At 38.5% G+C, this 57671-nt stretch carries 58 protein-coding genes, 1 pseudogene and 1 riboswitch (1 of these 60 running past the window's edge); of the genes and pseudogenes, 18 read left to right on the top strand and 41 right to left on the bottom strand.

Going from position 1 to position 57671, the window contains the following annotated elements; genetic code table 11:
- From OXPF_RS03370 to OXPF_RS03355, 4 genes are all read left to right on the top strand, one after another.
- Positions 1 to 388 carry the final stretch of an MFS transporter gene (locus tag OXPF_RS03370; protein WP_054873795.1) on the top strand. The gene continues 1010 nt to the left of window position 1, outside the view, so only the last 388 of its 1398 coding nucleotides appear in the window; its start codon lies off the left edge, out of view; its stop codon occupies positions 386 to 388.
- Between the two features lie 40 nt (positions 389 to 428).
- Positions 429 to 1799 carry a uroporphyrinogen decarboxylase/cobalamine-independent methonine synthase family protein gene (locus OXPF_RS03365; RefSeq protein ID WP_054873794.1) on the top strand — a complete coding sequence of 457 codons (1371 nt, stop codon included), beginning with the start codon at positions 429 to 431 and terminating at the stop codon, positions 1797 to 1799.
- Between the two features lie 133 nt (positions 1800 to 1932).
- Complete coding sequence (locus tag OXPF_RS03360) at positions 1933 to 2370, top strand: hypothetical protein (protein WP_054873793.1); 438 nt, start codon at positions 1933 to 1935, stop codon at positions 2368 to 2370.
- Positions 2371 to 2459: 89 nt separating this feature from the next.
- Complete coding sequence (locus OXPF_RS03355; protein ID WP_054873792.1) at positions 2460 to 3557, top strand: 6-phosphofructokinase; 1098 nt, start codon at positions 2460 to 2462, stop codon at positions 3555 to 3557.
- 121 nt (positions 3558 to 3678) lie between these two features.
- Here the strand turns inward: OXPF_RS03355 and OXPF_RS03350 are convergent, their stop codons facing one another.
- Positions 3679 to 4335, bottom strand: coding sequence for a C40 family peptidase (locus OXPF_RS03350; RefSeq protein ID WP_054873791.1), 657 nt, complete (start codon positions 4333 to 4335; stop codon positions 3679 to 3681).
- A 261-nt stretch (positions 4336 to 4596) separates the two neighbouring features.
- Entirely contained in the window at positions 4597 to 4767 is a 171-nt protein-coding gene (locus OXPF_RS03345; RefSeq protein WP_054873790.1) for a zinc-ribbon domain-containing protein, read from the bottom strand.
- A 332-nt stretch (positions 4768 to 5099) separates the two neighbouring features.
- Between OXPF_RS03345 and OXPF_RS03340 the strand changes: the two genes are divergently transcribed.
- The 3 genes from OXPF_RS03340 to OXPF_RS03330 all read left to right on the top strand — a co-directional run bounded on the left by OXPF_RS03340 (position 5100) and on the right by OXPF_RS03330 (position 8299).
- On the top strand, positions 5100 to 6347 hold the full coding sequence (locus tag OXPF_RS03340) for a replication-associated recombination protein A (RefSeq protein WP_054873789.1): 1248 nt from the start codon (positions 5100 to 5102) through the stop codon (positions 6345 to 6347).
- A 121-nt stretch (positions 6348 to 6468) separates the two neighbouring features.
- Positions 6469 to 7680 (top strand): NADP-dependent isocitrate dehydrogenase, encoded by a 1212-nt coding sequence (locus OXPF_RS03335; protein WP_054873788.1) that lies wholly within the window; start codon positions 6469 to 6471, stop codon positions 7678 to 7680.
- A gap of 1 nt (position 7681) precedes the next feature.
- Positions 7682 to 8299 (top strand): DNA-3-methyladenine glycosylase, encoded by a 618-nt coding sequence (locus OXPF_RS03330; protein WP_054873787.1) that lies wholly within the window; start codon positions 7682 to 7684, stop codon positions 8297 to 8299.
- Positions 8300 to 8363: 64 nt separating this feature from the next.
- On the opposite strand, the gene OXPF_RS03325 is transcribed toward OXPF_RS03330, so the two are convergent.
- The 3 genes from OXPF_RS03325 to OXPF_RS03315 all read right to left on the bottom strand — a co-directional run bounded on the left by OXPF_RS03325 (position 8364) and on the right by OXPF_RS03315 (position 11226).
- Positions 8364 to 10112, bottom strand: coding sequence for a DUF4153 domain-containing protein (locus OXPF_RS03325; RefSeq protein ID WP_054873786.1), 1749 nt, complete (start codon positions 10110 to 10112; stop codon positions 8364 to 8366).
- A 112-nt stretch (positions 10113 to 10224) separates the two neighbouring features.
- Positions 10225 to 10932 carry a purine-nucleoside phosphorylase gene (gene deoD, locus OXPF_RS03320; RefSeq protein ID WP_054873785.1) on the bottom strand — a complete coding sequence of 236 codons (708 nt, stop codon included), beginning with the start codon at positions 10930 to 10932 and terminating at the stop codon, positions 10225 to 10227.
- Positions 10933 to 10956: 24 nt separating this feature from the next.
- The gene (locus OXPF_RS03315; RefSeq protein ID WP_054873784.1) at positions 10957 to 11226 is read right to left on the bottom strand and encodes a glutaredoxin domain-containing protein; all 270 of its coding nucleotides are present in this window, start codon (positions 11224 to 11226) and stop codon (positions 10957 to 10959) included.
- A gap of 237 nt (positions 11227 to 11463) precedes the next feature.
- Here OXPF_RS03315 and OXPF_RS03310 point away from each other — a divergent pair, with 237 nt between their 5' ends.
- Entirely contained in the window at positions 11464 to 11724 is a 261-nt protein-coding gene (locus OXPF_RS03310; RefSeq protein ID WP_054873783.1) for a thioredoxin family protein, read from the top strand.
- Between the two features lie 102 nt (positions 11725 to 11826).
- Entirely contained in the window at positions 11827 to 12360 is a 534-nt protein-coding gene (locus tag OXPF_RS03305) for a hypothetical protein (protein WP_054873782.1), read from the top strand.
- A gap of 87 nt (positions 12361 to 12447) precedes the next feature.
- Here OXPF_RS03305 and OXPF_RS03300 read toward each other — a convergent pair whose 3' ends face one another.
- Genes OXPF_RS03300 through addB form a run of 5 tightly spaced genes read right to left on the bottom strand, consistent with a single transcriptional unit; the run spans position 12448 to position 24411 of the window.
- Entirely contained in the window at positions 12448 to 13008 is a 561-nt protein-coding gene (locus tag OXPF_RS03300; protein WP_054873781.1) for a flavodoxin family protein, read from the bottom strand.
- 29 nt (positions 13009 to 13037) lie between these two features.
- Complete coding sequence (locus tag OXPF_RS03295) at positions 13038 to 16088, bottom strand: AAA family ATPase (protein WP_054873780.1); 3051 nt, start codon at positions 16086 to 16088, stop codon at positions 13038 to 13040.
- Between the two features lies 1 nt (position 16089).
- Entirely contained in the window at positions 16090 to 17238 is a 1149-nt protein-coding gene (locus OXPF_RS03290; protein ID WP_054873779.1) for an exonuclease SbcCD subunit D, read from the bottom strand.
- 19 nt (positions 17239 to 17257) lie between these two features.
- Positions 17258 to 20983 carry a helicase-exonuclease AddAB subunit AddA gene (gene addA, locus OXPF_RS03285; RefSeq protein WP_054873778.1) on the bottom strand — a complete coding sequence of 1242 codons (3726 nt, stop codon included), beginning with the start codon at positions 20981 to 20983 and terminating at the stop codon, positions 17258 to 17260.
- Positions 20980 to 24411 (bottom strand): helicase-exonuclease AddAB subunit AddB, encoded by a 3432-nt coding sequence (addB, locus tag OXPF_RS03280; RefSeq protein WP_054873777.1) that lies wholly within the window; start codon positions 24409 to 24411, stop codon positions 20980 to 20982. The genes addA and addB overlap by 4 nt, the downstream gene beginning before the upstream one ends.
- Positions 24412 to 24566: 155 nt before the next feature.
- Here addB and OXPF_RS03275 point away from each other — a divergent pair, with 155 nt between their 5' ends.
- Together OXPF_RS03275 and OXPF_RS03270 are read left to right on the top strand one after the other, a co-directional pair.
- On the top strand, positions 24567 to 25004 hold the full coding sequence (locus tag OXPF_RS03275; RefSeq protein ID WP_054873776.1) for a Fur family transcriptional regulator: 438 nt from the start codon (positions 24567 to 24569) through the stop codon (positions 25002 to 25004).
- A 190-nt stretch (positions 25005 to 25194) separates the two neighbouring features.
- Positions 25195 to 26907 (top strand): flavin monoamine oxidase family protein, encoded by a 1713-nt coding sequence (locus tag OXPF_RS03270; RefSeq protein ID WP_242854307.1) that lies wholly within the window; start codon positions 25195 to 25197, stop codon positions 26905 to 26907.
- Positions 26908 to 27003: 96 nt separating this feature from the next.
- On the opposite strand, the gene OXPF_RS03265 is transcribed toward OXPF_RS03270, so the two are convergent.
- The 10 genes from OXPF_RS03265 to OXPF_RS03225 all read right to left on the bottom strand — a co-directional run bounded on the left by OXPF_RS03265 (position 27004) and on the right by OXPF_RS03225 (position 34527).
- Positions 27004 to 27762 (bottom strand): hypothetical protein, encoded by a 759-nt coding sequence (locus OXPF_RS03265; protein WP_054873774.1) that lies wholly within the window; start codon positions 27760 to 27762, stop codon positions 27004 to 27006.
- Positions 27763 to 27791: 29 nt separating this feature from the next.
- The gene (locus tag OXPF_RS22310) at positions 27792 to 27962 is read right to left on the bottom strand and encodes a hypothetical protein (RefSeq protein WP_160317140.1); all 171 of its coding nucleotides are present in this window, start codon (positions 27960 to 27962) and stop codon (positions 27792 to 27794) included.
- Positions 27963 to 28228: 266 nt separating this feature from the next.
- Complete coding sequence (locus OXPF_RS03260; protein ID WP_160317139.1) at positions 28229 to 28498, bottom strand: hypothetical protein; 270 nt, start codon at positions 28496 to 28498, stop codon at positions 28229 to 28231.
- A 70-nt stretch (positions 28499 to 28568) separates the two neighbouring features.
- Positions 28569 to 28694, bottom strand: coding sequence for a hypothetical protein (locus OXPF_RS23295; RefSeq protein WP_278308338.1), 126 nt, complete (start codon positions 28692 to 28694; stop codon positions 28569 to 28571).
- A 523-nt stretch (positions 28695 to 29217) separates the two neighbouring features.
- Positions 29218 to 30048: a nucleotidyltransferase domain-containing protein gene (locus tag OXPF_RS03250; RefSeq protein WP_054873771.1), complete on the bottom strand. Its 831-nt coding sequence runs from the start codon at positions 30046 to 30048 to the stop codon at positions 29218 to 29220.
- A gap of 94 nt (positions 30049 to 30142) precedes the next feature.
- Positions 30143 to 30943 (bottom strand): TIGR03943 family putative permease subunit, encoded by an 801-nt coding sequence (locus tag OXPF_RS03245; protein WP_054873770.1) that lies wholly within the window; start codon positions 30941 to 30943, stop codon positions 30143 to 30145.
- Between the two features lie 13 nt (positions 30944 to 30956).
- A complete protein-coding gene (locus OXPF_RS03240; protein ID WP_054873769.1) occupies positions 30957 to 31904 on the bottom strand; it encodes a permease in 948 nt (315 codons plus the stop codon).
- 43 nt (positions 31905 to 31947) lie between these two features.
- Positions 31948 to 32781, bottom strand: coding sequence for a metal ABC transporter permease (locus OXPF_RS03235; protein WP_201779665.1), 834 nt, complete (start codon positions 32779 to 32781; stop codon positions 31948 to 31950).
- A gap of 15 nt (positions 32782 to 32796) precedes the next feature.
- Positions 32797 to 33546, bottom strand: coding sequence for a metal ABC transporter ATP-binding protein (locus OXPF_RS03230; RefSeq protein ID WP_054873767.1), 750 nt, complete (start codon positions 33544 to 33546; stop codon positions 32797 to 32799).
- 3 nt (positions 33547 to 33549) lie between these two features.
- Complete coding sequence (locus tag OXPF_RS03225; protein ID WP_054873766.1) at positions 33550 to 34527, bottom strand: metal ABC transporter substrate-binding protein; 978 nt, start codon at positions 34525 to 34527, stop codon at positions 33550 to 33552.
- Positions 34528 to 34875: 348 nt separating this feature from the next.
- Here OXPF_RS03225 and rbr point away from each other — a divergent pair, with 348 nt between their 5' ends.
- On the top strand, positions 34876 to 35469 hold the full coding sequence (rbr, locus tag OXPF_RS03220; RefSeq protein WP_054873765.1) for a rubrerythrin: 594 nt from the start codon (positions 34876 to 34878) through the stop codon (positions 35467 to 35469).
- Positions 35470 to 35612: 143 nt separating this feature from the next.
- Positions 35613 to 36770, top strand: coding sequence for a CPBP family glutamic-type intramembrane protease (locus OXPF_RS03215; protein ID WP_054873764.1), 1158 nt, complete (start codon positions 35613 to 35615; stop codon positions 36768 to 36770).
- On the opposite strand, the gene cobK is transcribed toward OXPF_RS03215, so the two are convergent.
- Genes cobK through OXPF_RS03145 form a run of 14 tightly spaced genes read right to left on the bottom strand, consistent with a single transcriptional unit; the run spans position 36757 to position 48966 of the window.
- Positions 36757 to 37482, bottom strand: a complete 726-nt coding sequence (gene cobK, locus OXPF_RS03210) for a precorrin-6A reductase (protein ID WP_054873763.1) — start codon at positions 37480 to 37482, stop codon at positions 36757 to 36759. The two genes, OXPF_RS03215 and cobK, sit on opposite strands and share 14 nt — an antisense overlap.
- Positions 37479 to 38198, bottom strand: coding sequence for a precorrin-3B C(17)-methyltransferase (cobJ, locus tag OXPF_RS03205; RefSeq protein ID WP_054873762.1), 720 nt, complete (start codon positions 38196 to 38198; stop codon positions 37479 to 37481). Before cobJ ends, cobK begins: the two co-directional genes overlap by 4 nt.
- A gap of 1 nt (position 38199) precedes the next feature.
- Positions 38200 to 39168 (bottom strand): cobalt-precorrin 5A hydrolase, encoded by a 969-nt coding sequence (gene cbiG / locus OXPF_RS03200; protein ID WP_054873761.1) that lies wholly within the window; start codon positions 39166 to 39168, stop codon positions 38200 to 38202.
- The gene (gene cobM / locus OXPF_RS03195; protein ID WP_054873760.1) at positions 39165 to 39920 is read right to left on the bottom strand and encodes a precorrin-4 C(11)-methyltransferase; all 756 of its coding nucleotides are present in this window, start codon (positions 39918 to 39920) and stop codon (positions 39165 to 39167) included. Before cobM ends, cbiG begins: the two co-directional genes overlap by 4 nt.
- Complete coding sequence (cobI, locus tag OXPF_RS03190) at positions 39913 to 40578, bottom strand: precorrin-2 C(20)-methyltransferase (RefSeq protein WP_054873759.1); 666 nt, start codon at positions 40576 to 40578, stop codon at positions 39913 to 39915. Before cobI ends, cobM begins: the two co-directional genes overlap by 8 nt.
- Complete coding sequence (gene cbiT / locus OXPF_RS03185; protein WP_054873758.1) at positions 40575 to 41126, bottom strand: precorrin-6Y C5,15-methyltransferase (decarboxylating) subunit CbiT; 552 nt, start codon at positions 41124 to 41126, stop codon at positions 40575 to 40577. Before cbiT ends, cobI begins: the two co-directional genes overlap by 4 nt.
- Positions 41107 to 41709 (bottom strand): precorrin-6y C5,15-methyltransferase (decarboxylating) subunit CbiE, encoded by a 603-nt coding sequence (gene cbiE, locus OXPF_RS03180; RefSeq protein WP_242854306.1) that lies wholly within the window; start codon positions 41707 to 41709, stop codon positions 41107 to 41109. Before cbiE ends, cbiT begins: the two co-directional genes overlap by 20 nt.
- A complete protein-coding gene (gene cbiD, locus OXPF_RS03175; protein ID WP_054873757.1) occupies positions 41710 to 42774 on the bottom strand; it encodes a cobalt-precorrin-5B (C(1))-methyltransferase CbiD in 1065 nt (354 codons plus the stop codon).
- Positions 42771 to 43391, bottom strand: coding sequence for a precorrin-8X methylmutase (locus tag OXPF_RS03170; protein WP_054873756.1), 621 nt, complete (start codon positions 43389 to 43391; stop codon positions 42771 to 42773). Before OXPF_RS03170 ends, cbiD begins: the two co-directional genes overlap by 4 nt.
- Positions 43392 to 43402: 11 nt before the next feature.
- A complete protein-coding gene (locus tag OXPF_RS03165) occupies positions 43403 to 44710 on the bottom strand; it encodes a cobyrinic acid a,c-diamide synthase CobB (protein WP_054873755.1) in 1308 nt (435 codons plus the stop codon).
- On the bottom strand, positions 44667 to 45542 hold the full coding sequence (locus OXPF_RS03160; RefSeq protein WP_054873754.1) for a GHMP family kinase ATP-binding protein: 876 nt from the start codon (positions 45540 to 45542) through the stop codon (positions 44667 to 44669). The genes OXPF_RS03165 and OXPF_RS03160 overlap by 44 nt, the downstream gene beginning before the upstream one ends.
- Positions 45542 to 46576: a pyridoxal phosphate-dependent aminotransferase gene (locus tag OXPF_RS03155; protein ID WP_054873753.1), complete on the bottom strand. Its 1035-nt coding sequence runs from the start codon at positions 46574 to 46576 to the stop codon at positions 45542 to 45544. Before OXPF_RS03155 ends, OXPF_RS03160 begins: the two co-directional genes overlap by 1 nt.
- The gene (gene cbiB / locus OXPF_RS03150; protein WP_054873752.1) at positions 46577 to 47509 is read right to left on the bottom strand and encodes an adenosylcobinamide-phosphate synthase CbiB; all 933 of its coding nucleotides are present in this window, start codon (positions 47507 to 47509) and stop codon (positions 46577 to 46579) included.
- Positions 47506 to 48966, bottom strand: coding sequence for a cobyric acid synthase (locus tag OXPF_RS03145; protein WP_054873751.1), 1461 nt, complete (start codon positions 48964 to 48966; stop codon positions 47506 to 47508). The genes cbiB and OXPF_RS03145 overlap by 4 nt, the downstream gene beginning before the upstream one ends.
- 150 nt (positions 48967 to 49116) lie before the next feature.
- Positions 49117 to 49285, bottom strand: a riboswitch (cobalamin riboswitch).
- Positions 49286 to 49461: 176 nt separating this feature from the next.
- Between OXPF_RS03145 and OXPF_RS03140 the strand changes: the two genes are divergently transcribed.
- On the top strand, positions 49462 to 49725 hold the full coding sequence (locus tag OXPF_RS03140; protein ID WP_054873750.1) for a hypothetical protein: 264 nt from the start codon (positions 49462 to 49464) through the stop codon (positions 49723 to 49725).
- A gap of 77 nt (positions 49726 to 49802) precedes the next feature.
- Here OXPF_RS03140 and OXPF_RS03135 read toward each other — a convergent pair whose 3' ends face one another.
- Together OXPF_RS03135 and OXPF_RS03130 are read right to left on the bottom strand one after the other, a co-directional pair.
- The gene (locus OXPF_RS03135; RefSeq protein WP_083479671.1) at positions 49803 to 50225 is read right to left on the bottom strand and encodes a response regulator; all 423 of its coding nucleotides are present in this window, start codon (positions 50223 to 50225) and stop codon (positions 49803 to 49805) included.
- A gap of 896 nt (positions 50226 to 51121) precedes the next feature.
- Positions 51122 to 52918 carry an ASKHA domain-containing protein gene (locus OXPF_RS03130; protein WP_160317138.1) on the bottom strand — a complete coding sequence of 599 codons (1797 nt, stop codon included), beginning with the start codon at positions 52916 to 52918 and terminating at the stop codon, positions 51122 to 51124.
- 208 nt (positions 52919 to 53126) lie between these two features.
- On the opposite strand from OXPF_RS03130, the gene OXPF_RS03125 reads away from it, so the two are divergent.
- Entirely contained in the window at positions 53127 to 53492 is a 366-nt protein-coding gene (locus tag OXPF_RS03125) for a winged helix-turn-helix transcriptional regulator (RefSeq protein ID WP_242854305.1), read from the top strand.
- Positions 53493 to 53635: 143 nt separating this feature from the next.
- Entirely contained in the window at positions 53636 to 54238 is a 603-nt protein-coding gene (locus OXPF_RS03120) for an FMN-dependent NADH-azoreductase (RefSeq protein ID WP_054873746.1), read from the top strand.
- A gap of 176 nt (positions 54239 to 54414) precedes the next feature.
- Here OXPF_RS03120 and OXPF_RS23490 read toward each other — a convergent pair whose 3' ends face one another.
- The 4 genes from OXPF_RS23490 to OXPF_RS03100 all read right to left on the bottom strand — a co-directional run bounded on the left by OXPF_RS23490 (position 54415) and on the right by OXPF_RS03100 (position 56070).
- Complete coding sequence (locus OXPF_RS23490) at positions 54415 to 54624, bottom strand: type II toxin-antitoxin system death-on-curing family toxin (RefSeq protein ID WP_341441856.1); 210 nt, start codon at positions 54622 to 54624, stop codon at positions 54415 to 54417.
- 41 nt (positions 54625 to 54665) lie between these two features.
- Entirely contained in the window at positions 54666 to 54908 is a 243-nt protein-coding gene (locus tag OXPF_RS03110) for a type II toxin-antitoxin system prevent-host-death family antitoxin (RefSeq protein WP_054873745.1), read from the bottom strand.
- 80 nt (positions 54909 to 54988) lie between these two features.
- A complete protein-coding gene (locus tag OXPF_RS03105; RefSeq protein WP_054873744.1) occupies positions 54989 to 55474 on the bottom strand; it encodes a peptide deformylase in 486 nt (161 codons plus the stop codon).
- A gap of 266 nt (positions 55475 to 55740) precedes the next feature.
- Positions 55741 to 56070: a DJ-1/PfpI family protein gene (locus OXPF_RS03100; protein ID WP_083479670.1), complete on the bottom strand. Its 330-nt coding sequence runs from the start codon at positions 56068 to 56070 to the stop codon at positions 55741 to 55743.
- A 40-nt stretch (positions 56071 to 56110) separates the two neighbouring features.
- Here OXPF_RS03100 and OXPF_RS22305 point away from each other — a divergent pair, with 40 nt between their 5' ends.
- Positions 56111 to 56269: a hypothetical protein gene (locus OXPF_RS22305; RefSeq protein WP_160317137.1), complete on the top strand. Its 159-nt coding sequence runs from the start codon at positions 56111 to 56113 to the stop codon at positions 56267 to 56269.
- 48 nt (positions 56270 to 56317) lie between these two features.
- Here OXPF_RS22305 and OXPF_RS03095 read toward each other — a convergent pair.
- Positions 56318 to 57097: pseudogene (locus OXPF_RS03095) on the bottom strand (ATP-binding protein).
- 181 nt (positions 57098 to 57278) lie between these two features.
- Here OXPF_RS03095 and OXPF_RS23290 point away from each other — a divergent pair.
- The coding region (locus OXPF_RS23290; protein WP_160317136.1) for a transposase family protein at positions 57279 to 57671 on the top strand (393 nt) is incomplete at its 3' end.

The raw sequence follows: 57671 nt of genomic DNA, 5'->3' as shown, positions 1-57671 counted from the left end.
ATTAGCTTTCTTCTTCGGACAATTCTTCATAGGTGTCTTAACCTCGACCTTGGTTGCCCTATACAGCGACACAATTGTCTATGGTGAGTGGAAGACAGGGCAGAATACAGCAGGTTTTATTATGGGGCTTATGAACCTGCCTTTGAAAATCGGAAGCTTGACCCGCGGAATTGTTATGTCAGTTGCGTTAGCATCTATAGGATTTGTGGCTAAAATGACTCCCACTCCGGCATTAAAGGCAGGACTTATAAATGTTCTGGCACTGTTGCCTGCAATAGGCTTATTATTTACAGGTGCCGTACTTCTTTTAGGCTTCCATCTGACAGAAGCAAAAGTGAAGGAAATGACAGAAGAAATAAATGCCAGAAAGCAAGGAGCAGTAGATTAACAAACCAAAATAATTTTTAAGGTAAAAAGGAGGTTCATTTATGAACGCCAAAGAATTAAAAGAGTTTCGTACCAAAATTTATACCGATACCTATTCGGGCGTAATTCCCGAAAGATTCCCCGTTCAGGACGGTTTAGGCTTAGAGTGCCTCATTCAATACTCCGGCAAGGATTTAATGACCACTCAGTATTCCTATAACCCGGAAGACTTAAAAGAAATACTGGAAAAGGGCATGGAGCTTTTACGCGGTGATACCTTTTCAGCTGCCTTTGCCAGAAATCCCATAGCCATGATGTTTCAGCAGTCAAAGGTAAACGTGATGAGTAAAAGCGGTATGATTCAGCACCCCGAGACCTCAGGCTTTGAAGCCGATGAATACGATGAATTTATTAAGCACCCCTTTGAATTCATGGTAGAAAAGATCCTTCCAAGACTAAATCCCGGCTTTGACACCGACCCGATAACAAGAAGTGTAACCTTCGCCAAATACATGCTGGCTGTAATGAATCAACAAAAGGTATTTGCTGAAGTTAATGACATGCTGGTAGAAAAATACGGCTTCTTTACCACTCCACCCGGTACCGTAATGACACAGCCCGTACCTTTTGATTTTCTGGCGGATTTTTGCCGTGGCTTTACCAAAGTACCGCTGGATATTAAACGCTACCCCGAAAAGGTCTTAGAAGCATTGGAAGCAATGATGCCTTATCTTATATGGAGAGCTAAAAACCCTGCCACATCAATACTTGGAAGCAACCTCATCATGACTCATATGGCTACCTTTTTAAATAAAAAGGACTTTGAAAAATTTTACTGGCCTACCTTCTTAAAGATCTGCCATATATGTGCAGAACGTGGCCAGGCAATGACCATATTCGCCGAGCATGACTGGACCCGTTACATCGATTATCTTGAAGAGCTTCCTCAGGGAACAAGGCTTCAGATGGAATACGGTGACCCTCAGAAATTCAAGGACAGGTTGGGCAAGAAAATGGTCTTGAGCGGTTTCTATCCCATCACACTTATGAAAAACGGAACCAAACAGCAGTGCATCGATAAGGCAAAAGAGCTTATAGACATATTGGCTCCCGGCGGAAACTTCATGTGGAAGTTTGACAAGAGCACCCTCACAATAAATGATATAAATCCAGAAAACTATGTTGCCACAATGGAATATATACTTGATAACTCCGAGTATGGCAATGCAGGAGAGCTTGTTACCACTGCTAAAAAAGAAGATTCCATCGTTAAATACTCTCACCTCTATCCGGAATTTAAAACCAAATATCTGGGCTCCTTTGATGAATTCAAAAAGTCTTATCCTCCTGTTGACCCAAGGGTTGAACCTCTAATGCGAGATGCTTACGATAAATATACCAATATAGTCACACCGTTTAACTCAACATACTAAAATATTTTGTAGCATTCTGTCAATTTTTTTACTATAATATATAAATAATGGTACTATTTTCTTATTTTATAAACATAATGTTTGCAAAGCTGTGACTTTGCCCTGCATAAAAGAAAAGAAAATGAGGGTCTTTATGAACAAACAGCAAATTATTGATGAATTAAAAAACCGAGGACAATCAGATCCTTTTAAAAACGTAAAAATATTGTTGGGCGAAGATTTGCTTTTGACATCTTACTATCTTGAAGCGGCTATAATAAAGGGCCATTATGTACAACCTGAAAACTACTATGTTTTTTTATTTGACAAGGGAAGTATTCATGAATTTCGTTCAGCAGAAGAGGCAGCGGAAAGTGCCATGCAGAATGCAGGTTTCGATTTCAGTATTATTGAAGCCGGGGATTATGTGGACTTTGGGCATTTGGGCAGCTTCTATATATGTGGCGAAAATATAAGCAGGGATAAATTTCTGATATCTGTAAAGGAACCCCAGAGCTATGAAAATCCTGAAGAAACTTTCTATATTGAAAAGGAATTCGCACAGGGAATAATCAATAAAAAGGGCGCTTAAATGATATATTTAGATGCCCTTTTTATTATAAAAAGAGCATACTATACTGTATTGACATAAAAATTGTAAAAAGATAGGGGAATATAACGATGGTTAAAATTAAGAAAATCGCTTTGCTGACAGGGGGCGGAGACTGTCAGGGCTTGAATGCCGTTATCCGTGCCGCTACAAGGACAGCCATATTGCAGTATGGTTATGAGGTAATTGGCTACACCTTCGGATACAGAGGCTTATATGAAAATGATTACATATCCCTTGCCTTGGAGACGGTATCGGGCATACTCCACAGGGGAGGCACCATACTTTTCTCCTCCAACAAAGACAACCTCTTTAACTTTCCCATAATAGAAAATGGCAAAACCGTTAAGAAGGATGTTTCGGACATCGCAGTTGAGAACCTTAAAAAAGAAAATGTGGATGCCTTGATAGTAATAGGCGGTGATGGTACTTTAGCAAGCGCACTGGAGTTTGCCAGAAAAGGAGTATATGTGGTAGGTGTACCTAAAACTATTGATAAAGATCTAATGGGCACTGAACAGACCTTTGGCTTTAACTCGGCATTAGGTGTGGCCACAGAAGCTCTGGACAGACTGCATACCACAGCCGAATCTCATCACAGGATAATGATACTTGAAGTCATGGGCAGAGGGGCCGGATGGATTGCATTGGAATCGGGCATTGCAGGCTCAGCAGATGTTATATTAATCCCTGAAATCCCCTATGATATCAACAAGATTGTGGATAAAGTAGAAATGCGACAGCGCTTGGGGAAAAAATTCAGCATCATAGTTGTAGCGGAAGGTGCAAAACCAAAGGGCGGTGACGTGGTGGTACAAAAAATCGTGGAAGACAGCCCCGACCCCATTAGATTAGGCGGCATAGGCCACAAGCTGGCACTTGATTTGGAGAAGCTTATAAGTGAGCATGAAATAAGGACCACGGTTTTAGGCCACGTTCAAAGAGGCGGAAACACCTCTCCTTACGATAGGATTTTATCTACAAGGTATGGGGTGGAAGCCGTCAACCTGATTAACCAAGGAAAATTCGGTACCATGGTGTCCCTTCAAGGCGATGAAATAACCCATGTATCCTTAGAAGAAGTCATGGGTAGGCACAAGCTGGTGGATCCAAACAGCAAGCTGGTTGCCGTAGCCCGCAGCATAGGCATTTCTTTTGGAGATATGTAAGCGTATATAATAGGCTTCTCATTTCGAACACGAGCTTTGCAGTTTGAGTTCTGCAAGTTCAGAACTCCCACAATGCGCATATTACGTTGTTCGAAACGAGAAGCCCTTTTTATATACATATTTAATATACTCTTTTTGCTCCTACGTAGACATTTTTCCAGTAGGATGTGAAGCTTGAAATAACGACGCCTTTGCTTGATGTCGCATTGATAAACTGGCTGTTTCCTATATATATACCTACATGGCTTATCTGTCCGTTTTTATTAAGGCTGAAGAACACTAAATCTCCCGGCCTTAAATTATTATAGGCAATGCTTGTCCCTTGCTTGTACTGGTCAGAGCTTACTCTTGGCAGTGTAATTCCGTATTTTGCAAATACATATTTAGTATACCCTGAACAGTCAAAACCTGATGGTGTTGTCCCACCCCAGACATAAGGCACACCTATAAGTGTCTTTGAATAAGATATAATTCCATCGGTTTTTATTTTACGCTGATATGCATAATTTAGAGCGCTTGTCGTTGCAGGTCCTACTATACCATCAACCACCAGACCCGCATTTCTTTGAAACTCCATAACTGCAGCCTTTGTGTTATTGCCGAATATTCCATCCGCAACCCCTGAATTATAACCAATTGTATTAAGCTTGGTCTGAAGTGAGGAAACTGCGCTTCCCCTTGACCCTACCTTAAGCAATGTGGCTGCATTGGCAGTTGGAGTAATAAATAAAGCACCGATGATTACGACTACAATCAGTAACCTTAAATTCCTTTTCATTTTCATCACCTTCTCTTTAATTTTTCTCACTGCCTTTGATTAAGTATAACTGCCTTGGCTGAAAAAATATAGTTAAAATTGCTGGAAGGTTTACCATAATGTCCAAATTGGATGTATGATTGAGGGGGAAGAGGAGAGGAAAGAGACACTCCTAAAGAAATGTCCCTTTCGTATGTGTCCCCTTTTCTCTAATAACTCCTCAAATAGGCAATAAAAAATCCTATGGAAGCAAGCTCCCATAGGATTAATTACGTAATTTAATTACCTTCTGTATCCTCTGTTATTGTTGTATTGCTGTTTCTTTGCCCTTCTGCAATCAGGACATCTCTGAGGCTCATTTTCGAAACCCTTCTCTTTGTAGAAAGCCTGTTCGCCTTCAGTGAAAACAAATTCTTTTCCACAATCTTTGCAAGTTAAAGTCTTATCTGCCATTTCAACATTCCTCCTTTTTAAAGATTTTAGATTTAAAACTGTTCTACATAACTTTCCTTGAAAAGAGGAAATGTTGTAACGGTCTTAAAATCTCCATATAGCAATATGAAAACTACATGTATATATAGTATACTACGTCCGATAATTCTATGCAATATCTATTTCCAAAATTTATAAATTATTAATGATTCCAGTATTTAACCTATTATATCCTTTTAAAGACTAAAAAAACTATTAATATGTTTTAATGAATCCTTTAAGGATTCATTGGACATAAATACTGCTAAGCAGTATTTATGATATAATTAAATGAATAAGAAGAGGTGAGAAAATTGGCTCCATTAGCTGAAAGAATAAGGCCTAAAAGCCTATCGGAATTTTTCGGGCAATCCCATATAATCGGTAAAGGAAAGGTGCTTACCAAGATTATCGAGTCAGGCAACATCCCTAACATGGTATTTTTCGGCCCTCCTGGAACAGGCAAAACCACCCTTGCCAATATTATCGCCGAAAGGTCCGGCAAACGATTCTATAAGTTGAATGCCACCAATGCTTCAATTAAGGATATAAAAGATGTCATAGAAGATACCAAAACTCTGATGGGGTCAAAGGGTATACTTTTATATTTAGACGAGATTCAGAACTTTGATAAAAGAAGGCAGCAGTCCCTTCTGGAATTTATAGAAAACGGCACCATAACATTGATAGCCAGCACGGCAGACAACCCCTATTTTTGCATATACAAGGCCATATTAAGCAGGTCACTGGTTTTTGAATTCAAGCCCTTAAAAAAGGAAGAAGTAATATCAGGCATACAAAGAGCTGTAAAACTGCTTAAAGAACAGACAGCCGGCCTGGTATGCGATGATGATGCCATTCTCCATATATCGGATTTAAGCGGCGGCGATTTAAGAAGGGCTATAAATACATTGGAAGCTGCCTACTCAACCTGTCAGGATAATCATATAACAAAGGAGTGGGCGGCGGAATGCCTGAAGGTCGGTGTTTTAAACTATGACAGAAACGGAGATTCCCATTATGATGCATTAAGCTATTTCCAAAAATGTATCCGGGGCTCCGACCCGGACGCTTCCATCCTTGCCCTTGCAATACTAGTAAAGGGTGGAGACCTTCTATCCATATGCAGAAGGCTATTGGTTATTGCCAGCGAAGATATCGGCCTTGCCGCACCCCAGGGAATTACAATTGTAAAATCCTGTGTGGATGCAGCATTGCAGTTAGGTTTTCCCGAAGCCGGCATACCATTAGCCCATGCAGTTTTATATCTTGCAACAGCACCTAAATCAAACTCCGCCGTTTCTGCCATTTACAGCGCACTGGGCGACCTTGATACAAAAGATATAGGTGAGCTTCCTGCTCATTTAAGGGACGGACATTATGCAGGCGCCAAACATTTAGGAAGAATGCAGGATTATAAATACCCTCATGATTACCCCAACAATTATGTTGAACAGCAATATCTGCCGGATAACTTCAAGGGTAATACATATTACAAAGCAGGCAAAAACAAAATGGAACAGGCTGCTTATGAATACTGGCAGAAAATAAAAGGCCGCTAGCCTTATTTTTCGTTGATAACGGAATAGACTAATGGTAATATTATAAGAAATATTTATAACTCTCTATGTATTAACATGGGCCTAAATACTCATACTACTATAATTGAAAAGAGGAATGCATATGGCTGAAAAAATAAAAATGAATACCCCTTTAGTTGAGATGGACGGAGACGAAATGACCCGTATCATATGGAAAATGATAAAGGATACTCTCCTTGAACCATATATAGATTTAAAAACCGAATATTACGATCTGGGTATTGAGAAAAGGGATGAAACCGATGACCTTATAACTGTCGACGCAGCTCTTGCCATAAAAAAATACGGCGTTGGCGTAAAATGTGCTACCATAACCCCCAATGCCGAAAGAGTAAAAGAATACAACTTAAAAAAAATGTGGAAAAGTCCCAACGGCACCATAAGGGCTGTACTTGACGGCACTGTTTTTCGTACTCCCATTATTATTGACAGCATAAAACCCTTTGTAAAGAACTGGACTAAGCCCATAACCGTTGCCAGGCATGCCTACGGTGATGTATACAAGGACGTGGAATACCGGGTAGATAAACCCGGTAAGGTAGAATTGGTATTTACATCCGACGACGGCGAGGAAACAAGGCTTACTGTACATGAATTCAACGGCCCCGGGGTTGTCCTTGGAATGCACAACCTTGATGCATCCATAATAAGCTTTGCGAGATCCTGTTTTAATTACTCCTTGGACCTTAAACAGGATCTGTGGTTTGCTTCAAAAGATACAATTTCCAAGGTTTACGACCACAGATTCAAGGATATATTCGATGAAATATATAATACCGAATACAGTGAAAAATTCAAGGCAGCAGGCATTAATTATTTCTACACTTTAATAGATGATGCTATAGCCCGCGTTATTAAATCAGAAGGCGGGTTTGTGTGGGCTTGCAAAAACTACGATGGTGACGTTATGTCCGACATGGTGGCGACAGCTTTCGGAAGCCTTGCCATGATGACCTCCGTCCTGGTATCCCCCGAAGGATATTATGAATTTGAAGCAGCTCACGGCACAGTGCAACGCCATTACTACCAGCACCAAAAAGGCCAGGCGACATCCACCAATTCTATGGCTACCTTATATGCCTGGACAGGAGCTCTGAGAAAAAGAGGGGAACTGGACGGGATAGGAGGGCTTATAGATTTTACAAACAAACTTGAGATGGCGGCAGTTAAGACATTGAAAGAAGGCGTTTTGACAAAGGACCTTGCCGAATTGTCAAATATACCTCACAAGAAAGTCGTTTATACTGAGGAATTCTTAAAAGAAATTAAAAAACGGCTGGAACAGGTCTTATAATATGAAAATATTTCCCAGGGAATTTTATATGCAGGATACCCTAACAGTAGCAAGGATGCTGCTGGGCAAATACCTTGTCCGTAATACGGGAAATAACCTGATTATAGGGAGAATTGTAGAGACCGAAGGCTATATGGGACCTGATGATAAGGCTGCTCATTCCTACAATTTAAGACGGACAGAGCGAAATGAAATCATGTATGGCCTCCCTGGATTTGCATATGTGTATTTTATATACGGCATGTATTACTGCATGAATGTGGTAACACAAGATATAGGAACGCCCCAGGCTGTCCTCATAAGAGCATTGGAACCGGTAGGAGGACTTCAGCAAATGTCACATAACCGCTACGGCAAGGATTATGACACTCTTTCAAAAATGCAGAAGAAAAACTTGGCCAACGGACCGGGAAAGCTTTGCATTGCATTAAATATAAACCGTTCAGACAATGGTGAGGATTTGCTTTCAGATAAGCTATACATAGCCTATGATGATATAGAACCCCAATTTACAATTGAATCCTCTCCCCGCATAAACATAGGTTATGCAGAAGAAGCCATAGATTATCCCTGGCGGTTTTACATGAAGGATAATACCTATGTATCTAAATCAAAATAATTATGGGCTGCTCAATCCCGAACACGACCTTCGCTATGTTCGAGATTGAGCAGCCCTTTTCATTTTACTTAACCTTTACCAAAACATAAAATTCTGTGCTGTTCACCACAGTATATCCGGTGTTTATATCCGTCTTGCCGGATAGGCTTATAAAGATGATTTTCACTTTTACATTTTCGTTTTCTTCAACTAAAGTCATTTCTTCAGGCGGTACTTGATTATCCTTTGAGATAAAATATTTGCCGGCAAAGCCTTGTGCAAAGGTATTCAGCTCCTTTTGATATACTATCTTATCATCCTTGCTTATTTTTAAAACTGATGTAGCGTAATCATAGGACAACTTAAAGGGATAATCGGTGTTCAAGCCGGAATTATACAGATACCTTGAATCAAACATTTGGTCATAGCCGCTTATATCCACACCGGCTTCGGTTTGGCTCCTGGAAAGATAGAAATACCCTTCAGGTGATATAGGTTTCTCACCTTCATATTCAAAGCCGAATACCTTATTCATATCCGCCGTTTTAAAACCTTCAGGCAGATATTTAACGTCGATTAAGCTGTGATTTTCATCGAAATAATCCAATATCCTGCTTAACTCATTTTTATCTTCATAAGAAATGTTTGACGGCGCAGCTGTTATCTGACCGTAATTCAGCATATTGTTTCTTATCAGTATTTTCTCAAACCTTTTGTTCTGGCTTGCCTTTGACAAGGAATAGCTGCTTAAGGGACCAAATACTGAAATAACCGCAATTATGGATAAGCTCAAAAGAACTATTATGTTCCGCTTAGTTTTAATAAAGGAAAAATACAGCATTACGCCTGCTGCCCATAAGCCCAACATAATTACAAAATACCTGTTTTCCGTCAAACCGTAGGCATTAACCCTTATTCCCATGGATACAAACATCATAATCAATATGGGAAGGATGATTTTAGGAGCAAAAACAATGAACCTTTCCGCCCATTTACTTACGTTTTTGATTGGGGTTATAAAAAATATAACTATAACAACAATTGCCGAATACCACAGTACCAGATGGGAAACCAAACCCACAGGCCATTGCCGTGTTACTATTATTTTTACGAAATATATATACAATATTGTTGTATATACCGTCAGCAAAGGCATTACGATATATAGAATAAGAATCCTGAAGAGTTTTGGGTAGCTTTCATTTGGAATTTCAACTTCCCTCTCGGGTATGCCTGCCAGAAAATATGAAGGTGAAAAAATAAAGACCACGAAGAGCCAGGTATAATAATAAAGTTCTCCTTGTATATGGATTCCAAGAAGCTTATCTACCGTAAATAAAATTGCCGCAAGTCCAAGATAAAGAACTATGGAATAAATAACGGTGGTGAAAAAGCCTGTAAAAATCCTTATAATATACATTTCAAACTGCTCTTTTTTAAGCATATAAGGAATGTAAAGAAAACCCAAATACAGTGCCAGGCTTACGGCGATATATCTTGTTATTGATACCATCTCAACATCTTTTAAAAGGAAGAAATAGTAAAGTACAAGTAATAATGCTCCTCCTGCGTAATATGCAATAAGGTTAAAAATACTTTTGCTGCTTCTTTCCAAATATACTTTAATACTGAGAGACAAAGGGATACCTAAAGCAAAAATCATTGTTATTCTCGTTAAAAGCTCCCGCAGCTCACTTTGATATGGCGGCCGGGTCTCATTCATATAAATGAGCATCACCATAGTCGCAGCAGAAAAAATGATGGGGACTGGAAAACGCTTTAAGCTTCTGTATAGTCCTACTATTATACTTTTTATGGCTTCAACTGGTTTCATATATAACTCCTTTTCACTAATACAAAAATAGTGCACCTAATTATAATATTATCATACCGGTGCACTCTTATTATTTGACGAAAATTTATTTTAGATGTTCCCTTTTTAAAATTTATGCCAGTTCCAAGGCTATATCCATCATCTGTGTGAATGAATTCTGCCTTTCCTCTGAAGTGGTGGCTTCGTGTGATACCAGGGAATCCGAAACTGTTAATATGCAAAGTGCGTTTACGCCGGCACGAGCAGCATTCATATATAGGGCTGCCGCTTCCATTTCCACTGCTAAAACGCCCATCCTAGCCCATTTCTTCCAGTCCTCCGGGTCATCATCATAAAAGGTATCCGACGATAATATATTCCCTACCTTTACATCGATGCCTTTTTGTCCGGCAATATCCACAGCTTTCCTTAACAATTCCCAGGAGGCTACCGGTGCAAAGGTTCCCGGAAGGTTGTACTGATTTGCATAATTGGAATTGGTGCACGCTGCCATACCGACGACGATATCCCTCACCTTTACATCCTTTTGCAAGGAACCGCAGGATCCTATTCGTATAAGGTTTTTAACACCGTAAAAATGTATAAGTTCATAGGAATATATGCCGATTGAGGGCATGCCCATTCCCGTCCCTTTTACCGATATTTTTTTTCCTTTGTATGTACCCGTATAGCCGTACATATTCCTTACGCTGTTGAACTGTACGGGATTATCAAGATAGTTCTCAGCTATGAATTTTGCCCGCAGCGGGTCACCGGGTAATAGCACCGTTTCTGCTATTATCCCCTTCTCTGCCACGTTGATATGAGGGGTTGGAATCATATTTATCACTCTCCAAATTAAAAATTACAGTCCCAGGCTTTTCTCCAATTTTTCCTGATCAAAATCTATTATTAATTCATCTTCTACAAATATAGTGGGAATGCCCACTCCGCCTGCACTTTTAACTGCATCATACATGGGGTTTATATCCCTTACTTTTAGAAAAGCTTTCAAATTAGACAATTCCTTGCTTATATCGTGATATTCATATCCAATACCTTTCTGTGAAAGATAATCTATAAGTGCGTTAGTATCCCCGCAAAGATGGCTTCCGTATATGACTATTTTTTTCATAAATACACTCCTCATATGACTTTTATTTTATTGTATCATTATTAAACTCAATAGTATAGTCAATCAAATTCATCCCCGTTATTCCATGAAAGCTGTCATATACCTTACAGATATCATTCCTCTTGTCAAACATATGAATATATAGCTATAATATTTGAAAAGCTATATAATGCCATTTGCTGACGTAAATACATTATATGTATTAATCATAAATAAAATTTTAAGGATGTGACTATTATGAAGCCTGTGCTTATGTTTACATTGAATGCATGCCCTTATTGCCAGCGGGCTCTGTCCATGGTGGAGGAATTAAAAGAGAACAATCCGGAATACAGAAAAATACAGATAACCATAATAGATGAAGGAAGACAGCCGGAAATAGCAGATAAATATGACTATTTCTATGTACCTACATATTATGTAGACGGAGTTAAGGTGCATGAAGGGGCTGCCACACTGGATATGATTAAAAAAGTACTTGATACGGCAATGGAATAAGGCACTCTGCCTTATTTTTTTATACCAAATTACCCATTATTGTGAAAAAACTTATCGAAATATCGTTATATTATAGTATAATTTAATAAAAGGAGGGTGTTTATGATGAACAAAACAAATAAGGCTTTGATATCAGTATTGCTTTTGGCAATTTTGATTATACCTGCAGGCTGTAGAAAGGACCCAATCATAGTATCAAACAGTCCAAGCCCCACAGTAACTAAAACACCTGAAATAACCCCAACTCCTGAAGTTACTCCATCCATTACCCCAGCTCCCGAGATTACCCCTACTCCGGTGATTGAAATATCTGATGAGCCCACCGATGAGGAGAAGGATATTTTAAACGCCAAAGCACTGCAGATGATAAACATAATGCATACCGGTGACGATGTGTCATTGAAAAATATTTCCCGCCCCCAGGATTATAACAGGCTTTTAGAATACATGAACATAATGGAGAGCAACGAGCTTAAAGAGGCTGCTATTTCCGGATATCACAAAAACAGCGCCAGTGAAATAATAGTTTTTGCCGAAGTATATTTTTCTCCCGAAGGCTACGGCCAGTTTTATGAAATGAAATTCAAAAAATACGATGATCAATGGTATCTTACGGATATAGGCTTCGATGCATAAACATAAGGCTGCACACATAGTGCAGCCTTTATAATCCTCAAGTGTATTTATATAATAAGAATTAATGCGAAATATATAACAGAAATATTATCTGCTTTCTTTGATCCCTTCTGTCATAGTCTTGGTTGATTCAAATATGGCTTTTAACTTATGCTCTTTATTTCTTCTGGTAACTCCCAAGTTATCGAATTTTACTCCCTTGTTGTGGTCAACAAATCTCTCCATACTTGACAGGCAGGACATTACACCATTACCTGAGCCGCCTGCTGCTGCCACTATGATAAAAGGTTTACCGCTTAAAAAGCTGCCTGATTTCTTAAAGGCCTCACATCTTCTCAGCCTGTCTAAAAAAGCCTTTGTACTTTCGCTCATGTCTCCCCAATAAACAGGAGTGACTATGACAAACCCATCCATTTCCTTAAGAGTAGCATGAAGGTCCTGGAAATCATCCTGCACCTGGCAATAATGCTCGTCCCTGCAAGTTCCCCAGCCGCCGCTGCATGCATGACATAGGCCTATGTTCATATCATTCAATCTTACATGATAAACTTCAGCACCTGCGTGAGCAGCGCCTAACCCTGCCTGCTCGCCGCATGCTGCCGTTAAGCCGTTTTTATTTGGACTACCGGTAATAACCATTACTTTCATTTTTTTCTCCTCCCCTTTTATATCAAAAATTATGAAACCTTAAATTCAGCCCTGCTCCCCCTGTCAGTTATCATTACTTCCAGTCTGGCATCTATTCTTTCTTTCAATTCGGGAACATGGGATATTATACCTACAAGGCGTCCGCCTTTTTGAAGGTCAATCAATGTTCTTATAGCAAAGTCCAGTGATTCCGGATCCAAGGTACCAAAGCCTTCATCCACAAAAATAGTATCTAAGCTTATTCCTCCTGAATATGACTGAACAACATCAGCCAGGCCCAGTGCAAGGGATAGAGATGCTAGAAAGCTTTCTCCGCCTGATAATGTGGTTACTGACCGCTCCACACCCGTATATGTATCAAATACCTCAAGCTCCAGCCCGCCAGCCGAATTTTTTCTTGCCCTGTCCAGTGTTCTTCGAAGTTGATACCTGCCTTTGCTCATAAGTTTCAATCTTTCAGTTGCCGCATATGTTATATCATCCAGCAAGGTTCCAAGTACAAACCTTTGAAAAGTCATACCATAGCCGTTTTGCCCTGCGGAAACATTGGAAAGATGTCCAACAACCGAATATTTTTGTTCTTCTATAACTATTTTTTCTTCCAGCTCATTTATTTCAGAATGAGTTTTCTTATAATCTCCAATGGTTTTTGCCAGGCTTGATTCTTCTTTTATGGCTTCTCTAAACTCGTCCTCAGCACTTTGAAGTTCTTTTTCCATTACTTCCAGATCCTGTAGTGTGATATCACGGGAGGCATTTAAGGCTTTTGCATAAGCATCCTCAGCGGATTTTATTTTGCCTTCATAGCTTTTTATATCTTGTTCCATGGTTGTTATGGCAGTTTCAGTCATCTTGGCGCTTTCATAATCACTGTATTTTTCAAAGCCGGCTTTTTTCAAGCTCTCACTGAATCGGGCTCTCTCTTGGTTGTACTTTACTACGGCTTCCTCCAAGGCAATCTCAGCACTTACCTTCAATGATTCTGCCTGAGTCAAAAGGCGGGAGGAATCCTCATATTCCTTATTGGCTTTATCAAAGGCTTCCTTAAGTGCATTAAAAGCATTATTAGCTTTCAAAGTCTCTTGTTCCAGCGCTTCCAATGTCCTTATTGCTTCAGGTATGTTATCTTCCATTCCCTTAAGAGAACCTAAGCTTCTCTGATATTCATCATTCTTTGAAGCAAAAATATTTTCAAGCTCCAAAAGACTGTTTTTAATATTCTGCTCCAGGATTTCCTCATTTTTAAGCTCCTCTTTCAAGGCATCAAGCTCTTTTGCCTTAATCTCAGCTTTCTCATATGCTTTTTTAACATTTTCCAACTGGACATTAAGCTTTTCGATATCTATATCCTTGCTTTCCTTAAGTTCTGCTTCAAGAGCTTCTATGGATGCTTCCAGCTTGCTTTTCTCTTTAGTCACTTCATCCAAAGCATCTTTTCTATTGTTTTTCTCTTTTTCCAGCTTTTCTACCAACGATATTTTTTCTTTCAGCTCTATTTCTGTGGGAATGGCTTCATGGGTTGTGGCCAAATTAGGATGATGAATGGATCCGCATACAGGGCAGGGCATGTTATCTTTAAGCCCTCTAGCCAAAATAGCTGCCTGTCCTTTATTCCACAGCTCCTGAAGCGAAAAGTATTCTTCTTTTTCTTTAATATATTGTAAACTTAATTTCTCATATTCCTGAAAGGCGACGGAATGGGTTTTAAATACGTCGTTAAGCCTTATCTTAAAATTATCAAGGCTGTTTCTTTTTTCCAGCAGTATCATGTTTTTGTTAAAAACATCTTCAAAAATAGGTAACTTTAAAACAATCTCTTCGGCTTCTTTTACTCTTTGTAAATTAATCTTTAAATTTTCTTGAATTTTTATATGCCTTTTATGAATATTGTCTTTGTCCTTGGCTATTTTGTCAACCTCTATTTTAAGGTTTTCTATGGAATTTCTGTAAGTTTCTAAGGACGCTACCCTATCCATATAGCCTTCAAGCTCTATTACAGTCTTTCTTTTGGCCTCTCTCTCCCTTTCTCTCTCTTTTTCTATTTTAAATTTCTTTTCGATTATTTCATGATTTTTTATGGCTATGTTAAAAGCTTCAGTTTTATTATTTAAATCCTCCCCACACCTTTTCTTATCTTCACTTCTTAGGCGAGTGGCTTTTTCAGTCTCCCCTAATGTCGCAGCTTTCCTGGCATTTTGAAGCTGAATCCCTTTAGCATCATAATCTTCAGATAAAGCTTTTAAAGCTTCTAAATCCTGAAATCTCTCTTCCAGATCCCTTAACTTTTCGTTCCCTTCCCGGGCTTTTATATGGTTATCCTGAAGAGACTTAACCTTTTTATTCTTCTCCTTTAATATCAAGGATATATTGCTAAGCCTTTGAGTGCTTTCAGCTATGAGCCCCTCCACCTTTGATACATCCCCACAGCCCAAAGTTTCAAGGCACCATTTTCTTCTTTCTTCCTTTTTCATAATGGAGTTTCTAAGCTCTTTTGCCGACTCTTTTAATATTTCTTCGATTTTTCTGTAAACCTCTGTATGAAAAATCTTTTCCATTATATCCTGGCGCTCTTTGGAATCAGCCGTAAGAAGCTTTCGAAACTGCCCCTGGGGAAGCATTATTACCTGACGGAACTGTTCGCTTTCAAAGCCTATAATTTTTTTTACCTCATCTGTCACCTTGCTCCAGCCGCTTATTATAAGCTCTTCTCCGCCTTCTTTAAGCCTCCACATGACTGCTTCTGAATTTTGCATTGTGGTACCTATCCCCGCCCTTTTTAAACGCTCCTGCTCGGGGATTCTCTTTATTCTGTATTTTTTATCCTTAAGCTCAAAATCAAATACCACTTCTGTAAGGGTATCCAAATTGGCATAGTGACTCCTTAGGCTTTTTCCGTCCTTCTCGGCGCCACTACTGTCCCCATAGAGGGCAAAGCATATTGCATCCAATATGCTGGTCTTTCCTGCTCCCGTAGGCCCGTGTATTAAAAATATACTGTTGTTTTTAAGGTCGGAGAAATCAAGAAGCTGGCAATCCGCATAAGGTCCGAAAGCGCTCATTGTTAATTTAAGAGGTTTCATATCAATCCCACCTCAATGCACCATTATGTTTGGACAGTATTTCTTCAAATGCCTTTAAATGCTCATCGCTTATTTTACTGTCTGTAACCTGGTTAAAAAAAGATGAGAACAAATCCTTTATATCCATTTTCTTAAAATTCGAATCCGGGCCTCTTAATTCGGTGCTTAGAAGCATCTGAGGCCTTTCTATGTGAAGGGTGTTAGGATACACTCTTCGTATCTTTCCCATAGCATCTAAAATGGCTCCTTCATCCTTTAAAGTCACCATCAAATAATCTTCCTTATTCTTGCACTCCTCGGGGTGGTTCAATAAATCCTCAAGATACCCTTCTATACATCTTACATCCCGCTTTGGCCTAAGCTCTATCTTTTCTATTGATACAGTACCTTTGCCGTCCATCTCTATAATCGGAATATGCTTTTTCTGATCAGCCTCCGAAAAGGAATACTTCATAAGAGATCCTGAATATCTGATTGTCTCTGATGTTACCTTTTGAGGCCTGTGAAGATGTCCTAAGGCTACATAATCAAAGTCTTTGAAATAGGATGAATCCACCACACTTGTGCCACCTATGGAAAGAGGCCGTTCAGACTCGCTTCCCTCTCCCCCTGCTACAAAGGTATGAGAAATCAGCACATTCCTTTTGGACTTATCCATATTATCCCCAATGGCAGCTATGATTTTTTTCATGGAATCATCATGGCTGTGAATTTCTTCATCCTCCAATACTTCCCTGATAATCGCCGGTTCGGCGTAAGGAAGGGAGTAAAAAAATACGGAACCGAATTTATCTTCGATAATCAAAGGATTTATATTTTTAGAAAATCTTCCCGTTACATTAAGCTTGGAAGGGCCCATAAGGCGGGAGCCGAAATGTATCCTGTCGGCACTGTCATGGTTTCCTGAAATCATTATAATTGGTATCCTGAAATCTAAAATTATCTTTGAAATAGTTTCATCCAGCAGGTTGACGGCTTCAACGGGGGGCACAGAGCGGTCGAATATATCCCCCGCCACCAAGAGCACGTCAGGTTTTTTATCCTTTATAAGAAGAGTTAACTCCTCCAATATATAAGCCTGGTCCTCAGTCAAATGAACTCCGTGAAATATCCTGCCTAAATGCCAGTCTGAGGTATGAATTATGCGCATTTTCCCAACCTCCCTTTACTTAGTATTTTAAAACCTGCCCGTTATAAAAAAGATAAATGTATTTTTCCTTTACTTTTTTGCCTGTCATTTGCTCCAATGCATTTTTGTAATATTCAATCTGAGATTTATATTTTTGCTTAATTAATTCTAAATTGTCATCATTCACATAATCCGTCTTGTAATCTAAGAGTACCAATCCATCTTCTTCTTCGAAATAGCAGTCTATTATACCTTGAAGAAGTATTTTCTCATCCTTATATTTATCATAAGGCAAGCCTTTAAACACTTCTGTGCTGTCAATCTCCATATAAAAAGGCATTTCCCTTCTTACATTTTTGGCAAAATTAAGCCTTTTGCCAATGGGAGATTCAAAAAACTCAATTACTTTTTTAATGTTTACCGTCTTAGCCTGAACTTCGGTTAAGAGTTCACTGTCAACCAGCTCTTTGATTAATGCTTCCACATCCTGAGTCTTAAGTATCTTACCCAAATCCATGTGCTGCATTATGCTGTGCATCACCGTTCCCCTCTCAGAAGCGGATAAATCCGACTTTTCCTTCATAAATGAAGGAGTTTTATTTATAGGCTCCTCAAATATGCTTTGGGTATATTCATCATCAATATTTGTACCCATTCTCTTTTTAAGTTCAGTGACGGATAACTTGGCCGGAAGCTTTGAAGCATAGCTATAGCCATATACCCAATTAAGCCTTCTTACAACTTCATGGGCCAGAGGGCTTGTCTCTTCCTCTTCTTCCGCCTCATCCATTACGGCAGTTTCTTCTTCGACCTTTTCATTCCTGCAGGATAAAATATCCTTCATTTTATGGAATTTAACTTCCCAAAGTGAAGGGTCATCGATTATGGCTTCCATAGGCATATCCATAAGATTAGCCGCCTCCCTTAATTCATTCAGGCTCCTGTGCTTTAAAATGACAGGGAAGATCCAGTGAAGAAAATTTTTGCTATTTATAACATGGTATTCGGGAATTTTTATCCCCAGCCCATCAGCAGCTTTTCCACAATATCCACATAACTTATCAACATTGTTAACAGTCCCCGTCAAAATCAACTTTTCCCGGGCTCTTGTCAATGCAACGTAAAGTATCCTCATCTCTTCAGATAAGCTCTCAAACCTTATCTTCTTCTTCAAGGCCTGCTTTATAATGGTCTGATAGCGGTATCTCATCTTATTGTCCACAAAATCAGGCCCCAAGCCCAATTCATGGTGAAAAAGCACCGGGCTGTTCAAATCCCTCATGTTAAATTTTCTCCCTAAGCCGCTTAAAATTGTAACGGGAAACTCCAGCCCCTTGCTCTTATGGATGCTCATAATCCTTACCACGTTTTCGTTTTCCCCCAGGATTTTAGCACTCCCCATGTCTCCGCTGCTTTTTTGAAGCTTTTTAATGAAATTTATAAAGTTAAAAAGGCCTTTTAAGCTTGTGCTTTCATATTCCCTTGCCCTTTCAAAGAGAATGCGCAGATTTCCCTGCCTTTGAATACCCCCCGGCATGGCGCTGGCATAGGCATAATAGCCCGTCTCATTGTATAGAAACCAAATAAATTCGGAAATAGGCATATTCACAGCCTTATCCCTCAACTTTTCAAGAAACTCCAGAAACTCACGGCATTTCTTGCCCAAATCATCCTCTGCCTTTGTCTTTTCCTTTATAGCCTCATAAAAGGTTTTATTAGCGGCCGCCATCCTTGTGTCCAACAGTTCCTCCGGGCTGAAGGGGGCAATGGGTGAGCGCAGAACGGATATTAAGGGTACATCCTGCATGGGATTATCTATTATCATGAGAAGAGATAAAACCGTCTGTATTTCATCGGTATCAAAATATCCGCTTCCCGTATCCGCAAATACAGGTATTCCGGCATTTAAAAGTTCCTCCGTAAAGATTGGCGCAAAGGAGGATGTGGCCCTCATAAGTATTACAATATCCCTGTATTCCACCGGCCTATAACCATTTATGTTTTTATCATATACCTTAAAGCTCTTTTGCCCATTTCTATATAATAAATTATTAATCCTCTCTGCCACCATCATAGCTTCTAATCGAACGCTATCTATATCCTCCTGTTCCTCATCCACCTCAACTACCTCTTCATCCTCATTTTCCTCTTCCTCTTCTTCTACCTTGTCTGACTCGATTATATGAAGTTCAATAGGCCCTCCGCACAAAGCCTCTTCATCCTCAATTTCCGGATAATCAGCTCCCGGATTTAACTTTTCATCATCCGTGTATTCAAGCTCTCCTATTGTCTTTGACATCAAGCCTTTGAATACATAGTTAACGCCGCCGATTACTTCCTTCCTGCTCCTGAAGTTTTTATAAAGTAGTATCCTTCTTTTCTTCCCATTATCGTCATCGGAATATGTATTGTATTTATGAAGGAAGAGCTCTGGCTTTGCCTGGCGGAACCTGTAAATGCTCTGCTTTACATCCCCAACCATGAATATATTGTACTGGCCTACAGGCACCTTTGAAATATTCGTTAAAATAAGCTCCTGAACCATGTTGCTGTCCTGATACTCATCTATTAAAATCTCTTCAAATTCGTCACGATATCTCACTGCCGCCTTTGAAGGCGTGACAATTTTCCCTTCTCTTTGGGTGAGTATTTGTATGCAGTAATGCTCTATGTCGTTAAAATCTATTACTCCCTTTTCTCTTTTCTTGAGGTTATACCTTTGAGAAAAAAGCACAACTGTATTTACCAATGCCTTCATATCAGGATGCATTTTTTTCATCTGTTCCTTTATTTCATCCAAAGTAAGCTTTAATACATCCCGGCTTTTTCTTAAAGCTTCCTTAACAGAATCTCTTAGGTCCTTCGCAATCTCCTGAACCTCTTTGTCAGCCTCTTTCTTAACCCGGGGAAGCCTTTCAAATTCAAAGGAATTAATAATGTCTCTTAATTCATCCCAGGAACCGCTACTTTTATTTTCTATTTCCTGCAAGGCCCTGTATTCATTTAAAATATGTTCGTAATAATTTTCAAGGCCGGAAGCGCCATCTAGCATGTCCGCCGCCTTTTTCATATTGCTTATGATGCCTGATAACTCAATTTTAATGTCTTCCCTTAAAATATCCGCCCATATGGAGGAGTCAAAATCAAAATCGCCATCCACATCAAATCTTTCCGCCACCTCATAAAGCCATTCCTCAGGGTAGGGCATGGCCTGAGAAAAACCATATAATTTAAGCACCATCTCTTTTAGAGAATTATCGCTTTTGTTACCCCCGAAGCTGTCCACCAGGTTTAGAAAGCCCTCATTTAGGCCCTCTTCATACCTTTCATCAAATACCTCTTCCATGGCTTCCTGCTTTAATAATACCGATTCTGTTTCGTCGGCTATTTTAAAAGCCGGGTCCAAATCCAGCATATGAAAATTGCTTCTTATGACTTCAAGGCAAAAGCTGTGTATTGTGGTTATGTGAGCACGGCTCAATAGTGCCATCTGCCTTTGGAGTTTTTGGGAATCCGGCTGTTTCTCTAAAACTCCTGATATGGCATTGCCTATTCTCTCTCTCATCTCAGAAGCTGCCGCGTTTGTAAAGGTCACCACCAGCAATTTATCTATATCAACGGGATTATCGGCATCCATTATTCTCTGAATTATCCTCTCGACCAGTACGGCAGTCTTTCCGGCGCCGGCAGCAGCGGCTATAAGGAGGTTACTGTTTCTCGCTTCTATTGCTTTTTTCTGTTCAAGGGTCCACTTTGCACTGCTCATATGCCGCCTCCTTCCTGCTTCAAGGCATCCCATATTTCATCCCTGCTCTTGTCCTTAATCACTCTGTAGCTGTTTGCCCTTATGGTAACATCAAACCTGCATATGGATTTATAGCTGCAAAAATCGCAGGGAGTGTTCTTACCCTTTTTGTAAGGCTTTATGGTTATGTTACCTAAAAGCATATCCTCGCAAAGGCTAATAATCAACTTTCTTACATGGCTTCTTAAGTCATCAAAATTCTCCGCATCAGCTGACGACGAGGCAGCGCTTAAGGTACCGTCAGCCTTAATCATGGCAGGTATTATAAGGGAGCTTTTGTCCATGTCCTTATCCATCTGCTTTATAATCCTCACATCAGATAGTAAAAGCCCCTTCATCTTGAGCCTTTTCATAATCTCCGTCTCTATTTCCTCTAAAGATAACTCACCTTCTGTGGATATCATAGGATCGTCTATTTTAAAATACAATATGCCTCCGGGGAAGGCCTTCTTGCCGGTCTTTTTTGATTCATATTCCAACAGGGCATCCAAATAAATCAAAAGCTGCAGCTCCAGTCCGTTATATATGTCGGATAAATTAAAGCTTTTATTGCCCGATTTATAGTCGATTATTCTGACATATATTCCTTCTTCCGTTTCAAGCTCATCCACCCTGTCTATCCTTCCTATTAGATTTACTTTTTCCCCCGATGGAAGGGTCAAGATTATAGGCGGATATTCCTTGCTCTGACCGAATATTATCTCATGGCCTTTAGGCTCAAAATTTCCCTTTTTAATGTGCATGGAAATGAGCCATACCGACCTTAGTATTATCTTCTTTAGCCTGTTCTTCAAATATTTATACCTGGCAGAGCTTGAAAGTATGGAACCGGAGGCCTCATTTACCGTATCATCCACTATTTCTGATATAGTCTCCTCACACCATTTTTTCTCTAAATCCCTCCAAGACATATTGCTTTTATCAATTAAGGCTGCAAATCTATCCAGTACTGTATGCAGGAATGTTCCGATATCCGGAGGGCTTAATTCGTAAATCCTTCTCTCCTTTGCCTTTAGACCATACTGCACATAATAAGCAAAGGGGCATTGGGCAAACTTCTCCAGCCTTGATATACTGAAATTAAGCTGCTTTCCGTAAATGTTTTTTATTTTATCGGGTCTTAAGGATTCTACCTGGTTTGTGTAGTACCTGGCTGACAGTGCGAAATTAAGCATACCTCTCCATTTATTATCTTTTAAATACCACCTTTTAACATCCCTCCATAGATCGCTTATTTCCCCGGTAATTTCCTTGCGCTTGACTGCAAAAATAAGCTCATTAAAGGTGGATACAGGGCCTGCCACAAGCTTTATCTGTCCTTCCTCACTTTCATCAGATATGATATTACTGTCCTCTTTTATATTGGGAAAAATCTTTTTAATAACCTGAATGACCTGAGACATCCTCATTGTCCTACCTTCGTGATCGGCTATAGGGTAGGATATTTTTAAAATATGCGATGGCATGGAAAATGTGGAGTACACCGTATAATGCTCTTCAAACAATGTCTCCCTTGTATTAGGAGCAAGCTCTAAACCAAGTGTTTTTAAAGCCTCCCTTTCACTGTCGGATAATATGCCTTCTTCCTTTGCACCAACCGGAAAAATACCGTCATTTACCCCCAGTAAATACAATGCCTTTACCTCATGGCTTTTAAGCCGCTCCACGCTTGTTACGGACACCTGGTCTATGGAAGGCGGAATAAGCCCGATTTTATATTCATTAAGTCCTATGGTGAACACATCGGTAAATTCCTCGAGAGTCATCAAATTATCTCCCATTACCTCAGATATCTGCTCCAATGCATCCACGAGCAAATTCCACACCTTTCCGTATTCATCGGCAAAGGATAGCTCACCTTGGTTTTTAAACTTTTCAACCTGATTTTCTATGGTTCCGGGTACGCCCATGACACATAAAAATTCAAAGAGTGCCTTTGATATTTCCACTGCCTTTTTCTTTCCCCTTGCTTCGTTATAAAAATCCAGCAGGGGGCAAATTATCTTGTATCTTATTATATTAATCTTTGCCAAGGCTTCCTTTGCATCCTCGCTTAATTCCTCATCTATTCCCTTATCCGGCCAATAATCCCACTCTTTTTGGTCCACCCACCGCTTTCCTTTTATGCCGCAGGATAGCACATAGTTTTCAATTATGTCTATATCCTCCCTTAAAATTCCTGTAAGATACGTCTTTAAATAGCGGAACACCGATTCATAGGACCAGTTTTTTATAAGTATCTCCATAGCGGATAATATGAGCACTATTATAGGATTGCTTAATATATCCCTTTTTTTATCTATATAGTAAGGAATGGAGTTTTCGGTAAATATGGCACCGATAAGCTTTTCATAACCTTCCAAATCCTTTGTGACAACCGTTATATCTCCATACCTGTAATTTTCATCCCTGCACAGTCTTATAATGTCCCTGGCTGCATATTGTACCTCAGAATACTTGTTCACCGATTTAAAAATGCTTATATCCCCTGTCTCTTCTTCAAATCTATCAAATGGATAGGTATATATGTTTTTTTCAAGATGGCCAAGGGAATTGCTTTCCATAAAACGAAAAGGGGCATTGTTCAATACAACCGGCTCCTCTGCTTTTATTTCTGTCATTTCTGCCATCCTTAAAAGTCTGTCTCTCATATTTTCAATAGGATAAAACTTATCCGTATTTCCCTTTTCAATCGCTAAGCAAAGAGTTATATTGACTTTTCTGGCCTTTAATAAAAGCTTTTTGATTATCATAAGCTGCTGGGGTGTTAACATGGAGAACCCGTCCACCCAGATTTCAGCACCATCGTACAATGTACAGTTATTAAGCTTGTCATTAAGCATGGACAAATCATCATCGCTGTCTATATATTCTTTGTGAAGCTCTTTTTCAAATTCCTCATATATAAGGCTTATATCGTGAGTTTTGCTCCACAATATTTCATTATCCTGCAAATTTTCCAATGTATTTTTCAGCATCTCAGGGGTGATTCCGTAGGTTTTAAGCTCGGTTATCATATCGGACATGGTCTTTATAAAGCCCTGCTCCCCAGCCGCCTTGCCGTATATTTCAAATTGCCCCTTTAGCCTTTTTAATATGTTGTATAAAAGCATATATTTTCCGGCGGTATTCATATGCTTTCTGGTCAATCCGCCGCACTGTGCAAACACTTTGTAAGCCATCCTTTTAAAGCTTAAAACCTCCGCTTTGGCAAGTCCGGTTATGCCGACGGTCTTTAGCAGTCTTTTTTCTGCTTGAAAGGAGTAATCTTCGGGTACAAGAAGAATGGCTTTGGAATTATCCTCACCCTGAATTGTTGCTTTTATATCCCTTAAACAGTATTCGGTTTTTCCTGTGCCTGCTCTTCCCATAATAAACCTTAAACTCATGGCTACCTCCAGAGTATATTGAAACAAGCCGTATCAATTGCCTCATATACAATCATTGACAATAATAGTATAATGTAATTAATAATTCTTAAAAAAGTTACTTATATTATACTATTATTAAGAGTTCTTACATAGTTAATTAGGAGTTGAGACAAGTGTCCGACGTAGAGATTTTGGAAAACAAGCTTAAAGAAAAGGGTTACAAGCTGACTAATCAGAGGAAAGCTATTATAGAGGTGCTCTTTGAACAAAAAGGCAGGTTTTTGACAGCAGAGGATATATTTATAAAAACCCGCGAGAAGCATGCTGACACCAATTTTTCCACAGTATACAGAAATTTAAATATACTGGAGGATACCGGTATTATTCACTTAACCAAGCTCAACAGCGATGCTTCGGTCTATGAGCTTGCGGATACCGACAGCCACCATCATCATATAATTTGTAGGGGATGCGGAAAGACCGAATCAATAGACTTCTGTCCCTTAGAAGAATTAAACACAAAGCTTAACAATAAAAACTTCACTCTTACTGACCACAAATTTGAGCTCTACGGCTATTGCAGGGAATGCGAAAAAATAAATAAGAAGTAACCCAGGTTTACACAAACTTGGGTTTTTATTTAAGGAATATTTAATTGTTTATAAATGGTAAGTTAAAGACGCAATGTGTAGTGTGCTTCTTTCTTATTTGATAATACTTATAAAGTCTTCACACATAATAGGCAATAATCATATGATAGAGCAATATTATGAATTTAGAAGTGAGTCTTCTTGTATGTATATGAAGCCCTCATATATGCGCCAAACTGCAGTTACCTTACCTGATAACCCCACAGATGAGCAAAGACACGAAATGCTTCGTAATGCACTTATTGAAGAAGGAAGACTTGAAGACTATGAGAACATTATACTGCCTATTAGCCCCCCTCCGGAAATAACACGCCACACAAATCCCGGTGAATTTAAGGGTTTAAGGGTAGGTATTGTAGGTGGCGGTGTTGCAGGCATGACTGCGGCCTTTGAACTTAGAAAACTAGGATTTGATATTACTGTTTTTGAACCTAATACTGAAAGAGTTGGGGGTAGAATATACACTCATTATTTTGACAAAGAAAAAAAGCTTTATGGAGAGCTTGGAGCAGGAAGAATACCTGCATCCCACGACACAGTATGGCATTACATCAACTTGTTCAAGTTAGATACAAAGCCAATAATTTCATCAAATTCAAATGCCTATATATATATCAGGGGTATAAGGATACGAACTGACCCTAAAGGTGAAGGTGTTTTTAATAGCGTCTACCCCCGCTTCAATTTAAACTTGAAGGAAGCAGAAACTCCATGGCCGGAGCTTTATAATCAAGTAACTAAACATTATCTATCCACCCTCCCGCCCGAGATAAGAAGGCAGCTCCTCATGATATTGCCGAGGTATAACTATCAAATAGAAATGCTGCAAGATATAAGTACAAGGCAAGCTATGGAGAGATATGGGCTAAGCAGTGAAGCTATAAATCTAATTACCGGTTTAATGCCTTCATTAGGAGGATTGATTGGCAACAGCTACGAATCAGAACTTCATAGTGAGTATACTATAGATTATCAAAATTTATATTCTATTGCTGGAGGAATGGTCAACCTTCCCCTTGCCTTTTATAATTCCTTAATTTCACCTAATCCCAAAGAATATGCCGGCATACCAAGGGAAGCTCTGGGTAAAGTCACCTGGAAGGCTGGATTTGTTGCTAATGGTATTACGCAATCAGATAAAGAGGGAAAAATAACTGTGCGTTATAGAAAAGTACCTGTGCTGGAAGATATTTATGAAGACTTTGATTATGTTATATGTGCTTTACCCTTTACAATATTGAGGGTTTTTGAGTTTTCTCCTGATTTCAGTCAAAGAAAAATGCAGGCATTTAAAGAGATATATTATCAGGACGCTCAAAAGACACTTTTCTTATGCCGGAACCGCTTCTGGGAGAAACAGGGAATATTTAGAGGATCATCTATAACAGATGAAACTATAGGAATGATAGAATATCCTCAAGACCATGCACTCTGCACTGAAAATGATTCTAATCATTCTCCCGATGAACCGGGTGTACTCACAGCTTCATACAATATAGGAAATGATGCCGGTATAATCGGAAACCTCCCTCCAATAAGCCAGTATCATATCATTGGAACCAAAGTTGAACTAGTCCATGGGCTTCCAAGATGGTATTTGCATAAAAATAAAATAATTATTGATTCTAAAACTGTCAATTGGACAAGAGAATCATTTTTTTCCGGCGCATTTCAATTTTTCCTGCCAGGGCAGAAGAGGGAATTTTTGGAAGTTTCTTCAACTCCGGAATATAATAACAGGGTGTTTTTCACAGGTGATCATACTTCTCCCAAAAATGGATGGATACAGGGCGCTCTAAGGAGTGCCATGAGGATTGCCAGCGACGTTGCCTATTATGCCATAATCCACAAGTACAAGACCTGACCACGAAATGTCGTGATCAGGTCAGAGACCGCGGTTTCCATTCAACTTAAACGCTTATTACTTTTCTTTAAAAGTTCCCAAGCATACTCCCTGATGTTATTCCATTTCTTTAAAACTTCTACCCTGTTTATCCCATAAGAGCTTTTCGGAATATTCCCACGTATAGTCCGGTATAATTTGACCATTATTTTTTATAGGCAATACCTTTCTCTCTAATATTTCAATATCATCTGTTCCAATTTTTACGGCTCTATTTTCCCAAAAGTCATAATACTCCTGATTCTCTATATCTTTTGGCCATTTCATTGTCCATTCGGGGCCTGCTTGCCATAAGCCTCCATACCAATTTTCCCATCCCTGATATGTAGTGCTTCCTGCGAAAAATATATAAGAAATTCCCTGGCTGTCAAATATACGGTAGCTTCCTTCATCTACGCTAAATAATTTAACCTCACTGACCAATTTACTGCTTGAATTATCAAAAACAGCCATATAGGCATTATAAAAACCTTCTGCATGGCTTAATTCATCCGATGGCCTGCGAGCAATAACCAACAATTCATCATTACCTTCATTAACAAATGACCCGGGAATTATACCCTCAATAAAGTAACTTTTTCTTTCTCCGGTATTATAATATTTCCCTTGATTTATAAACTTTTGGTCCGGAAACATAGTATTCATTAATTTCATATCATTTATAATGGCGTTGTTCATAGCATCCGATGTTTGCTCTCCTCTTGCTTTACTTTGCATATAATTATAAAAAGTGAATAAAGAAAAGCAAGTTATCGACACTATAATAATTTTATGAAATTTAGTAAAATCCTTTATGAATACTGCAATTTTTTTCATTTCTTTCTCCTTATTTATTAAACCTGCTTTTATGTTCTGTGCTTTATATCTATGACTGCTGCTGGTGCTGTTTGATAATGAGATGTGCTATTAACTGATATTACAGTCATAACATTCTCCACGGCTCTTGTTATAAGGTGAGCTTTAATCATATCATATCTTTCCATAGAATCTTCATTTGAAACATCACAAAAACTCACAAAGCATATTTCTACATTTTCTTTAAATAGCTCTCTAATTATTCCGGGAATCGAACCTCAAAACAAATTCTAAAACCGACCTTAATATCATCAATTTGATATATACCTGAAGTTTGTCCCTGTTTAAAATTATCCAAATCCACCCCCATAATGCTCGCTTATCATAATTCCCTTATAAGTTCACCATTTTGGAAATCAGCTGTACAGAGTTATATTGCTTTAAATTTTGTTCTCTTATAGTTCCTAAAACAATATACATATGATATTCAATATTTTTTAGTTATTGTCCTTACTAATGTCCCGAGAAAAATCTCAAAAAAGGATATCGCAATAAATCCGCTAATATAATCAAGGTTGAAGGTATTACCGAATCCTATAATGAAGCCTATAGGCGCACCGATAAAAAGTACAAATGCCAAAGACTGTCCAATAATAGGGTAGGTAACAAGAAGGCCAACAACAGGTGCATATTCATAAGGGTAATTATCTTCATGAGTTTCGTTGAGTTTAAACTTCCTAACAAAGTATGCTGACAATTTCTTAGAAATGAAAAAATATATATAACAAATCCATACTGTCATAAGTATTGCGGAAAAAATAACCATATTAATCACTCCAATAATTTATTATTAATCCTCGTCTTAATACTTCAAGCGTCAGCATATTTACCATAGGAGCAGCAAGACCTTTCCCTCTGAACAAATCCAAAACATCAATATCGATTGACCACATGGTTTTGCAATCAGCTTTCGCCTTTGCTAAACCAGCTATCGCATCTTTATTAATACAAGAAGCATTTCGGAATTTTGAGAATTAGCATCATATTGCATACCATATTGAGAGCCGTAAAAAATGTAAGTTTTGTATGACTACTGATCTTGGTTACGTCTATTATTTTATCAACAATATCCATAGGATAACTAGTGCCAAATGTATCATAATATTCTGATGTTTGGTCAAACATTTCACTTTCTTTTTCCCAATCCATTATTGCCTCTCTAATTCCGAAGTAGCGATATATGAGTCTTTGCTTGGGATAATAAAAATATACGAATTATTCAAGTTTTAAATATAAGGAATTTCTTTTCCTTCTATTAAGGCTTTCAAATTAGCTAATGACATATTCAATCCTTCCATATTAGTTGAAACTCTGATACCGTCTTCCTCTTTCTCTAATACAAAAGATATGAGTAGCTCCTGACATGAATTTTATTATCAGCATATAAAACTTTTAAATATACGGAAAGGTTTTATATTAAATTAACTCCTTTGCTTCATTAATAAGTCCCTGAAGTATATTTGCTGCTCTTATTGTATTATCCTTGCTTGAAGAAATTAAGGTAATAACTTCATCTATTTTTATCTTGTAATCCTGTGGTTTAATCTTGAAGCCATCAATCATTTTAACAGACTTTTTCTCATTAATGCAATACTCCTCATTCAAAGCAAATATAACTTGATTAAGACAGGAAATACTCCGGAAGCAATGGCCGCAAACATATGAAATATCATCCTTATCTATATTGGCTTTAGCAAACATTAGAGAAAAGGATGCTTCAAACATAAAATATCCAATCATTGCATTTTTTAAATTCTTTGGATACGGTATAGTTTTTGCTTTCAGTTCAGAAATATAATTCTTTGAATCAACTAATACCTTGCAAATGGATATCTCTCCCATATACATAACATTTATATAAGCATGGGGATGTCCAGTCTGATAATTTGGAGAAACCTTTCCCATTAAGCAGTCATCAATTACCTGGGATACGCGTTTTATATTACGGAATAAAAAATCTACATGATACCCCTGAACATAAAGCCATCCTCCGCCATTTACCCATGGACCCCATTCTCCTAAAGATGTAATAATATTCTCTCTATGTTCATCATCTATTTTTTCGGCAATTTTACTGATTTCACTGACTTTAAAACCTTCTGATTCATCATAGTATATTCCGATATCAATATCAGAATCAGGTTGATTAGTACCTCTTGCTCTTGAACCTCCTAAAACAACCCCTATAATGCCTGGAATACCCGCCAGTTCCTCGCCAATCATATTTAAAATTTTTTCTACAGTCATGTATTTTCACCTTCCCATCTAATAAAAAAAGCATCCACATCTATAATAGACTAGTGAATGCTAAACATCTATACCTGATTATATAATTATACACTTATGGATATACGTAAGGTATTTCAGGCGTTGGTATACTTTCTATGTTATCTACCAATATTGCGGGTATTTCTATCTCTTCCTGGGTGTATGTCTGAACGTGTTTTGTCATGAAAAGCTTGCCAGTTACTTTAATCCACTGGTCTTTTTTCGGCATGCTGCCTTCATCTACTTGGCACAGCAAGCCAATAACCTCGGTATCGGCAGCACAGCATGCCATAAGCATTCTGGCTGTGACAAATTGATTTTGCTTGAAGCCTTCATCGGTATATACAAAGCCGGATATAGAAACTTCCTTACCCTGCAAGGCTTCGGCATTTAAGTATATGTCATCCGTTTCCATTACGAAATTGCTTTCATTGATTTCAATTCGAACTTCAGGGAAATTGAACTTATCCTCGTTGCTTCTTGCTGTTGTATTATTCTCAAAAGTACTTTCGCTGATATTATCATTAGCCTGCTGAGCTTGTGCAATACTGTTGTTTTGCGAAATTGTAATGCCTTTTTTCCCAATGATATCGGAATTCAATCCGCCGGGATTTACCGCAAAGCCTAAAATCAAAGGAGCTAAGAATATTAAGAACCCTGGTTTAATGCTTTTGCTATAGCTCTTTCTAAAAATTTTCTTGAGCTGAAAAACCGACAATAGGGCAAAAACACCCAGCGAAAAATATACGTAGCTTAGCATTTTAGGATGTATAAAGGTATTTATTTTTCCTGTTGAAATCAGCATATACAGATATACTGTAAAACCTGTAAGTATGATGAACCATATTAATTCATTTACATTGATTTTTTTCAATTGAAACCACCTCCTAAAATACGAATAAATTGGCTATGGATGCAAGGGAGAAGCATACTGCCGCTATGACAAGTACGAGCCTTAATATGTACTTCCCTTTGAAGCCTGCTGATAACATCAAGGTATTTTTTATATCTATCATAGGTCCGAATATAAGAAATCCAACGATGGAACCTTGTGTAAACTGCCCTGCAAAGGTTCTGGCTATAAAGGCATCGGCCTCTGAGCAAAGGGACAGTATGAAAGCCATTGCAAGCATTACTAAGGTGGATGATATAGTTCCCCTGCCTATTGAAAGTATAAAGCTTCTCGGAACAAAGGTCTGCATGATGGATGCTAAAAAGGCTCCGATTATCAGCATTTTGCCTACGTCGTACAATTCTGAGCCTGTATGCTCTATTACCTCTGAGACCATTGAAAGCCAGCCCCTTTTGTGACCGTGGTCGTGATGCTCATGACCATGGTTGTCATGATTATGTTCATGATGATGTCCGCAGCTGCAGTCCTCGTCCGAATGTTCATGATGCTCATCTTTCAAAGGGTTTTCTTTATCCTGTATTGCAGATACTATGTAACCTACAAGTATTGCGGCTATAAGCCCCATTCCGCCTCTTAAAAGTACGAAATAAGGTTTATCCGAAAAGGCATAATATGTAGATGCCAAAACTACGGGGTTTACTATGGGCACTGCCAGCATAAAAGTGATGGATATATCCAAAGGAACCCCTTTTTTAAGAAGTCTTCTCATAATAGGCACTATGGCACATTCGCATACTGGAAATATTATTCCCATTAAAGATGCCATCAATAACCCCAGGAGTTTATTTTTAGGAATTATCCTTGATATGGTTTGCTCCGATACAAAAACCTGAATTACGGAAGATACAAAGGCTCCTATCATAACAAAAGGTACTGCTTCTAATATTATGCTTATAAATACCGTAGAAAAGCTCTCTATCAAAACATCTCCTCCCGACTAAATTAGGATTGTTGTTACTTATATGTTAGTATGATGTACTTTTGTTATTTATGATTGTTTTCTTAAGGCTTTTTGCTGCTATAATCGTAAGGAGTATTATTATTGATACTAGCACAATGGTACCGCCGGAGGCAAGTTCCATATAGTAGGATATTGTTATACCTGATATAATGGACACTTCGGCAAATAAAACCGAAAAAACGAAAGCTTGCTTAAAACTCTTTGCCACCTGAAGGCTGGCCGCAACGGGTATTACCATCAAAGATGAAACCAAAAGTATCCCTACAATCCTCATGGATATGGTTATTGTAACAGCTGTTATTATGATGAAAAATATATTTATCCCCTTTACGGGAATGCCCGATAATCTTGCAGATTCCTCATCAAAAGCTATGTAAAAAAGCTCTTTGTATAATAATCCTACGGCTAGGATGATGATTACACCAAGGATTAATATCATCCATAAATCTTCCTTTAAAACCGTTGTAATGCTGCCGAAAAGATAGCCGAACAAATCCACATTAAAGCCCTTTCCAAGGCTTATAAGCACAACGGCTACAGCTATTCCAGCCGAAAGAATTATTGCTATTGCCAGTTCGGCATAATGTTCATAGCTTTTTCTTAACTTCTCCATTGCAAGGGCGGCAGCTATGGAAAAAGCCAATGCCATATATAATGGATAAACATTTAAAAGCACCCCGGCTGCTATTCCCGACAGCGCCACATGAGACAAACTGTCACCTATCATGGACATCCTTCTTAAAACTATGAATATCCCGATTAAGGGGCATAAAACACCTATTATTATCCCGGCTATCAAGGCCCTTTGCATAAAACCATATTGCAGCATATCAAGCATAATTTGTTGCTCCTTTTAATGTTCGTGTAAGAGAATTCTCATATTATCACCGTATAAATCCCTTAGCATGTCCTTTAGGGCATGCTCATCCGCAGTATTTTCATGTATGGCTATTTTTTTGTTTCCAAGGCAGGCAACGGTGCCTACCTTTTGTGTTATAACGCCTATATCATGGGACACTATGGCTATGGTTATTTTCAATTCCTTATTAAGCCTGTCTAATAACTCAAAGAATTCCTGCTGGGATTTCACGTCTATTCCTACCGTAGGCTCATCCAAAAATATCATTTCAGGAGAGCTGACCAGAGCCCTTGCTATGAAAACCTTTTGCTGCTGGCCGCCTGAGAGATTGCCTATAAGCCTTTTTGAATATTCCCTCATGCCCACGATATCTAAGTATTTATATACCAAATCCAAATCACTTTTCTTAATGGGCTTGAACAAGCCTATCTTTGAAAAAAGATTAGCTCCCACCACCTCTTCGACGGTGGCAGGAAAGCTTGTATTAAAAGAGGCTGCTTTTTGGGGAACATATCCTATTTTCCCCCAGCCCTTATATGAACTTATATTTTGACCGAAAATTTCTATAGTTCCTTTTTGGGGCTTCATTATACCCAGCATCAATTTTAAAAGGGTGCTTTTACCCGAGCCGTTAGGCCCCACAATTCCTATGTAATCCCCTTCTTCTATTGTAAAATTGATGTTATCCAGAACCAGGCCTTCGCTATATCCAAAAGAAACATCCCTTACACAAACTGCTTTCATAAATTATTCTCCCAATGCTTTCTTCAATACTGACAGATTATCCTCCATAATGGATAAATAATTTTTTCCTGATTTAATATCTTCGTCCGTTAGCCCATCCATGGGATTTAAGACTTCTGTCTTTGCTCCTACCTCGCCTGCAAGAGCCTGAGACAATTTTGGGCTGGTCAGAGTCTCGAAGAATACGTATTTAATTTCTTTGCTCTTTAATATTTCGGTTATTTCTTTCATTTCTTTCGAGCTTGGCTCATCCTGTGAATTTATTCCTCTCAAGGATATCTGCTCCAAATTATATCTTTGAGCCAAATATCCAAAAGCTGCATGAGCCACTACAAATTCCTTGTGCTTTAAGTTCACAAGCTCTTCCTTGTATTTACTGTCCAGAGCATTTAATTTATCTGTAAATTCGTTGTAATTACCTTCATAAAAATCCTTGTTGTCTGCATCAGCCTCAACAAAGGCATTTTTTATATTCTCGGACTGCTTTATTGCAGTCAAGGGATCCAGCCACAGATGAGGGTCATATTCGCCATGAGCATCTTCCTCCTCTTCCTCCTCATGCTCATCCTCTGCATTTGTTAAAAGTTCTATACCCTTTGAGGTATCAACTATGATGAGGTCTTTATTATTTATGGATTCAACCAGTTTTTCTGCCCAGGGTTCCATACCGGCTCCATTATATATTAATACATCTGCTTTTTCAATGTCTGCCATAATTTTAGCTGTAGGCTCCCAGTCATGGGGTTCAGTACCTGCAGGTATCATTTGCCTTAAGTCTATTTTATCCTTGCCTATATTTTGTGCAAAATCATACATTGGATATATGCTCGTATATACAATTAATTTCTTCTGCTGTGCATCCAAAGATGGTTGTTCATTATCTTTGTTTTGCCCCGCATCTTTAGTGCTGCTGCATCCGGAAGCAACCAGCAGGAGTATTGTCATCATAATGCTTACAACACTTTTTATTTTGCTCTTCATCGATATCCACACCTCTTTAAACCTTTTATATTTCAATTTAAAAGCATACTTTTTCATAAAGTAGTATAGCATTTATAAATGGCAAATGCAAGTCATTCGCATTTGATTGGTTCTTATATTTTAATTGTTCCATTATATACATTTTATAATCAACTGAATAAAGACTTTGAAGGTGATGTATGATACAATAATTTATAATGGTGTAGCCATTTTAAATTATTTTTGACATAAAAATTACGAAGTAATTTTTATGATATAATAAATCCTTTCGGGATTTATTGCGACATGAATTTTACAAATTAAAATTCATGATACAATGTTAAAAAATAGTTTTACTGGAGGTAATTTATGAATAGTTTAAAAGGTACAAAGACTGCTGAAAATTTGCTTAAAGCCTTCGCCGGAGAATCTCAGGCAAGAAATCGTTACACATTTTATGCATCTGTTGCTGATAAAGAAGGGTACAAGCAGATAAAAAATATTTTTATTGAAACTGCCGACAATGAAAAAGAGCATGCAAAAAGATTTTATAAATTTTTACTGGAAGGATTCCAGGGAGAGCTTCCTCAGGAGATTGAAATAACGGCATCCTTTCCCGTTGCTCAGACTACAACTGTAGAAAACCTCAAAGCTGCGGCTCACGGTGAAAACGAGGAATGGACAATGCTTTATCCCGAGTTTGCAAAAGTAGCCCGTGAGGAAGGTTTCGATGAGATTTCAAAGGTATTTTTAACAATATCATCAGCGGAAAAAAGGCATGAAGCAAGATACTTAAAGCTTGCCGAAAACATAGATAAGGACAAGGTATTTGCAAAAGATGAAAGAGTTATGTGGAAATGCACAAACTGCGGATATGTCCATGAGGCAGCTTCTGCTCCTGATTTATGTCCTGCCTGCGCCCATCCTCAATCTTATTTTGAATTGTTTGTAGAGACATATTAATGTATAATGCCGTCGGCTGAGCCGGCGGCATTTCTTTACTTTTATTGTAAATTTATTAATAAAAAACTTAGTATTATTTTTCATATATAATCTATTATATAAATATAAGGCTTTATTATAAATCATAAGGAGTTGTATTATATTTGAGACATTATTTTTATCCTAAAGTATCTCAATCCGTTATATTAGTCCTTATATCCTTTTTACTTCAGGTGCTTGCCGGAGTTCTAATGGCATTTCCTCTGATAGCAGGCTTTGACGATGCAAACCTTGTACCCGTAGTATTTACTCTTTCCACTTTGACAACGGGCATTACCGCCCTTATTGGCCTTCGCAAGAGCAAGCTCAGCTTAAAAACCATTTTCAAAAAACCTGAGCATAGACTAAATATCCTGCTTTCATTGCTGCTTTTTTTAGGGACCTATTGCTTTGTAATTTTTTTCGCCCAGCTTGTTAGTCAGTTTATACCTTCAGATCCACAGGATGAACAGCTCTTTGAAACAGGCATGACCTCTTTCTTTGGTATATTATCAATTGTTTTCTTAGGTCCCATATTCGAAGAAGTATTATTCAGGGGCATAATATTAAGAGGATTGTTGTTAAACTACAGCGTAAGAAAAGCTCTTATAATATCTTCCGTGCTCTTTGGCCTTATTCATTTAAATCCTGTACAGTCCTTGACTGCCACAGTTTCCGGATTGATGTTAGGCTGGGTATTTATAAAGACGGGCTCATTATGGATGAGTATATTGGTTCATATTCTCAACAACGGCTTTACAACCATTATTACCAGGCTTTTAATGGTCTACCTCAACGCCGATGTAAGCATATTGTGGATATTGATACCCGGATTCATACTGGCTCCGACTGCCCTATATCTTTTACGCAAAAAGCCTCATGGTATAGGATATCTTTTTGAATACAGGGATGCGGTATTGAGTGAAATTGCTGAAGAAGAACTGACAGCAGATGCTTCCATGGATTATCAAGCTGAAAAAAAGCACTCGGGCTTTGGAATTGCATCCTTTGTTATTTCAATGGTCTCATTGACAATGTTATTTGGTCTTTTCAGCATGTATTATATGCTTGAAGGCCTTATTCAGGATTATTTTATGGATAGAGCTCTTGCTCTTTTAATAGTTGGTTCATCCTTGCTTTGCCTTTTAGGATTTATACTTGGAATTGCAGGTATATTTCAAAAAAACAGGATGAAGATATTCTCCATCCTGGGATTGGTATTTAATGTTATAGTGATTTTATCATTTATTGGTTTTTTTATAATCGGGGCTATGGCAGGATGATTCTTTCGATTTCATCCATACTGTATATCCCATCTTCATCCTGCCTGCCAATTATAATAAGCTTTATGCCAAGCTTTTTGCAGGCAGTGACCTTTTCTTCTGTACCACCTATTTTTCCGCTGTCCTTTGTCACCACATAATCCGCATTATATTCTTTGAACATGGCAATATTCATTTCTTCTGAAAAAGGGCCCAAGACAGCTACTATATCCTTCATTAAAACACCGTATTTTACGCATTCTTCTATGCTTAAAAGGGAGGGGAGCACCCGGTATACAAACCTGTTATCCCCCTTTACCTTTTCAAAATCCTTAATATTTTTAGAGCCTGTGGTAAAGAATACGCATCCCTTTACATCCTTTAAATACTCAATACACTCCTCATAAGAGCTTAAAAATATGCATTCGTCATTTATATCCGACTTGCCTCTCACAAACCTTACATATTTTATGCCGCATCTTTGGGAAGCCAATCTGGCATTTGAAGTAACCTCTACTGCATAGGGGTGGGACATATCAATTATCATGTCAACGGAATACTTTTTTATCAAGCCTTCCATACCCTCTTCATTGAGGCGGGACACAATTAAATTCTCATCCTGCAAAAATTCCCTTTCGCCTTCCGTTGCACAGGTAACAATATACTTTACCTTATCCCTAAGCCTCTTTACCAGTTCAACAGCTTCACTGGTACCCCCGATTATCCATATCAAATCATATACCCCCTTGGAGTTATGATGAAATTATCTTTTATATATGTGCTGTTGTTTCCGATTATTACGATAGTCTTCATATCCACAAAATCATAATCTATGGTTTCGAGATTGAAAATTCTTCTTTCATTTCCTTCCCTGCCGGCATTTTTTACCGCACCTACGGGAGTTTGTGACTTCTTATATTTCATTACGATATCAATTGCTTTTTTTAAATGGCCTTCCCTTCCCTTGCTCTTAGGGTTATATAAGGCTATTACAAAATCTGCAGCTGCCGCATGCTCCAGCCTTTTTTCTATTACCTCCCAGGGAGTTAAAAGATCGCTTAAGCTTATAGTGCAAAAATCATGCATTATGGGTGCGCCTAATTCCGAAGCTGCTGCAAAAGAAGATGTCACTCCAGGAATTATTTCAACTTCAATTCCGTCAGCCAGCTCCAAGATAGGCCCTGCCATGCCGTAAAGGCCGGAATCTCCGGTGCTTATCATGCAGGTATCATAGCCTTCCTTAGCCTGCTCCACCGCCATTTTGCATCTTTCAACCTCGCTTCTCATGCCGGTCTTTACAATTTTTTTACCTTCTGTTAAATCCCCTAAAATATCTATATAATAATTATACCCTACAATTACAGGACATTTTTTTATGGTTTCATATGCTCTTATGGTCATATCTCCCCGTCCGCCAGGACCTATACCTATAACATAAAGCTTTGCCATACTATACCTCCTCAGCTACGGCAATTGTTATGCCGTCTATTATTGTTTTATTAACTATGAGCTTTCCTCCCGAAAGATAAGCACAGGGCTCGGCAACGGATTTGACACCCACCTTTTCTTGTACAAAGCTGCTCTTATCAAACATATGCTGAACCTTTTCGATTTCCGCTTCTGTAAAGGTTTTAAAAGGGCATTTAAGTTCATAAGCCGCCTTTATAATTCCATCTTCATCTTTTTTAATATCAATGCTTGCAACGGTTTTAACGGACTTCAGGCTTAAATTATGCTCTTTAAAAACAAATTCAATTGCTCCTAATATCTCTTCTTTGGATTTACCTCTTCTGCAGCCAATGCCTATGTTAAAGACTTTGGGACGAAGAATGCAATAAGGCTTGTTTAACTTAACGTTTTCCTTTGAAGTGACTATAAGGGTTCCTTCAAAGTCACGATCTGATATTTTATCATAATTCAAGCTTGCATTAATTTGGCTTATGAAATTGATAGTTCCTCCATTTACCATGACAGAGGTCAAAACCTTTGCGTCCTTCATGCTTTCAATTATGAAGTTATTACGTTTTGCAAAAACATCCACCGCATCAATGCCTCTATTGTCCGAAGCTGTGGTTATGACGGCCTCCGCATTTAAAAATGAGGAAATTTTTTGCGTCAATTCATTTGCCCCGCCTATATGTCCGGATAAAAGACTTATACAGTATTTCCCCATATCATCGATTACAATTACCGCCGGGTCCTTTGTCTTATCCTTTATATAAGGTGCAATCATCCTGACTGCAATGCCTGCGGCACAAATGAATATCAAAGCCTCATATTCAAGGAACACTTTTTTTATCAAAGTCCTTAAGCTGCTTTTATATTCACTGCTCTTAAATATATCAATATCTATCTTTTCTTTTATCCTTAAGGCTACTTCTTCTCCTGCATTGGAATAAACAATACAGGCTATTTTCATGACTTACCCTCACGGAATCCATGAGTAAATTCAGGATGGTAAAGCAATGACCTTTCATATTCGGTATCTATAAAATACCCAACAAGTATCTGGGCGAAATTCTTAATATTTGCTTCCTTTACCTTTTCTGCAATATCCTTCAAGGTCCCTTTAATTATCCTTTGTTCCTTCCAGGTGGCCTTGTAAATGACTGCGATAGGTACATTGTCGCTTCCGTAGCCGGCTGCAAGTTTTTGCACCACCTTTTCAATATCCTGGACGGATAAGAATATAGCCATTGAGGCCTTTATAGAGGCTAATCTTTCTAAGTCCTCCTTGCCGGGAACTGGAGTTCTTCCTTCCATCCTTGTTATTATTACAGTCTGGCTTACTCCCGGAAGGGTAAATTCGGATTTTATGGCAGCACAGCTGGCGGTAAAAGAGCTTACTCCGGGAATGACCTCATATTCTATTCCATCCTTATCCAATAAATCCATCTGCTCTTTTATAGCGCCGTATATTGTAGGGTCACCTGTATGAAGTCTTACTACCTTCTTTCCTGATTTGCTTCCTTCCTTTATAATATCGATTACTTCTTCCAATGTCATGGATGCGCTGTCATATATGCCGCAGCCTTCCTTGCAAAACTGAAGGTGCTCATTGGAAACAAGGGAACCGGCATAAATGACTATATCGGCATTCTGCAAAAGCTTTCTTCCCTTTACGCTTATTAAATCCACATCTCCCGGACCTGCTCCTACAAAACTAATCATTTATTTCTCTCCCCCCGATAATAAGTGAAATATAATCCCTGTCCTTTAATATCTCATCCCGTGTATATAATATCTTTTCATCGCCTTGAGTACAGCGCTTTACATACACGTATTTAAAACTATTTCTCTCCAGGGTATCAAGGATTCCTTCCTTGTTTTTAGTGGTTTTTAATATACAAATTGTATTTACTGTTTTCAATATATCCTCATTTATATCCCCATCACAGAGATAAAAATTTTCTCCTCTTAATGTGATGGGAAGCTTTGCCCTGCTGGCAGCGGCAGTAAAAGAAGATATGCCGGGTATGGATTCTGTTTCCACATGCCTTTTTTCAAGCTCTGCCATGAGATATAAAAAAGTGCTGTAGACCATTGGATCGCCTAAGGTTAAAAACACTCCCCACTCATCATCAGACAATGTTTCTTCAACAACTTTCGATGCTTTAATATAGTTCTCTTTATTATCATCACCCATGGGAAATTCCAATCTGACTAACTTTTTATCCTTTATATAATCCTCGGCTATTCTTCCTGCCAGGCTTTCACCGTTGCTTTCCGGAATGAATACCACATGGCACTCCCGAATGAGCCTGTAGCCCTTCATGGTTATAAGCTCCTTGTCTCCCGGCCCTATTCCAATGCCGTATAATTTTTTCATGGTTTTGTCCCCCTTATTATGAATACAGGATTGTTTGCCTTCAAAAGCCCAAGCCTGTCCATGTTTGAAACCTGCACAAGCCTTGTTTCAATATTTTTATAACCATGACTCTCTAACAGTTCTATGAATTCATTGAGATTTTTTATGGTTATGAAATTGGCGCATACTATTCCGCCATGAGCCAAATGACTGTCTATATATTTTAAAATGGAAGAAAGGTTTCCGCCACTGCCGCCTATGAAGCATTTGTTAAACCTAATATCTTCAGGCAAATCATCCGGTGCCGAGCCTTTTACTGCATTTATTTTTACATTGAACTTATGCGCATTTTTTCCTATAAGCTCTATCCCTTCTTCTTCTCTTTCGATGGTATGAACCCTTGCACCATTTAAAGCGCACTCTATTGATATTGATCCCGTGCCTCCGCCAATGTCTAAAAACGCATCTTCTTCTTCTATTTCAAGAAGGGCTAAAGTCAATACCCGGACTTCAAACTTCGTCATGGGTATGTTCCCGCGTATAAATTCCTCATCCTTGATATGCTTCATTTTCAACCACCACCAGTGACAGAGAGGAAACATGACCTATTTCCTCTCCTGCATTTTTTACTATTATTCTTTCCTCGGGGTAGGATAAATCAAAACCGCAGTATATTTTCCCCGTAAAGCCTATTTCCTTTAACCGTTTTGATATATAATCGGGATTATGGCTGCTGTCCGTCAAAATTACGGATAGCTTTTTATTTAAGGTTTCTTTAAGACTGTCTTCTCTTCCATGGAGGCTTAAAAGATTAGCTCTGTCCCAGCTTTTTTTAAGAAGGGACATCATATACTGAAAGGATGAAATCCCTGGTATCACTTCATCAACAGCAACATTTTTATTTTTTAAATATTCCAGAACCCCGTAAAAGCAAGGATCTCCTGAAGCTAAAATGGTTACATCCTCATTTTTCTCTAAAACCTTCATTATTTCATCTACGGTTTTGACCACAATTGTTTCTTTTTCCATCATCTCAGCTGTCTTTGAAATTCTTCCGAAGGCTATAAGGCAACTTGCTTCCTTTATTTTTTCATAAGCCTGAAATGTAAGAAGCTTTGAATTACCAGGTCCCATTCCAACTACACTTATCATTTAAAGCACCCCATATTTCATAGAATACATATATAGTTTTATGTTAAAATCCTCATTTTTTATATATCTTTTGATTCTTTCAATGCAGCCATTTTTCATATCTTCAATTATATCTACATAGCCATGTTCTTTTACAACCTCCAAAGCCTCTTCAGATGTTAAGCATTTTGACACCTTTAACAAACAATCATTGCTTGCTCCCTTAAGGGCAAGATAGTAAACAAAGGCTTCCATTCTGACATCGCAAATTTTGCTGTGGGTATTAAAAGCTCCTACCGATAATTTGCAAAGCTTTCCTATGTGACCAACAAGTATGATGCTCTCAAAACCCCTGCTATAGCAGTAGGAAACTGTATCACCTATGAAGTTTGATATTTTAACGCGCCTTCCCTGTAAGCCTAAAGTATCCGTCATCTTTTCACCATAATTTCCCGGGAAAAGTATAATTTCCCTGACGCCATCTTCATATATGCTGTCAATTTCTATATAAATGGTCTTTAAAAGGGCTTCCTCCGACATAGGCTCCACGATACCCTTGGTGCCTATTATGGATATGCCGCCTTCTATGCCTATGTTCTCGTTGAAGGTTCTTTTTCCTACTTCGACTCCCTGTGGAGCATATACTAAAACATCATAGCCTGAATTTGATACCTTTTTTATTTCATCATGTATCATCCTTCTGGGAACGGGGTTTATGGCTGCTTCTCCCACATTTCCGAAAAGGCCGGTTTTCTTAATCCGCCCTATTCCTTCTCCGCCATCTATTATAATGTAATTATCCTGTCTTTTAGTTACCTTGACATAAATCTCCATTCCGTCGGTGGAATCCGGGTCGTCGCCGCCGTCCTTTATGATGCAGCAGCTAGCGTAATTATCACCTATATGCGGGTTTTTGACTTCTAAATTAAGCCTTACTCCTGCCGGTGTATCTATTTCAATAAATTTAACTGTTTTTTCTGTTTCAAGCATAGTTACTGCAGCCTTTGCTGCAGCAGCGGCGCAACTTCCCGTGGTGTAGCCGCACCTTAACTTTTTTCCTTCCTTTATTACATAAAGGTCTGTCATCTCTCTACCGCCATATACAATATGGCATTCACAACGGATGCCGCCACGTTGCTTCCGCCTTTGTTGCCGACTGTTGATATGGAGGGCACATTCAATCCTCTTAAATATTCCTTTGATTCCGCCGCCCCCACAAAACCTACAGGTACTCCGATTACAAGGGCAGGCTTAATTTTTCCTTCCTCCATCAATTCGCCAATTCTAAAAAGGGCAGTGGGAGCATTTCCGATAACGTATATATCTATGCCATCCTCACTTGCAATATCAATGGCCGCCGAGGACCTTGTGGTATTCAATTCCTTTGATTTTTTCAGCACCCTTTCATCGTCAATTAAACAATTAATGGTGCAGCCTGCCTTTTCAAGGGCTTTTTTGTTTATTCCCGAATAGGCCATCCTGGTGTCAGTAAATATGCTGCATCCCCTTTTAAAAAGCTCAATTCCCATTTCGATTGCGTTTCCCTTAAAGGCTGCAATGTCCTTGTAATTAAAATCCCCGGTGGTATGTATCATCCTTTTTACCACCAAAAGCTCCTTTTCATTAAAGCTTGTATCTTTTACATGTTCATCTATTATTTCCATGCTTCTTCTTTCAATATCAAGCGGATCTCCTTTATACATAAGCTGCCTCCTTACTTGTTTCTCTCAACATAATCCAACATGTGATTTAAAGCCTTCATATTTCCTAAAAAACTTATGTGAGGGTATCCACCCAGCACATTTTTATATTTATAGCCGCAGGACCATACTTTTTCTCCCATGGCTTTTCTTATTTCATAAACAGTATCGCCTTCAACTTCCGCCGTAGACTTATGGAATTCATGGCCTGTCAGTTTATCTCCCGCATCTCCCAACAGGCAGTCAACTTTCAAGGTGGTATTCATATAGCCAAACCTTTGAAGACTTTTTGTGAGGTAGCTTTTCCCTTTGAAAACCCCCGCCATTTTGCAGTCTTCTATATATTCCAAAAGATACATAAAACCGCCGCATTCTCCGAAGATGCAGCCGCCTTTTTCTGCAAATCCCTTTATGCTTTTTAACATGCTTGTGTTTTTTGATAACTCTTCTTTAAATACCTCGGGATAGCCGCCCCCTAAATATAAAAGGTCACATTCCGGCAGCACATCATCATTCATGGGTGAAAAAAATTCCACTTCACAGCAGTTCTTTAAAAGCTCTATATTTTCACGGTAATAGAATGAAAAGGCCTTATCCTTTGCAACTGCTGCTTTTATATTCCTCCTCCTCGGCCAGTCAATATTTTGCCCCTTTATTTCTTTCATGAGGTTTATTAAGGCTTCCACATCCACATTTTCAAGAATTGTCTGTGCCACATTTTCAATTCTATCCTTTAAATCTTCTATCTCCATGCTTTGAACAAGGCCTAAATGCCTGCTTTTAAGCTGTGCCTCCTTAAGGGGTGGTATATGACCTAAAACCTTTAAATCCGTATGTTCCTCAATTGCTTCCTTTAAAAGGGCATAATAGTTCTTTTCAACCCTGTTTATGATAACAGCCTTGATTTTGGATTGTCCAAATTCCGCCATGCCTTTAATCTTAGGAACGGCCGTAAACATCTCAGCCTGAGGGGTGTAAATTAAAACGGCATTAACGTCTAATTCCCTTGATATGTCATAGCTTGAATTTATATAATTATTGTGCATTCCATCAAAATAGCCCATGGCACCTTCTATAATGCAGTACTCTGCATTGCCCAGTGACAAAGCCTTTTTCATTCCGTCCCTTCCCTGGAGGTGCATGTCAAGGTTTGTCCCATCTTTACCGCAAGCTTCCTTTATAAATGCGGTATCAATATAATCGGGGCCTGTCTTAAAACCGCAGATATCAAGGCCTTTCATTTTAAGGGCGCGAAGAAGCCCCATTGTAAATGTGGTTTTACCGCTTCCGCTCGACGGCGATGTAATCATAATTCCTTTCATATTCATTTCTCCTTAAAGTTTCTAGTACATGGGATTTGTAGCCTTTTATACTGTCTCTGTATTGAAGTGCGAATTCCAGTTTCTTTTTATCATCGTAAATAATGCCCAGCATATCCCCGCTGTGAGCTCCTATTATTCCAAGTCCGCCTGTTATATCCTTCAAGGCATCAACATGGCCTAATACATCGTAGGATACTCTTTTTAAATTTCTATTTATACTCTCGGTAGAAGCTGCTGCAATCAAAGATATATTCTTATTTGTAATGCCTTCCTGAACTTTGGTATAAAGGTCGCTTATATCGTCAAGAGACGGCAGCTTGCTTTTATTGAAAGTTACGGTATCAATGGTCCGCTCTCCTTCAAAGGCAAGGATATAAAATTTTATATATTCACCCACTCCTTTGTAAAAGCTTCCCGACTTATAATCAAACATGGTCATTTCTCTGAAAATAATACTGTCCGTCGGCTCAATCCTTAAAAATTCCTTTAGCACCTCATATATATCAAAATTTCTGTAAAAAAGCTTTAAAAGGCAAATATAGGTAGCGCAAAGGTCGGCAGTGCTGCTGGCAAAACCTTTTCCTAATGGGATATTGGATTCAATCTCGATATCAAAGGTAGAATTTAAATGTCCATATCCCCACCTGTTTAACATATTCTCAAGAAGGGTAGAAGATTTTATGTGCTGAAACCTTTTTTCCGGATTATCGCATTCATAAACCCTGACACGGGTAAACATATTGACAGGGCAGGAGATGAGTATGTCTCTGCCATCGACTTTGCCTTGGATTATTTCACCGGCGCTGCCGGGATATAAAGATATAGCCTCCATTAAACGCACTCCTTAAAGCAGTTTACAATCCTTTTGTTGCTGTCATGGTCTTTTACCGCAATTCTTATATAGCTCTTATCAAGGCCCTCAAAACTTGAAGCCTTCCTTATAAGTATCCCATTTTTTAGAAATTTATCAAATAAAATATCTTCATCGTATTTTAAAAGTTTTATGAGTATGAAATTTACCTGGCTGTCAAATACCTTTAAATAGTCTATTCCTGACAACTCAGTCAGTAAAAATTCCCTTTCCTTTTTTATATATTCCCTTGTATTTTCTATATATCTAACATCCTTGAATATGTTCCTTGCGGCCGCATTGGCAAAGGAATTTACGCTCCAGGGACTTTCAATTTCATTGTATCTTTTAACAAAATCACCCTTTGCATAAGCATATCCCAGCCTTATACCCGGCAGGGCAAAAAACTTGGTAGCAGCCCTTATTATACATACATTTTGAGCATTATGAAAAAGCTTTATGCTGTCATAATCAAATGGGCAAAATTCATAAAAGGCCTCATCCAAAAGCAAAAAGGCATTTCTTTCTTTTGTAATGCTTTGTATTTTATAAAGCATGTCCTCTGGAATCCGCTTTGCCGTGGGGTTGTTGGGATTCCCGAGTATGAGTAAGTCCCCTTCCTTTAAGGCCTTATTCAATTCACCCAAATCTATTTTAAAGTCATTATCAAGCCTTAATCTTACGACTTCTCTACCTAAAATCTCCGGGCGCTTTATGTATTCTATAAAGCAGGGGGTAAATACCACCACCCTTTTAAACAACAGGCTTACGTTATTTATAATCTCCAGAGCACCATTTCCCGTCATCACTTCATCACTATGACAGCCTAAATATGCTGATATATTTTCTCTTAGCTCCCGGTATTTTATATCAGGATAGGAAATTAACTCATCATAAGACTTAATTAAAACCTCTTTTAATCCGGCCGGAGGGCCTAAGGGGTTTATATTGCTGCTGAAATCAATTATATCGGCACCGTCTGCCATATATGAAATTGTGTCTCCGCCATGTATCACTTATAACACCCCAATTAGTATATAGTAGATGATCAAAAGCAGGGCTTCAGCCCGGTACATAATTTCTATGGTTCTTTTTATATCATCTTTATTTAATTCTCTTAATTTATCTCCAATGCGGGGCTTTTTCATAACTTCCCCGAAGTATACATTGTCGCCGCCTAATTGAACTCCTAAAAGTCCGGCTGTGGCACCTTCAGGATAAGCGCAGTTAGGACTTTTATGATTTTTTCTGTCCCTGACCATTATCCTTAATCCATCCATTACCTTGAACCTAAAAAAGGAGGAAAGGCACATTAAGACTCCTGTAAGCCTTGCAGGTATGAAGTTAAAAACATCATCGGTTTTAGCAGGAAAAAATCCTATGTGCCTGTATGTCTCATTGAGATACCCCAGCATTGAATCCATGGTGTTGGTCATTTTATATGCAAATGCCAGGGGTGCTCCGCCTATTGCAGCGAAGAGTATGGGGGCAATTACCCCGTCTGAAGCATTTTCTGCCACTGTCTCCACTGTGGCTCTTACAATTTCGTGTTCATCAAGGTTTTTTGTATCCCTTCCCACTATGTAGGAAAGCTTATGCCTTGCATCCTCCACATTGTTTAAAAGAGCCCTGTATATTTTCATAGCCTCCCGGTGAAGACATCCGGCAGCTATGCAGGTATATAAAAAGTAAGTGTTTACAATAAAATAAATTATTTTATAGCCTTTTATGGCATTTAATATAAAATAAGGTATAAAATATGCCATCAATATATTTAAAACAACGATTATAAAGCCGGCAACCTTTAGGGCCTGCGGAGTCTTTGCCACTTTTCTGGCTGCTTTTTCTTCAAAGGCTATTATATTCCCCATAAGCTTTATGGGATGGGGAAAGCTGTATGGATCCCCTATGGCTACATCTATTAAAGCTGCTATACTTAATTCAATCATTTTTTGATTCCTGCCAGACTGCGTATATATTCCATATCCAAATTCTCTTCAACTATTTGAGCCAGCTTTTCCAGTTCTTCTTCCCTTTTTTCCTTAAGGTCAATACTATCCTTTTCGGCTAAGTTCTTTTTCTTTCTTATAGTATTTAAAAGGCTGCTTCTGAATTCATGAGAGTCAAATATGCCGTGGACATAAGTGCCGTAATACCTTCCGTCCCTCATATCGCCGTCCATATAACTCTCGGCCTTTCTTTCCTTAAGGTTTATATGCACAAAGGGATTCATATTGCCGTAAGTCCTGCCGGAATGTATTTCATAGCCGTATACCTTATGTCCCATAGCCTCTCCTTCAACGTTTGAAGTTATTTTACTGCCCTTGAATTCAGTTACAGTGTCAAACATTTTAAGGCCTTCTTCCACTTCTCCCTTTGTTACTTCCCAGCCTTCAACATCTATTATTTCTTTTCCCATCATCTGATATCCGCCGCACACTCCAAAGATTATGCCTTTGTAGTTTAAAAAGGCTTTATCAAACCCGACGCTTTTTAGCCATCTTATATCTTCTATGGTATTTTTGCTTCCGGGGATTATAACCATGTCCGCATCCCCAATTTCATCTGGAGAGGTTATGAAATTTACGGATACATCCTCATCGAATTTAAATGGATCAAAATCCGTAAAATTGGATATTCTGGGTAAGCGTATAACTGCTATTTTTATGCTGCCGCTGGTTGAAGCTTCAAATTCGATGGCTCCGTCTTCCTCGTCAAGCTTGACACGCATGTAGGGTACAATTCCCACCACAGGTATTTTAACCAAATCCTCTATCATATCTATACCCGTTTGAAGAATGGTCTTGTCTCCTCTGAATTTATTAATAATGATCCCTTTTATTCTTTTTCTTTCATTCTCATCTAAGAGCATTACGGTACCGTATATACAGGCAAACACTCCGCCCTTGTCTATATCGGCTACCAAAAGCACCGGAGCATCGGCAATTTCCGCCATCCCCATATTTACGATATCGTTATCCTTAAGGTTAATCTCCGCCGGACTGCCTGCGCCTTCTATAACCACCAAATCGTTATTGCTTTCAATTTCTTCATATATTTCCTTTATCATATCCCTAAGGCGGGGTTTAAATTCAAAATACTCCACCGCATCCATATTCATATAAGGCCTTCCCTTTATTATGACCTGGCTTTTTCTGTCGGTGGTAGGCTTTAATAAAATGGGATTCATCAGCACCGAAGGATCTATCTTTGATGCTGTTGCCTGGAGTACCTGGGCTCGTCCCATTTCAAGGCCTTCCATTGTTACGTATGAATTTAAGGACATATTTTGTGATTTAAAAGGATATACCTTTAATCCTTCATTTGCAAATATTCTGCATAAAGCCGCAGTCATGAGGCTTTTGCCTGCCGAGGACGCTGTCCCCTGTACCATTATTCCAGGCATATTATCATCTCCGTTTTATTAAAATTTTCTATAATTAAAAAACCCGCTCCATCAAAAGGCAGCGGGTACATGTACTACAAAAATCCATATTATTTGTCTGATAGGCAAAAATTGGATTGTCCAATATACTACCACTTCCCTTCCCTCCGAAGGATTAGCATATCTCAGGTAGGTCTCCTGGCTGGCGGGTCGTCCTCCTCCTACCTTCCCGGTTGTCCGGTGGTCTAGGATTTGTCGCCGTATACAGTAGCGGGGGCTACAGCGGATTTTCACCGCTTTCCCTTTTATGCTAAAAAGCACCTAAGATTTTTTTATTTAATTTGCTATTTCTATTATATATTAAGCACTTTTTACCTGCAACACAAATAAATTAGAAAGTTTATACTTTTGCAAATAAATATGACAAAATCATTAAAGAATATGCTGTAACATACTTATTTTTTTCACATAACATGTTACTAGAATAGTATATATTTGCAGAATAGAGGGATGGCCATGAGTACAAGTACAGTTTATATTTCCGATTTTGGTACAAATAAAAACGCTGTTAATAATAAGAATGGCATCTTCGGGACCCCGACAAGCACTGCATTGTTTACAATATTAATCCTTGTAATAATTATTTTGGCTTGCGGTGGCCAGGTTTTCGGCGGATACAGTAATTACCCCGGATACGGCGGTTTTTCTCCCTACGGATACACCTATCCCCCTTGGAGAAGATGCTACAGATACAACCCTTACGATATGTACGACGATTAATCACACCGTCTATAAAATTGTAAATAAACACTAAAAGGGATTGTCCTTTTAACAGTCCCTCTTTTTACTTTAAACTTTTAAGATATTTTCTTAAATCCGCATCTGCCTTCAGATATGGATTTTATTTTTTTGAGCATTTCCAATAAATCAAAGGGTTTCTCCAATATATCCTGATAAGTCCCCTCCGGCGGAAAATCAACGCTGTTATAAACCGTTCCCGTAACCAACACGACAGGTATATCCCGAAGCATAGCATCTGAGCGCATTCTCTCTACCGTCTCCCGGCCGTTGATTCCCGGCATATTAAGGTCTAAGAGCACAATGTCGGGCTTTTTGCATTCCCTTAGTTTTCTCAGGCCTGAAAGGCCGTCATATGCTGCGGTAACCTCATACCCTTCATCTGAAAGCATTTCACTTATTACCATTACTATCGCTGGTTCATCTTCAATTATCATTACATGAGCCATATCGTCCACCTTCTTAATACATTGTTTTATCATACGGTCTTTTTCCTTTTAAAAACAGTAAGTCCGTCATATAGCATCAATTATTACTAATATTTACCATGTATTATTCTTCACATATATTCCAATTCCTTCTAAATTAATGAAACATATGGAATTTTTACAATAAATATAGAAAAAGTTATGTTATAATGGGTGGAACTAGAGTTTATTTAAATAAATCTTCCTGCTTTTCCCACAACATTCTACGCTGAAAATTATAACTCCGCCATCATTTTTGTAATTTATTAAATCCGATATATCAAAGGCCTTTGATTTAGTTTTTCCACTAAAGTTTTTTACCTCATGTGCTTTAACTTGTATAGGAATACGACCTAATAGACTTTCTTTTTTATTTGTTTCATTTATATATACAAAGATAAAACCATCCCATGAATCAGCCCTATCATTAAAATCTAAGTGCGGAGTTAAACATTCAGAATTAAATAGTACTTCATTAATAATTGTTATTCCTTTACCTTCAATAGATTCTACTTATTCGGGTGATAAATAATAATGAAAAGCTAAATGAAACAATGTTTCGTTTTGGTCAGCAACAGAGAAAATGAATTAAAAAGTTACCTTGTGCTAATTGGTAAGTGCAAAACCCCATTATACGATTTGATGTTTATCCGAAATGCAGACAACCATAATATGGCGGTCAAGTCGAATAGGTTTACTTATATAGCCGACAAACCTTGTTGGCACCAATAAAGAGACCTGACCGAAAGATTATGGCTGTTAGATTCATCTAACCGAGATAATATCTCGGTCAGATGCTTACTCTACCCTGCTGCCTTAAGGATACGAATTATGTTTGTAACCTTGAGGTCGTAAAACCTGACCGTTACATTATAACGGTTAGATAAAGGTAACACTTATAAAACCATCTGTTAGAATACCATTGAATCAACAAACAGTCCCTCGAAGTCTGGCCTTCCCGATAATTCAACGTATTTAGTGGAGTTTGATATTTTTTCTAATTCACCGATCGCTGATTCGGAAAGAAGGCACATCTTCGAGCCGGTACCTGCGGAATTGCCGATGGATTTAACCTTGCCTGCAAGCTCCTTCGGTAAAAGTCCGATGTTTAATGCGCTTTCTATATTCATGAAATTGCCGAAGCCTCCGGCAACATAAATGGTTTCTACATCTTTAAATTCGATGCCTGCTTCTTTAACGAGAATCTTCATTCCCGCACTTACGGCAGCCTTGGCAAGCTGTACCTCTCTTACATCTTTCTGGGTAAATACAACATCACCTTCTATGGTAAATTGCTTTCCGCTGTCGGTTGTGGTTATCCTGTTCTTTAATGAATCCGGAAGGTCCAATTCTTCCGGCTTATACATTCTGCCCGTCTTATTTATTATCTCATACTTCACAAATTCAGATACGGCATCAAGAACTCCCGAACCGCAAATACCTATGGGCTTCGCATCCCCTATTGTTGAATATATTTTGTCCTGGGACAGGTCTATCTTTGATACTGCTCCTTTGACACCGCCTATTCCCCATTTAATTGTAGCTCCTTCAAATGCCGGGCCTGCTGCCGTTGCACAGGATACAATGCCGTCTTTGTTTCCTACAGCCATTTCTCCGTTTGTGCCAAGGTCTAAAAGTAGTGAATATTTTTCTGACTTGTGCATGCCGCAGGCAAGTATTCCGGCAGTTATGTCGCTTCCCACATAGCTTGCTACTCCTGGAAGGACTGAAACGTAACCGTCGATAGGCATGTTCATTTCCCTTCCCGGCACCTCAACGAGGTCAGTTACAACCGGAATATATGGGGAAACGGCAATACTTTCGCAGGGCACTCCTAAGAATAAGTGAGTCATGGTTGTATTTCCAACGACAGTGACATTATATACATGCTTAGTTTCCATATTATTTCTTTCACAAAGCTTTATAAGCATCCCGCCTAACTGGTTTACAATAGCATCCCTTAATGTTGTAAGTCCGTCTTTTTGCTGTATGGTATAGTTAATCCTAGAAATAACATCGGCACCATAGGGTCTTTGGGCGTTAACACCTGATTCAACGTCTATGACCTTTCCGGAAGTAAGGTCTATCAAATAGGAAGCTACCGTTGTAGTACCAATATCAACTGCTATGCCATAGGATTTATCCGATGCATCTCCTGCTTCAATATTCAAAAGCTCACCTTTGTAAACACTTACAGTTACTTTATAATCGCTCTTTATAAGCACATCATGCATTTCTCTCATCAATTTACTTCTGGCAGATAAGCTAGTAATTCCCAACCCGTCCTGAATTCTTCTTATATCGCTTCTCTGGTCATGGATTGATGGGGGAGTAAGATTCAGATATTTCTTTATTACAAAGGGGCTTACCTGGATATCCATATCTTCACTACCTGTCGTAAGTACATTAATTGCGCTTGCAACTGTAGGAACTTCAATATCCATTGGCTCATCTACTATTACACCGCAGGCAAGCCTCATCCCCCTAGAAATCTCATCTTCACTCAAGTGCTTTATATCGGTATTCGCAGGCTCCTTTGCTCCCTTGTGGAATATGACCTTGCACTTTCCGCAAATGCCTTTACCGCCGCAGGGTGTCTGAACATATATACCTTCTTTGATCATTACCTTAAGAAGGTTATCCCCTTCATTGGCATAAATAACTCTTGGCCCTCCGTCTTTTTTCACTGTAATTTGAAAAGTTCTCATGTATGATACCTCCATAAATTAAAATGAAATATATTTAAAATGCATTTTAATCTGCATATTGTGAGTTAATTATACGATATGCTATAATATTAGCCATTAAATCATTTATTGGCTAGTAGGCACTATTTTGTACCATAGTACCCGAAATTATACTTAGAGAAAGGTGAGTCATATGAACGAAGTTTTAAAAAGACATGAACAATGCCATATGAGAGATCAGTGTGAACAATATGATGTATGCCCTATGGTTTTGGTCCAAAACCTGGTATCGGGCAAATGGAAATTATTGATACTCTGGTATTTAAGTTACAGCACCTTAAGATTCAGCGATATAAAAAACAGATTTAAAAATATAACGCAAAAAATGCTGACTCAGCAGTTAAGGAGCCTAGAAGAAAATAAGCTGATATTCAGAAAGGTTTATCCTGTAGTACCGCCAAAAGTTGAATATGGGCTGACTGATATAGGGAAGAAACTGATTCCTGTATTGAAAATGATGCATGGCTTTGGGGCAGAATATCTGAAATCCGGCATTGTATCAGACCAGCTTGCAGAAGAAGAGGGAAAAGATTAATAATGCAATAGTATATTTAAAGAAACTATGGCACTAAATAGTGCCTTGTTGCTAATAATTATTTTTATTGTTATTATGTCATCATAAAATACATTCTCACAGTTAATAATAACATTGATAAAGATGATGAGGAGATGTTTATGATGAGCAAAGTTCTTTACATCAAAGCAAATGCCAAGCCGGAAGGTGCATCAAGGACTTTCAAAATTTCAGACAGTTTTATCGAAGCATATAAGGAGAGCCATCCTGACGACGAAGTAATAACTCTTGATTTATATAAGGAAAACATCGGATTTTTATCTGAGGATGATATAGCCCATCATAATGTGGAACCGGGAGCCCACAGGGACCATCCGGTTTTAAAGTATGCTTATCAATTCCTTGAGGCTGACAAATATGTATTTTCAGCACCTTTCTGGAATTTGAGCTTCCCTGCCATACTTAAGGCTTACCTTGATTATGTAATGGTAAGCGGCATTACATTCAAGTATACTTCCCAGGGCCCTGTGGGCTTGTGCCATGGGAAAAAGGCTATACATTTTGTTACCAGAGGCGGCGAATATTCAGAGCCACCGCTTTCAAACTTTGAAATGGGAGACAGATATTTGAGGATTATCTTAGGCTTCCTTGGGATACAGGACTTTAAAACCTTTGCGGTTGAAAGAATAGACCGCAGCGCTACAGATACTGCAATCCTTGTTGCAGAAAAAAGCCAAGAAGCCAGTGAATTAGCGATTGACTTTTAATATAAGCTCCCCTATCTTAAATAAAATTGAGATAGGGGAGTTTTGTATTCATCTATTAATTTTATGATTGTCAATCCAAATAATAATATCTTGTATATTAAACATGCCTTTTGCAATATCAAATCCCAGACTAATGAGCTCTTCTTGACTAAAACTAAGCCTTATATCATTGTATTCTAATAAAACAAGCATTGTATACATCCAGTTCTTTTGTTGCCATCTATAAAGGGGTGATTATTTACTATGCTATAACATATGCTTGCACACTTTTCTTCAATTGTGGAGTACAAATCTACTCCATTAAATGTAGCTTTTGAATTTTCAACAGCCGAATTTAGTAGTTCTATGCTCCTAATTCCCTTTAATCCTCCAGTAACACTTATCATTTTCGTATGCCACATCATAATATACTCAATAGTTATATATTTCATTTAGCAAGTTCCCTGAATGCCTCTAAATTACTTTCAAGTATTCTATCGGCTATTGCACTCAACTGTTCTTCATCTGAAATAGCCGCTTTGATAAATTCTTCAAAGTCTAAAAGTATATACTTAGGCTTATTGTTCTTCATTATAACAACAGACTTATCTTTATCTACAATTTTAGCAATTTTAGAGAAATTTTGATTTGCTTCTGATATAGGTATCATATTCTCGGTATTTACTAACACATTAAACACCTCCTATTACTATTATATCACATTTAGGAGTAATTTATCCTAACTTTTAATATAATAACAGTAAATTTATATTAGTGATTCTCTTTTATTACAAATGACTTATTATCTATGGCCCGCATTGTGGCAAGAATTCCGTCAAGATGGTCAAACTCGTGCTGCAGCAATTCCGACATGTCACCTTCCAATTCCAGCTTGCAGTCATTCCAGTTTTCATCCTTATAGTGGATTATGCACCTTTTGTGGCGCATCAGCTTTACAAGAAGGCCGGGAAATGACATGCAATCGTCCAATACCTCCATCATTTCATCATCCGGATACTCCATCCAAGGATTTATAAATAATATAGGAGTATCCAGGTGCCTGTAGATGATGCGCTTTCTTTCACCGATTTGAGGAGCTGCAATTGCCCTTCCTACACCATATTTATTTCTGAAGGCAATTAAAGTATCCCGCAAATCCCCTTTGATTTTCAGGATTTCAGGCATTTCATCCCTTGTGCATTCCTCACTTATCTCATATAATTGCGGGTCACCCAGCAAAAAAATCTTTCTTTCCATGTATTTAGCCCCCTCGCTTGATTATTATTTCTGCTTATCAGTATACATCACAATTTTTACATCCACAATTATATAGTTAATAACAAAAAGTCGTTGAATAAAATGTATATAAACCACAAAAAGTCGTTGTATTTTTTGTGGTTTATGGATATATTGTTTAGCACAAGAACCGGAGGTGTTGATTATGTATCGTACTGCGATTGAAAAGGTGGCACTACTCTAATTGAGAAGTACCACCTTTAATTTCTTTAATCATTATTTAGAAATTAAAGAGTACGAACAGCTCCGTTTTTAAAATTATCAAACCATTTTTCAATTTCTTCATCTGTATCTATCTTCAATGTTTTAAAAATATGATACGCAAATTCTACAGCAGCGGTTTCATTGGCTGTAATAAACCCTTTGTCCACCACTACTTGTGCTGGCACATAAAGATCCTGTCCGGTATAACCTTGCTGATTTTGAAAGAGTTCCAAACTATCGCCGGTATGTTTTACATGATTTAAGAAACCATGCCGGCACAAAAATAAAGTGGCTCCGCATATAGCAGCAATTGAGATGCCTTTGCCTGCGACAACTCTAACAAATTCTGCTATATCATCATTTGCATGGTATTAACCTACCGGGAGTGAATTAATGAAATCATTAGAATATTTAAGTTATAATGAAGATTATATAAATCAGGAACTCGCTGAATACGCCGATGAGATAATGCATACTTTTCGGAAGTCCAGCACACCCCTAACCGGAAAAACAGAGCACTGCTTTCCGGCTAGAGTGCAGTTGCTTATCTAATGGATTCCATCATATTTTTGATTTAACTAACTGATTTGCATCATCAGCTTATTCATGGATGATTCTCCCTTTTGCAGAGGATTTCAGACCGTGGCGCTCACGCATGGAAACCAGTCCATCAATCATAACCTCATACGAATTATGAATAATACGGTCAATAATGGCTTCAGAAACGGTAGCATCACTTTCCGTTCCAATCCGGCTATACCAGTCGCCCGGTTCAAACTGTGTGCAGAAGATGACTGAACCGCGCACAGTTCATGCTTCTATGATTTCAAGAAGCTCTCTTGCCTGGTCACTTGCCAGTGGTGTAAGAAGAAATTCGTCCAGTATCAGCAAGTCAATACGCTGATAAGTCTTAATAACTTTTTCAAAAGTTCCTTCTCCATGTGCTACTGCAAGTTCGTTCAGTAGATCGGGCAGCCGGATATAACGGACCTTGATGAAGTTCCTGCAGGCAGCAATGCCAAGTGCACAGGCAATATAGGTTTTGCCATTGCCGGATGCACCTTTGAGAATGATATGATGATTTGCGCTGATGTATCGGCAGGTTGAGAACTCCAACATTTGTGCTTTATCCAGTTTTCTGTCCACATGGTATTCAATATCTTCCATGCAGGCATTGGGATGGCGGAAGTCTCCAATGTGGATTAACTTCTGCAATTTTGTATTTTTTCGTTTATCCCATTCTTTATCAACCAGCATGCCAAATCGGTCTTCAAAAGAAAAAGGAACAAATGACTGGTCTTTGCATTGTGCTTCAAATGCATCTGCCATGGCAGAAAGTCGCAAATCATGCAGCTTATCAATGGTTACCTGTCGTATCATTAGCGGTCACCTCCCTTAAAGTAAGCTACGCCACGGGTAATGCCATGTGATGTATTCTCGTTAGCAGAAAGTGTGAATATTCCGGTGCGGTGGGTTCATCCTTAATTATCCGTTTATTTGTGTTTTTCTGATAGGAAAAATGATATGATAAATATATCAGATTTGAAAGTGGTGTGTGTTGATGCAAGCCATAAATGCCTTTGAAATTCAATCATTTTTTCCTGAAGATTCTCTCATAATAACAAATATTGAAAATAAGGACCATCAAATTATAATTAAAATGAAATCTAAATCTAGTAGCTGCGAATGTCCTGCATGCCATACGACGTCTAATCATTATCATGGCACATATGTAAGGAAGGTCCAAGATCTTCCCATTCTTGGCAAGAGAGTTCTATTGGAAATTACGTCTCATGAGTATTGCTGTGATAATGAAGAATGCGAAGTGGTTACTATTGCTGAAACGTATCACGGATTCCTTAATTCATATAGCCGTAAGACAGAGCGACTAGAAGATTTCATTTGCATACTAGCATTGGAGACGAGTTGCGAAGGTGCTTCACGCATCTGCAAG

Source organism: Oxobacter pfennigii (assembly GCF_001317355.1).
Lineage (GTDB): Bacteria > Bacillota > Clostridia > Clostridiales > Oxobacteraceae > Oxobacter > Oxobacter pfennigii.
This window is presented reverse-complemented; position numbering and strand designations above follow the sequence as displayed.

Coding starts and splice junctions, on each gene's coding strand:
- OXPF_RS03170 (WP_054873756.1), bottom strand. CDS start 43,391: ATGTATAAAGGAGATCCGCTTGATATTGAAAGAAGAAGCATGGAAATA.
- addA (WP_054873778.1), bottom strand. CDS start 20,983: ATGAGCAGTGCAAAGTGGACCCTTGAACAGAAAAAAGCAATAGAAGCG.
- OXPF_RS03355 (WP_054873792.1), top strand. CDS start 2,460: ATGGTTAAAATTAAGAAAATCGCTTTGCTGACAGGGGGCGGAGACTGT.
- OXPF_RS23295 (WP_278308338.1), bottom strand. CDS start 28,694: ATGTGGTCAATCGATATTGATGTTTTGGATTTGTTCAGAGGGAAAGGT.
- cbiE (WP_242854306.1), bottom strand. CDS start 41,709: ATGATAAGTGTAGTTGGAATGGGACCTGGTAATTCAAAGCTTCTTACA.
- OXPF_RS03250 (WP_054873771.1), bottom strand. CDS start 30,048: ATGACTGTAGAAAAAATTTTAAATATGATTGGCGAGGAACTGGCGGGT.
- OXPF_RS03235 (WP_201779665.1), bottom strand. CDS start 32,781: ATGCTTGATATGCTGCAATATGGTTTTATGCAAAGGGCCTTGATAGCC.
- OXPF_RS03345 (WP_054873790.1), bottom strand. CDS start 4,767: ATGGCAGATAAGACTTTAACTTGCAAAGATTGTGGAAAAGAATTTGTT.
- OXPF_RS03130 (WP_160317138.1), bottom strand. CDS start 52,918: ATGAGAACTTTTCAAATTACAGTGAAAAAAGACGGAGGGCCAAGAGTT.
- OXPF_RS03330 (WP_054873787.1), top strand. CDS start 7,682: ATGAAAATATTTCCCAGGGAATTTTATATGCAGGATACCCTAACAGTA.
- OXPF_RS03325 (WP_054873786.1), bottom strand. CDS start 10,112: ATGAAACCAGTTGAAGCCATAAAAAGTATAATAGTAGGACTATACAGA.
- cobI (WP_054873759.1), bottom strand. CDS start 40,578: ATGAAAAAATTATACGGCATTGGAATAGGGCCGGGAGACAAGGAGCTT.
- OXPF_RS03305 (WP_054873782.1), top strand. CDS start 11,827: ATGATGAACAAAACAAATAAGGCTTTGATATCAGTATTGCTTTTGGCA.
- OXPF_RS03360 (WP_054873793.1), top strand. CDS start 1,933: ATGAACAAACAGCAAATTATTGATGAATTAAAAAACCGAGGACAATCA.
- OXPF_RS03310 (WP_054873783.1), top strand. CDS start 11,464: ATGAAGCCTGTGCTTATGTTTACATTGAATGCATGCCCTTATTGCCAG.
- OXPF_RS03350 (WP_054873791.1), bottom strand. CDS start 4,335: ATGAAAAGGAATTTAAGGTTACTGATTGTAGTCGTAATCATCGGTGCT.
- cobJ (WP_054873762.1), bottom strand. CDS start 38,198: ATGGCAAAGCTTTATGTTATAGGTATAGGTCCTGGCGGACGGGGAGAT.
- OXPF_RS03270 (WP_242854307.1), top strand. CDS start 25,195: ATGAAGCCCTCATATATGCGCCAAACTGCAGTTACCTTACCTGATAAC.
- cbiG (WP_054873761.1), bottom strand. CDS start 39,168: ATGAAAATAGCCTGTATTGTTTATTCCAATGCAGGAGAAGAAGTAGCC.
- OXPF_RS03230 (WP_054873767.1), bottom strand. CDS start 33,546: ATGAAAGCAGTTTGTGTAAGGGATGTTTCTTTTGGATATAGCGAAGGC.
- OXPF_RS03120 (WP_054873746.1), top strand. CDS start 53,636: ATGAGCAAAGTTCTTTACATCAAAGCAAATGCCAAGCCGGAAGGTGCA.
- OXPF_RS03295 (WP_054873780.1), bottom strand. CDS start 16,088: ATGAAACCTCTTAAATTAACAATGAGCGCTTTCGGACCTTATGCGGAT.
- OXPF_RS03165 (WP_054873755.1), bottom strand. CDS start 44,710: ATGAAAGGAATTATGATTACATCGCCGTCGAGCGGAAGCGGTAAAACC.
- OXPF_RS03290 (WP_054873779.1), bottom strand. CDS start 17,238: ATGCGCATAATTCATACCTCAGACTGGCATTTAGGCAGGATATTTCAC.
- OXPF_RS03125 (WP_242854305.1), top strand. CDS start 53,127: ATGAGAGATCAGTGTGAACAATATGATGTATGCCCTATGGTTTTGGTC.
- OXPF_RS03265 (WP_054873774.1), bottom strand. CDS start 27,762: ATGAAAAAAATTGCAGTATTCATAAAGGATTTTACTAAATTTCATAAA.
- cobM (WP_054873760.1), bottom strand. CDS start 39,920: ATGATTAGTTTTGTAGGAGCAGGTCCGGGAGATGTGGATTTAATAAGC.
- OXPF_RS03225 (WP_054873766.1), bottom strand. CDS start 34,527: ATGAAGAGCAAAATAAAAAGTGTTGTAAGCATTATGATGACAATACTC.
- OXPF_RS03315 (WP_054873784.1), bottom strand. CDS start 11,226: ATGAAAAAAATAGTCATATACGGAAGCCATCTTTGCGGGGATACTAAC.
- OXPF_RS03105 (WP_054873744.1), bottom strand. CDS start 55,474: ATGGAAAGAAAGATTTTTTTGCTGGGTGACCCGCAATTATATGAGATA.
- cbiB (WP_054873752.1), bottom strand. CDS start 47,509: ATGATTGAATTAAGTATAGCAGCTTTAATAGATGTAGCCATAGGGGAT.
- rbr (WP_054873765.1), top strand. CDS start 34,876: ATGAATAGTTTAAAAGGTACAAAGACTGCTGAAAATTTGCTTAAAGCC.
- deoD (WP_054873785.1), bottom strand. CDS start 10,932: ATGATTCCAACCCCTCATATCAACGTGGCAGAGAAGGGGATAATAGCA.
- OXPF_RS03335 (WP_054873788.1), top strand. CDS start 6,469: ATGGCTGAAAAAATAAAAATGAATACCCCTTTAGTTGAGATGGACGGA.
- OXPF_RS03300 (WP_054873781.1), bottom strand. CDS start 13,008: ATGAAAGTAATGGTTATTACCGGTAGTCCAAATAAAAACGGCTTAACG.
- OXPF_RS03140 (WP_054873750.1), top strand. CDS start 49,462: ATGAGTACAAGTACAGTTTATATTTCCGATTTTGGTACAAATAAAAAC.
- OXPF_RS03160 (WP_054873754.1), bottom strand. CDS start 45,542: ATGGAGGCTATATCTTTATATCCCGGCAGCGCCGGTGAAATAATCCAA.
- OXPF_RS03145 (WP_054873751.1), bottom strand. CDS start 48,966: ATGCCTGGAATAATGGTACAGGGGACAGCGTCCTCGGCAGGCAAAAGC.
- addB (WP_054873777.1), bottom strand. CDS start 24,411: ATGAGTTTAAGGTTTATTATGGGAAGAGCAGGCACAGGAAAAACCGAA.
- OXPF_RS03135 (WP_083479671.1), bottom strand. CDS start 50,225: ATGATAAAACAATGTATTAAGAAGGTGGACGATATGGCTCATGTAATG.
- OXPF_RS03365 (WP_054873794.1), top strand. CDS start 429: ATGAACGCCAAAGAATTAAAAGAGTTTCGTACCAAAATTTATACCGAT.
- OXPF_RS23490 (WP_341441856.1), bottom strand. CDS start 54,624: ATGATAAGTGTTACTGGAGGATTAAAGGGAATTAGGAGCATAGAACTA.
- OXPF_RS22305 (WP_160317137.1), top strand. CDS start 56,111: ATGAAATCATTAGAATATTTAAGTTATAATGAAGATTATATAAATCAG.
- cbiT (WP_054873758.1), bottom strand. CDS start 41,126: ATGAAGCATATCAAGGATGAGGAATTTATACGCGGGAACATACCCATG.
- cbiD (WP_054873757.1), bottom strand. CDS start 42,774: ATGACAGACCTTTATGTAATAAAGGAAGGAAAAAAGTTAAGGTGCGGC.